Here is a 56325-nt window from a genome sequence, read left to right as displayed (position 1 = left end):
GCCGCCATGGTCTCCCTGGCGGCGCAACTGGCTGACCTGCCGCAGGCGCGCGCCTTCAATGCGCCGACCGAGATCAGCCTCATGACGGACAAGCTGGCGTGCCAGCGCCATCTGGCTGCGCACGGCGTGCCCATACCCGCCCTGCTTGGGCCCGTGCATGGCTACGAACATTTGCAGTCGCTGCTGCGCGAACATGAGCTCGACCGCGTGTATCTGAAACCGCGCTACGGCTCGTCCGCGTCCGGCGTCGTCGCCTACCGGCGCAACCGGACGGGCCGCCAGCAAGCCACCACCTCGGCCGCCTTGTCGCGGGCGGACGGCCAGACACGTTTGTTCAATGTCAAGCGCATGGCGCGCTACGAGGCGGAACACGACATCGCGGCCCTCGTCGACGCGCTGGCCGCGCAAGAGCTGTACGCGGAAACATGGCTGAGCAAGCCGCGCTGCGGCGACAGCCACTACGACTTGCGCGTGGTGACCGTGGCGGGCCAGCCCGCGCACCGGGTGGCGCGCATCGGCGACCAGATGATGACCAATCTGCACCTCGACAACCGACGCGGCGACGCGGCTGGCCTGCTGGACGCCGCCGACATGCAGGCACTGGAGGAAACCGCCGTCCTGGCCGCGCGTGCCTTCCCTGCCAGCCAGGTGACGGGCTACGACCTCGTTGTGCGCCAGGGCCAGGCCCGCGTGCTCGAAGCGAATGCCTTCGGCGACCTGCTGCCAGGTTTGCTTTGGCAAGGCGCGGACACTTACACAGCGCAACTGACACATGTTTAAAGACACACCGAACATCCCCGACATGCACGCCGTCGTGGGCAGCCACGACATCGTTTTCATCACGCTCGACACCCTGCGCTTTGACGTGGCGCAAGCGCTGTACGAGGCAGGCGAACTGCCCGTGCTGGGACGTTTTCTACCACCGGGTGGCTGGGAACGGCGCCACTCGCCCGCCACGTTTACGTATGCCGCGCACCAGGCTTTCTTCGCGGGCTTTTTGCCCACGCCGGCCGCGCCCGGGCGCCATCCGCGCCTGTTCGCTTCCGCCTTCGCGGGCAGCGAAACGACATCGCCGCACACGTTTGCGTTCGAGGAAGCGTACCTTCCCGCCGCGCTGGCCGCGCGCGGCTACCGCACCCTCTGCATCGGCGGCGTGGGATTCTTTAATAAACAAACGGCGCTGGGCTCCGTGCTGCCGTCGCTGTTCCAGGAAAGCCACTGGAGCGCCGGCATGGGCGTGGCCAGCCGCCATTCGACGCAACAGCAGGTGGCGCTGGCCATAGCCCGCCTGGCGGACGGCGCGCAGCGCACCTTTTTATTCATCAACGTGGCCGCCCTGCATACGCCGAACCGCGCCTACCTGCCCGGCTGCCGCGCCGACTGCCTTGAAAGCCATGCGGCGGCCCTGCGCTACGTGGATAGCGCGCTGGCGCCCCTGTTTTCCGCCTGCGCCGCGCGCGCGCCCACGTTTGCCATCATTTGCTCGGACCACGGCAGTGCGTATGGCGAAGACGGTTACCGGGGCCACAGGGTCGCCCACGACAGCGTGTGGAACGTGCCATATGCGCACTTCTTCATCGCCCCCGATACCGATACACATCCCAAAGAGTCCCAAGAGTGATCCCTTCCGAACAAGCTGACACCCTGGCGCAGCGCATGCGCCACACGCCCTACCAGGCGTATTCCTACTCGTACCCGCACAAGGCGGCTTACCGCGCCTTGCCACAGGCGGCGCCGCTGGCGCCCCTGTGGGCGCAGCAAGACCGCTCCGCCCTCTTCGCCTACATCCACATCCCGTTTTGCGAGATGCGCTGCGGCTTTTGCAACCTGTTCGCCATGGCCCGGCCCGGCGCCGACATGGTGGAACGCTATGTGCAGCAAGTGCTGGTGCAGATGCGCGCCCTGGCCGGCGCGCTGGGCGAACGGCGCTTTGCCCGCTTCGCGCTGGGCGGCGGCACGCCCACCTATCTGTCGCCCGCGCAGCTCGACATCCTGCTGTGCGGCGCGCGCGATATCCTCGGCATTAACCTGCAACACACGCCGGCCGGCATCGAGGCGTCACCCGAAACCATCACGGCGGAACGGCTTGCCGTCTGCCGCGCGCATGGCATCGACCGGGTCAGCCTGGGCATCCAGAGCTTTGCCGCCGGCGAGATGCGCGCGCTGGCCCGGCCCCAGCAAAACGCTACCGTCCATCACGCCATCGGCCTGATACGCGCGGCGGGCTTTCCCACCCTGAACTTGGACCTGATCTACGGCATCGCCGGGCAAACCATCGCCAGCCTGCTGGCCTCCATCGACAGCGCGCTGGCCTTCGCGCCCGAGGAAATCTATCTGTATCCGCTGTACGTGCGCGAGCAGACGGGTCTCGGCAAGGTGGCGCGCCGCCAGGGCGCGCAGTCGCTCAACCCCATCCTGCTAGCGCGGGACGGCGACAGCCGTTTGGCCCTGTACGCGGCCGCGCGCGACCATTTGCGGGCGCAAGGCTACGAACAGGTATCGATGCGCATGTTCCGCGCGCCCCATGCGCCGGAACAGAACGGACCATCGTACTGCTGCCAGAATGATGGCATGGTGGGTCTGGGTGCGGGCGCGCGCTCCTACACCTCGCGCCTGCATTATTCGAGTGAGTACGCGGTGGCGCGCACGGACACCATCAACATCATCGAACAGTATCTGGCGTTCGATGAAGCGCGCTTTGCGCAGGCCGAACATGGCCATGTGCTCGATGACGCAGAACAGCGCCGCCGCTACGTGATCCAGTCGCTGCTGACTGAACCGGGCCTGGACCGCGACGCCTACACGGCGCGCTTCGGCACGCGCTGCGAAGAAGACTTGCCGCAACTGGCCGAGCTGCACGCGCTGGAATTGGTAGCGGAAGATGGCCCGCTGCTGCGCCTGAATGACCGGGGCTACAGCTACGCCGACACCATCGGCCCCTGGCTCGTCTCCGATACGGTGCGTGCGCTGATGGCCGAAGGCGGTCAGGCGTGCTGACAACACAGCCTGACACTTTATCCCTGCTGTACCGGGGCACGCTATCGAGCTGCAACTACGCCTGCGGCTACTGCCCGTTTGCCAAGAAGCGCGACAGCCACGCCGCGCTGACCCGCGACGCGGGCGAAGTGGCGCGTTTTACCAGCTGGGTGGCGGCGCAAAAGCGGAACATCAGCGTCCTGTTCACGCCCTGGGGCGAAGCACTGGTGCGGCGCCACTACCGCACGGCCATGCAGGCGCTGGCCGCACTGCCCCACATGCGCCAGGTGGCGCTGCAAACGAATCTGTCCGGCCCCTTAGGCTGGCTGGATAACATGGAGGGGCTGGAAAAAATCGGCCTGTGGTGCACCTACCACCCGGACCAGACGACACTGGCCCGTTTTCTCGCACGCTGCGCGCGCCTGGACGCCATGGGCGTGCGCTATTCCGTGGGCGTGGTGGCGATGACCGAACACCTGGACGCCATCCGCGCCCTGCGCGCGGCCCTGCCCGCCCACGTCTACCTGTGGCTGAATGCCTACGACCGGCGCGGCCCCCACTACTACAGCGTGGAAGACCTGGCCTGGCTCGATGCCATTGACCCGTGGTTTGCGCAAAACCGCCGCCCGTCGCCCTCGCGCGGCAAACCTTGCCTGGCGGGCGAAGCGTCGCTGTCCGTCGATGGCGACGGCGAACTGGCGCGCTGCCACTTCGTGCCCGAGCGGCTGGGGAATCTGTACACGGACGAACTGTCGGACATGCTGCAGGAACGCCGCTGCCCCCGTTTCAAGTGCGACTGCTATATCGGTTATGCGCAGCGCAAAGATTTGCCGTTTCAGGCGATGTTTGGGGTGGGGGTATTGGCGAGGATAACCCCGCTAAATGCTGGGGTCAGTCACTGCGTGATCGCAATGCGCTCCACTGGAACGCATTGCCCCGGCGGGTCTGACCCCGGTACTGCAACTACCTGATTACTGCGCCGCCACCTTGGCCGGCTCCGCCACTACTGGCGTCATCTTCAGCGAACGGCTAAGGAAGCCCCAGCGGTCCGCCACTTCTTCGATCTGCTTGGTCGTCGGCTTGCCGGCGCCATGGCCGGCCTTGCTGTCGATGCGGATCAGCACGGGTGCCGCGCCGCCCTGCGCTGCCTGGGCGGCGGCGGCGAACTTGAAGCTGTGGGCAGGCACGACGCGGTCGTCATGGTCGGCCGTGGTGATCATGGTGGCCGGATAGCAGCCGCCCGCCTTCAGGTTGTGCAGTGGCGAGTATTTCACCAGCGCCTTGAACTGCTCGGCGTCGTCCGACGAACCATAGTCAGGCACCCAGCCCCAGCCCACGGTGAACTTGTGGAAGCGCAACATGTCGAGCACGCCCACTTGCGGGATGGCTGCGGCGAACAGGTCCGGACGCTGCGTCATGGCCGCGCCCACCAGCAGGCCGCCATTGCTGCCGCCGCCAATCGCCAGTTTCGATGGCGAGGTGACCTTGTTGTCCACCAGCCACTGCGCTGCGCCGATAAAATCGTCGAACACGTTTTGCTTGTTCAGCTTGGTGCCAGCCTGGTGCCAGGCTTCGCCGTATTCGCCGCCGCCGCGCAGGTTGGCCATCACGTAGACGCCGCCCATTTCCACCCAGGCAAGATTGGCCACGGAGAAGCTAGGCGTGAGCGAAATATTGAAGCCGCCATAGCCGTACAGATAGGTCGGATTCGTGCCGTCCAGCTTCATGCCTTTTTTCGAGACGATGAACATCGGCACCTTGGTGCCATCGCGGCTGGTGAAGAATTGCTGGCGCGTTTCAAAGGCGTTCGGGTCAAAATCGACCTTCGGCTGACGGTACACGCTGCTCTTGCCCGATTTCATGTCGTAGCGGTAGATGGTCGCTGGCGTCGTGAAGCTGGTGAACGAGTAAAACGTTTCCGTGTCGCCACGCTTGCCGGCAAAGCCGCCCGCCGAACCGATACCCGGCAAGGCCACTTCGCGCACCAGCTTGCCCTTCAAGTCGACGATCTTGATTTGCGTTTGCGCATCTTTCAGGTAGTCGAGCACCAGCTGGTTGTTGATCAGGTTGACGGCGACCAGGGTTTCCGCGCTTTGCGGCACGATTTCCTTCCAGTCGGCCGGCGCCGGTTTGCGCGTATCGATGGCGATCACGCGCGATTTTGGCGCCTGCTTGTCCGTCTTGAAGAAGAACACGGGACCGTCATTGTCGATGAAGGAGTAGGAAGCGTCGAACGCTTCCAGCAAGCCCACCACCTTGGCATTCTTCTGGCGCAAGTCCTTGTAAAAGACGCGGTTCTTGCGTTCCGTGCCTTGCGTGGCCGTGATGATCAAATAATTGCCGTCGTCGCTGACGGTGCTGCCGCCAAACGCCCATTCTTTCTGGTCGGGACGGTCGAAGACCAGCATGTCGTCGCTTTGCGGCGTGCCGATCTTGTGGAAATACAATTTCTGGAAGTAATTGATATCGGCCAGCTTGGTCGCTTCATTCGGCGCGTCATAGCGGCTGTAGAAGAAACCGGTGTTGTCCTTGGTCCACGAGGCGCCCGAGAACTTGGCCCACTTGATGTGGTCCGTCAAATCCTTGCCCGATTCGATGTCGCGCACTTTCCACTCGTTCCAGTCGGAACCGGAAGCGGACGTGGCGTAAGCCAGGTATTTGCCGTTCGGGCTGATCGAAGTGCCGGCCAGAGCCACCGTGCCATCGGTGGACAGGGTGTTCGGGTCCAGCAGCAGACGGGGCTCGTCCGTCAGTTTTTTCACCGTGTACAGCACGGCCTGGTTCTGCAAGCCGTCGTTGCGGCTGTAGAAGTAACGGCCGCCCTGCTTCGTTGGCGTAGAGAAACGCTCATAATTCCACAGCTTGGTCAGGCGCTGCTTGATCGCGGCGCGCTCGGGGATGGTGCCCAGGTACGACTGCGTCAGCTTGTTTTGCGCCGCCACCCATTCGCCCGTCTCGGCGCTGTTGGCATCTTCCAGCCAGCGGTAGGGGTCGGCAATGGTGGTGCCGAAATAGCTGTCTTGCTGGTCGACTTTTTTGCTGACCGGATACGTCACGGGAGCGCCATCGCCGGCCGGGCAAGATTGCGCCATGGCATTGCCACCGAAAGCGGCCAGCAGGCTGAATATGAGGGTTGCACTACGTAATTGCATGGGTTGTTTGTCTCATTGTTGGATGTCGAGGAAAGCAGGCCGTGCAAACTCACGCTGCGGCTGCCCATGTTGACTTTCGCCAAAAGAAATCATAGCGCGGATTGCCACTTTTAAAGCACAGTTATCTGATGGATTTGCCGTCTTTTATTTGGAAAATTCACAGGAAACGCCGTGGTAAATCGCGTTTTTGAGGAGAATCGGCAAACTGAAGGGCAGGCAAGAAACATTATCAAAAGTTAATACGTTTCATCAAGCCGTCATAAATCTTCCTTACTATAGGCAACATGTTCATGGCCCGTCCAGAGGCCGTGCCGCCACATCCGCCTATGCACACTCTCGCCCTCCCTTCCGCCACCGCCGCGCCGCCCGGCGCGATGTCATCGAATGTGGCTTACCTGAAGCCGCTATCGGCCCCCATAGCCATCGAAGGAACGGATGCCTTGCACGACATCCTGGCGGGCCGCAAGCTCAGCGCGCTGTTCCAGCCCATCATCCACATGCACAGCGGCGACATCATCGGCTACGAAGGCTTGATACGGGGCCCGTCCGACAGCCCCCTGCACGCGCCGATGAATTTGTTCAAGGTGGCGCGCGCGCATGACCTGACCCTGGAAGTGGAGCACCTGTGCCGCCAGGTGGTGCTGGAACGCTTTGCCGAACTGCAACTGCCCGGCAAGCTTTTCCTCAATGTCAGCCCCGAATGCCTGCTGCTACGCAATGCCCGCCATGGCGAAACCCTGGAATACATCGAGCACATCGGCATCAATCCGGACCGCGTCATCATCGAGCTGACGGAAAACCAGCCCACCTACGATTACGAGCTGATGCGCGAAGCGGTGCTGCATTACCGCAACATGGGTTTCCAGATCGCCATCGACGACCTGGGCGAAGGCTTTTCCAGCCTGCGCCTGTGGTCGGAACTGCGCCCTGAATACGTGAAAATCGACATGCATTTCATCCAGGGCATCAATCATGACCCCGTGAAACTGCAATTCGTGCGCTCGATCCAGGAAATCGCGGAAAAATCGGGCACGCTGGTGATTGCCGAAGGCATCGAGGCGCAAACGGAATTGCTGGTCTTGCGCGACCTGGGCGTGGCCTTCGGACAAGGCTATCACCTGGGCCGGCCCAACGCGGTGCCGGCGCGCGCCCTGCCGGCCGAAGTGGTGCAGGCGCTGGGGCGCAACGGCGTAGCCGTGTATCCACAACGCAGCAGCCTGGAAAAGAATGGCGCCAGCATCCGCAAGCTGCTGCACAAAGTGGCGGCCGTTTCGCCCGAGAAAAACAATAACGAGGTGTATGACATCTTCCTGAAGGAGCCGAAGCTGATGATCATTCCCGTCGTCGATGACGGCGTGCCGCTGGGCCTGATCAGCCGCTTCGAAATGATCGACCACTTCGCCCGCCCCTACCAGCGCGAACTGTATGGCAAAAAATCGTGCAGCCTGTTCATGGATGCCACGCCCCTGATTGCCGACCACGAGACGAGCTTGCAGGAACTCAGCTACACCATGGTGCAGTCGGATGCCCACCATCTGTTCAACGGCTTCATCATTACCGAACAGGGCCGCTACCTGGGCATGGGCACGGGCCACGACCTGATGCGCGAAATCACGCAGATGCAGATCAATGCGGCCCGTTACGCCAATCCCCTCACGCAACTGCCCGGCAACGTGCCCATCAACGAACATATCGACCGCCTGCTGCACAGCGGTAGCCGCTTCTGGGTCTGCTATTGCGACCTCGACCACTTCAAGCCCTTCAACGATGTGTATGGCTACCGCAAGGGCGACGACGTGATCCAGCTGACGGGAGAAATCCTCAGCAGCCATTGCGACCCGAACCGCGACTTCATCGGCCACATCGGCGGTGACGATTTCATGATTTTGTTCCAGAGCGAAGACTGGGAAACGCGCTGCCAGGCCATGCTGGAACGCTTTGCCGCCGCCATCCTCGCCTATTACAGCACGGGCGACTGCGAACGGGGCGGCTACATCAGCGAAGACCGGCAGGGCAAGAAAGTGTTTTATTCATTGATCAGCCTATCGTTGGGCGTCATCAAGGTCGAGGCGCACCAGTACTATACGCACCATCAGATCGCCACGCAGGCGGCCGAAGCGAAGAAGCAGGCGAAGAAAATCCACGGCAACAGCCTGTTCCTGGACCGGCGCCAAGGCACGGGCGTGGCGCGCATGGATGCATAGCCAAGGCGGGCGATACGCGGCAAACGCAAGCAACGGCCCAAGCTGTGACGCAGGAGCGCCGGGTCGAACACGCACAGGGTAGCCGTATCGGCACAAACCCTGGCCGTCATCGCTGCCATCATGCCGCTGGCGGTGCCGGTCCCAGCAGGGGCTGGCTCTCGACGTACTGCGCACTGGCTTGCGCCTGCCACGGGAAATGGCCATCGCGCGACGGCCAGACGATCTGGTACAGCGTAAAATCATCGCCCTGGTAATACCAGCGCGCATAGCCGACGTAGTTGCGGTATTGCTCGACGGGCACGCGCACGAAGGCGCACGGATGACCTTCCAGCAAGACGTCCGTGGTGGCCGTGAAATCCGTGATGGCGCCGCTGCGCACGGCGTCCAGCGCCACGTCGAGTATCTGGTGGGCCATGGAGCGCGGCAAGCCCATGATGAGAAATTCCGGCTGGCCGAAGCTGTAGCCAGCACCTATCGTGAAGGCATAGCCGGGACCCACTTCATCAGCACTGATATGGACGCCATGCCAGCCATGCGTGGCGATGTCGTCGATGACTTTTTGCTCGGATGCATCCTCGCCTGCCTGCCTTACCATGTTCCACCTTTCACTGTGCCAAAAACCCGCGCCCGATGCACGCACTGTGCACGCATTGCCTCATGGCGGCACGAGATGCCTGTAGGCAATTATCGCATGCGGCGCGCGTCCATGCGCGCACAGTGGCGGCGCTTCAGTCGGGCGACGGCAGCGGCGGGGAGCGCAGCTGGTGCCATTGCCGCATGCGCTGCTGCGCCTCTTGCAGCTGTGCCGGCTCCAGCCTGGCGGCAGCCGCTTCCCTGGCCCGGGTCGCTCCGCTATCGCCGCCCTCGGCCGCCAGCGCCAGCCATATGTAGCCGCCAAGCAAATCCTTCTCCACGCCGCGCCCGCTGTTATACATGCCACCCAGGTTGTACTGCGCCAGCGCATGGCCCTGGCCGGCCGCGCGCGCATACCATTGCACGGCCAGGCCATCGTCTTGCGGTACGCCATGGCCGTTCGCATACATGACGCCCAGATTGTTCTGCGCGCTGGCATCGCCCTGCTCGGCCGCCGTGCGGTACCAGCGCACGGCGCACACGTCGTCGCGTTCCACGCCCTGGCCATTGGCATACATCACGCCCAGGTTGAATTGCGCATTCGACGCGCCCTGGGCCGCCGCCCTCGCATACCAGTCCAATGCCTGGCGCAAGTCGCGGGCGATGCCGCGCCCGCCCGCAAACATGCCGCCCAGATTGTATTGCGCCATGCAATGGCCCTGCAGGGCGGCGCGCCGGTACCAGGCAAGGGCGCGCGCCTGGTCCAGGTCCACACCCTGGCCGCGCGCCAGCATCAGGCCCAGATTGAACTGGGCGTCGGCGTCATCCTGCTCGGCCGCCCGCTGCAGCCAGGCATAGGCACGCAGCTGGTCGGGCACTACGCCCAGGCCTTCCGCATAGGCCACGCCGAGTTGCCGCTGCGCCACGGCCAAGCCCTGGGCAGCGGCCTGGCGGAACCAGGCCAGCGCCTGCGCATCGCTTTGCGCCACGCCCTGGCCGCGCTTGTAGACGAGTCCCAGGTTCAGCTGCGCCTGCGCATCGCCTTGCAAGGCTGCCTTGCGGAACCAGGCCAGGGCCAGCGCATCGTTCTTTTTCGCTCCCAACCCCTGGGCATACGCTACACCCAGCAAGGATTGCGCGCTGGCCACGCCCTGCTCGGAGGCGCGGTAAAACCAGGCCAGTGCCAGCTCGTCGCTCTGCAGCACACCCCGCCCCTTGCGGTACATCTGTCCCAAGTTTTGCTGGGCCGAGGCATCGCCCTGCGCGGCCGCGCGGCGAAACCACAGCACGGCGTCCTCGTCGCTCTGCGCCACGCCCCGGCCGTGGTAATACAAGGCGCCCAGGTGGTTCTGTGCATAAGCCAACCCTTGCAGCGCGGCCAGGCGTAGCCAGACAAAGGCGCGCGCATCGTCCTGCGCCACGCCTTCGCCCTTCTTGTACATCAATCCCAGGTTGAACTGGGCGTAGGCATTGCCCTGCTCGGCAGCCGTGCGGAACCAGATATACGCCTGGTGGCTATCTCTGGCAGTATGGTGCTTGTCCATGTGCGCCCCCATCCACATTGCGCTTGCCGGCAGCACGCGCAAAACGGCGGACCAGGGCGGCGAAATCGTGTGTTGCTTAAATTTTAAATTCGATGCGGGGGAAGGACTTGAGCAGGCTCAAACGAAATAACAAAATTATATCGTTTTGATGAGCCCGCTTCGAGAGGAAACGGAGATCAGCGGCGCGCCGGATGCTTTTGCAGGAATTGCGGCACTTTTGCGGCGGCCAGCTTGTTCAGCGACACCAGCAGGTCGGCGTCGACATCGGCGATGCCGTAGTTGCTGCGCAGGTGGCGGCCGATATGGATCAGCACTTGCGCCGCCACCTCCGCATCCGACTCTGCCCTGTGGGCGGCGCTCTTGAAGGCGATGCCCAGCTGGCTCGACAGCAAGCCCAGCTTGTAGCTGGCCATGCCGGGAAACACGCGGCGCGACAGTTTCAAGGAACACACGAGCGACTGGTGTGCGGGCGTCAGGTTCAGCCTGGCGCTTTCCGCGCGCAGGAATTTTTCATCGAAGCTGGCATTGTGCGCCGACAAGGCATCGCTGCCGATGAAGTCCAGCAACTGCGGCACCACCTCGGCCACGGGCGGCGCCTTGTCCACCATGGCCTGCGTGATGCCCGTCAAGCCCGTGATGAACGAGGGAATGCGCGCATTGCAGTTGATCAGGGTCACATAGCGGTCCGTGATCTGCCCGCCTTCAATACGCAAGGCCGCCACTTCCGTGATGCGGTCGCCCATGTCGGGTGACAGTCCGGTCGTCTCGAAGTCGATCATGACGATCGGTTTGTCAAACACATTCATGAAGTAAGGCTCTTTCTGCGATGCTGCGGTGGGCCAGCTTAGCCGAACTTGCGCACGGCGTCCAGCGCGAGTCCCGCACCGATACTGCCGAACAGGTCGCCTTCGACCTTGCGCGCGGTCGGCACCAGGGCGGCGATCTTTTCGCGCAGCAGGCGCACACCGCTCGATCCGCCCGTGAAGAACACGGTGTCGACGGCGTCCGGCGCCACGCCCGCGTCGCGCAGCAAACGCAGCACGGTTTCTTCCACGGAACCGCACAAATGGCAGATGGCTTCGTCGAATTGCGTACGTTTCAGCAGCAGGCTTTGCGCGGGCGACAAACGCTCCAGTTCCAGCTGCACTTCGGCCGCGTCGGACAGGGCAATCTTGCCCTCTTCCACTTTCATGGCCAGCCAGTGGCCGGCGCGCTCGTCGATCAGCTTTTGCAAACGGCCCATCTTGTCTTGCTCACGCGCATCGCGGCACACGTCGGCCAGCTGCACCCAGATCTTCTTGGTGTAGGCCAGGTTGATCGTGTGCCAGGTCGCCAGGTTGAAATAATAGCTGGACGGCACTTCGCTATTGTTATGCAGCCGGCTGCCATAGCCGAGCAGGGGCATGACGGATGACAGGCTCAGATATTTATCGAAGTCCGTGCCGCCGATGTGCACGCCGCCGGTGGCGAGGATGTCGTCGCGGCGCTCGGCCTTTTTCGCCCGTTCCGGCGACAGCCGCACCAGCGAAAAGTCGGAGGTGCCGCCGCCGATGTCGGCGATCAGCACCAGCTCTTCCTTGTTGATTTGCGACTCGTAGTCAAACGCGGCGGCAATCGGCTCGAACTGGAAGGCGACATCCTTGAAGCCCACGGAACGGGCCACTTCGGCCAGGGTATCTTGCGCCAGCTGGTCGGCCTGCGCATTGTCGTCGATAAAGAAGACGGGACGGCCGAACACGGCGGACGAGAATTCGCGGCCGGCGGACTGCTCGGCGCGGCGTTTCACCTCGCCAATGAATTGCGCCAGCAACATGCGAAATGGCAGCGCGCGGCCGCCCACTTCCGTCTGGCCATCGATGAGACTGGTGCCCAGCAGGCTTTTCAGCGAGCGCATCAAACGCCCCTCGTAGCCGGCCAGATAGCCGGCCAGCGCCGCGCGGCCAAAACTGACTTCCTCGTCCTCCGCATTGAAGAAGACAACGGACGGTAAGGTCGTCTTGCCATCTTCCAGGCCGAGCATGGTGCTCTGCCCGGGACGTGCCCAGCCTACCGTGGAATTTGACGTGCCGAAATCGACGCCGCAAGCATTGGCCATGTCGACCCTTCCCTGAATAAAGGGGCGTTATTTTATCAGAATGCACGCCATTGCACCAGAAAAATACTTGCGGCATGGCCAAGGCAACAAGCTTGCTTTGCATCAAGTAGCGACGGCGTGCAAAAGCTACTCTTGGGAGTGACGCCGAGCAACTCGGCAAGCTCCCGGAGACCCATCGTGCCCTACGCCCCCCTGCGCCACCTGCCCGCTGCTATGCTGCCCGCTACTTTATTGGCTATCTTCCTCGCTTCCCTTGCCGGCTGCGGTGGCGGAGGCGGTACCGATACGCAGGTGTCCGGCGGCTGCTCGCTGCACAGCACGACAGGCTGCGGTGGCAGCCCGCCACCGCCCATTGTGCCGCCCGTGATGCCGCCAGTCACCCCGCCGGTGACGCCACCCGTGACTCCACCCGAGCCTGCCAGCCTGGCCAGCGCCGTCAACCTGGTCTTTTCCAGCACGGAACTGGCCTCGGCAGGCCTGGCCGGCAGCGAAGTGGCCGTCACGGCCCTCGTCAAGGATGGCGCCAACCTGGCCTTGCCAAACGCAAAGATTTCCTTTGCCGCCGATTCCGGCATCCTCGGCAGCGTCGATGCCGTGACGGACAAGAACGGCCAGGCGCGCGCCCTGCTGGGCACGGGTGGCGCCAACAGCAACCGCAGCATCACCGTGACGGCCAATGTCGGCACGCGCAGCGGCAAGGGCACGGTGGCGGTCACGGGCAGCAGCGTGGAACTGCTGGGGCCGGCCGCACTGATGCTGGGCCAGGGCGCCGACCTCACCGTCACCGTGCGCGACTCGGCAAAGCGGCCCGTGGCCGGCGCCGCGATTGCTTACAGCACGGGCGCCGGCAATGGCGTGCGTGTCAAAGATGGCGGCGCGGCGCTCAGCAATGCGCAAGGCCAGCTGCTGCTGCGCCTGACGGCAGGCAGCCTGGGCAAGGATGCCGTCTCCGTCAGCGCCCTGGGCGCCGCCGCCACGCAAGCATATGCGGTGGCGGGCAGCGACCTGCGCCTGAGCCCGGCCGTGGGCCAGGACGCCAATGGCGCGGACGTGCTGCCGCAAGTGGCGACCCTAGCGTGCCAGACCATCGATGCGCGCTACGACAAGGCGGGCGTGGCGCAAACGGGCAGCGCCAGCCTGTCCACCTCGCGCGGCAACCTGTTTGCGGACAGCGCCTGCAGCCAGGCCTTGCCCGCCAGCTTGATTTTTAACAATGGCAACTTGCCGCGCAGCTACGTGCAGTCGGCCAACGCGGGCGTGGCCACCATCACGGCCGCCGTGGCGGGCGGACCCACGGCGCAGACGCGGCTGGAATTCGTCGCGCCCTTAAGCAGCGCCAGCAAGCTGGCCGTGCAAGCGGAGCCGGCCGTGCTGCGCGCCAACATGGCCGCTTCGGCCGACAACGCCAGCAGCAGTATCAGCACCATCAGCGCCGTGGTGCGCGATGGCGCGGCAAACAACCTGGTCAAGAACGCGCCCGTGCTGTTCAGCATCTTGAGCGACCCCAGCGGTGGTTACCTGCGGCAAGCGGGCCGGGTACTGACGGGCAGCGATGGCTTGGCCCGCGCCGTGTATGTCGCGGGGCCGGCCGATAGCGGGCGCGACGGCGTGCTGATCCAGGCCCGCATCGAGGGCGCACCGCAAGCGGCGGCCACGGCCGTCGTGCGCCTGACGGTGGCGCGGCAAGCGCTGTCGATCAAGCTGGGCACGGGCAGCCTGCTGCGCGAATATTCGGCCAGCGTGCTGCAGAAGGACTTTGCCGTGTTCGTTTCCGACAGCGCCGGCAACGCCGTGCCCGGCGTCGCCATCACGGCCGCCGCCTGGCCCAGCCGCTATGCCAAGGGATATTATCTGTGGCAAGCGGACAAGCCCGAGTTCCCCGACACGGGCGCCTGGCTGCTGGCCCTGCCCCACTACAGCTGCGCCAACGAAGACGTCTTGCGCAACGGCATTTTTGACGCTGCCTACGACCGCAACGGCAATGGCGTGCTCGACCCGGGCATCCCCCTGACCGTCAGCGCCAGCGGCCTGAGCGACGCGCTGGGCATGGCCACCGTCACCGTCAGTTATCCGCGCAATGTTGCTTCATGGGTGCATGTCGCCCTGACTGTGCGCGGCACCGTCAGCGGCACGGAAGCGAGCGCCACGGCGGAATTACCGTTGCCCACCCTGGCCAGCGATTTCAACGCACGCCGCATCGACCCGCCAGGACGCATCAGCCCCTATGGCAGCGGGCCGTGCGACAGCGCCGACTGAGGGGCAAGCATGATTGAGGAGCAAGCATACCACTTGCCATTCAGTCATATTTTTTGCAACATGAACAAGAAAACAGTCTTGCCATACGGCAATCTTTTGCGCTATGCTCATTCTGCCCGCCCAGGCCGCCACAAGCGGCCGGGCCTGCAGGAATACTTTGAGACAGATTGCTTGCCAGACCAATATGCGAAAAAAGAATACTGTAGCCCGGACATCCAGCCCCCGCCCAATACCCGGCGCCGGACGGCGCGTGACCTCGTATGACGTGGCCCTGCTGGCCGGCGTGTCGCAATCGGCCGTGTCGCGCTGCTTCAAGCCGGGCGCCAGCATCTCACCGGCCACCCACGCCAAGGTCATGCAGGCGGCCATCAGCCTCGACTACATCCCTAACGCGGCCGCGCGCAGCCTGATCACGCGGCGCTCGAACCTGGTGGCCGTCATCATTTCCAACCTGGCCAATTTGTACTATCCACAAGTGTTGTCCGACCTGAGCCAGCAAATCGCCCGCCAGGGCAAGCGTTTATTGCTATTTACCCTGGAGCGCGAAGCGGACATCGGCAAAGTCCTGAGCGATGTGTGGCAATACCAGGTCGATGGCGCCGTCGTGGCCGCCTGCCTGTCGGACGAGCAGATGGCCGAATTCGGCCGGCGCGACGTGCCGCTGGTGCTGTTCAACCGCAGCCCCCGCGAGCATGCCGTGCATGCCGTGCTGTGCGACCAGGCTGAAGCGGCGCGCCTGCTCGTGTCGCGCCTGGCCGAGGCGGGCCACCGCCAGTTCGCCATCATCGACGGCCCCGGCGACTCGGCTGTCGCGCAGGAACGCAAGGCCGGCGTGCTGGACCGTTTGCTGACCCTGGGCTTACCCGCGCCCATCGTCGTCAGCGGCAACTACGATTACGCCAGCGGCGGACGCGGCTTGCGCAAGGTCATCGACCGCCTGGGCCGCGTACCAGACGCCGTCATTTGCGGCAACGACATCATGGCCATCGGCTGCCTGGACACGGCGCGCCACCAGATGGGTATCCAGGTGCCGCTGCAGATGTCGGTGGCCGGCTTCGACGCGCTGGAAGCGTCCGGCTGGCTCAGCTACGACATCACCACCCTGCGCCAGCCCGTGCAAAAGATGGCCACCGATGCCGTGGCCATGCTGGGTGAACTGATGGAACGGCGCGGCGGCATCGCCGAACGGCGCCGCTATTGCTCGTATCTGGTGGAGGGCAGTACGGCGAGGCTGACTGGAGCGCCTCCCCACTTCGGCATGATGGCCGCCGCCTGAAAAACACCCATGGCGTTGTTGTCGGGGTTACTCTTGTCCTTCGCCGTACTCGCGTACTGTCTTCGGGGCGGCGCCTAGCCACAGGCGTTTTTCAGACGTTAACACCGATCACCCAGAAACCTTGCACATAAAAAAACCTCGCATCGCTGCGAGGTTTTTTGTTGTTGCATCGGCTGTATCAACCGAAGATCTTACCCTTGAGCATATTCAAACCCTGGCTGACGAGGTCATTGCCTTCTGGCACTTGACCGTTTGGCGTCAGCTTGTCGATCAGCTGGGGCAGCAGGGCTGCCAGGCCACCCGAGGCCGCGTCCGGGGCGACGCCCGCTTTTTCAGCGATCTGGGTGATCGTGTCGGCGCCCAGCGCATCCTTGATCTGCTCGCCGGACACGGGCGCATTGGCGCCGGTGCCGATCCAGCTGGCCACCTGGTCGCCCAGGCCGCTTTCCTGGAATTTCTGCAGCAGGCCGGGCAAGCCGCCATGCTGGTTGACCAGGTCCATCACACTGGCCATCAATCCCGATGGCGCTTCCCCGTCCGCGCCCTTGTTGCCCAAAGCGCTCATCGCTTGTCCTGCAAGTTGATCTAGCAAACTCATCGTATTCTCCTGAACGCTATCGATTCGTGCCGCGTGACCGCAGCCTCCGGCATGGCACAGACCATTCTGCGCCATGGAAAACATTATACTATGAATAATAACAATGCTATAATTACAATCTCGCAGCGAACGCGTGGACTGACTCACTGTCGAGCCACCCACCTCCATCATATTTAGTTCAGCACAACATGCAAGCGTAAATTGACGGTTCGCAAAACCGTGTAGAATTATTTTTCCTACTTACTGAGGAGTATCAACACATGAACATCAATAAAGCGGTAGACAAAGCCTACGAAAAAAAGACGTTCAAGGAAATCGCTGATGCGCCCGTCGATGCGCTGCAAGGCGTGAGCGAGAAGGATGCAGAGCTGCTCAAGCAGGCGTTCAATATCAAGACCGTGCGCGATCTGGCGAACCTGAAATACTCGAAGTGGGCGCGCGCCATCGTCACCCTGGCCGATACGGAAGAATAGACCGGGCCATGCCCTTGGCAAGCCTGTCAGCACAGCCCGCCCCAGTCGGCGGGTTTTTTCATTCCGGCCCACTATCGGCTGGCAAGCCGATAGCCACGCGGAGGCGCCATTGAACACGCCGCTGACCCTGCCCGGCATCTGCTGGCCCCTGCAAGCGAGCACGGGCCATCTTGCCGTCACCACCGCACACATCACGGGCCACTTTCGCGCCGGCGCGGGCGAAGACGCCATCGTCCTGTGCGACCTGCTACCGGCCGGAAAGTTTCGCAACGGCGCGGCGCGCCACTGGTGCCGCACGCACCAATGCTACTGGGGCACCCAGGCCGACCTGGCCGGCTGGCAGGCGACGCGGCAGATGCGTTGCCGCCAGCACGCCAGCCCCATGGGCTATGTGCTGTATCCGGCGCTGTTCGACCCCAGCCAGTTTCACGCCACCACCTTGCACCTGGGTCCCGATGGCCTGCTGCAACTGCGCGCCCGGGCCAATGACGGCGGCGCCCTGTTCAGCCGCGACCTGCCTGCGCTGGCCATCGACTGCCGCGCCCTGCCCGGCTTGTTCCCTCCCGACATCGTGCAACTGAATATCACGCCGCCCGCCGCGCAGGCGCTCGCGGCCGCCTTGCAGGCGGGCACGCCGCTGGACTGCAGCAACTGCGCCCGCTGCGGCCACCCGCACCTGGACCTGGGCAGCTTCGCGCTGGCGCCGCACCGCCGCCACAGTTGCGGCCATTGCGGCCATGACGCCTCGCACAGCGCCACGCCCATCGTCTCGACGCCCCTGTGGCGGCTGCGCCAAGACATCACGCAATGCTTCTGAAGGTGCGCCGGGCCACAGTCGGCCTGGTCGCTTGTGCGTAGACTGGCCCCATCACCACCACGAGGATGGCCCCATGCCACAAGCGCAACACCAGGATGAAGATGACCAGCCAGGCGACGAAGGCGACTTGTCCGACCTGCTCAGCGAATTGCGCATCCTCTTGCCGGGCGCGCAAATGCTCACCGCCTTTCTCATCATCCTGCCCTTCAACGGCGGTTTTGCAAAGATCGTGCAGGCGGAAAAAATCGTCTTCCTGCTGACGTTTTTCCTCTCCATGACCAGCCTGGTGCTGCTCAGCGCGCCAGCCATCCAGCACCGCGTCATGCGCCCCCTGCAAGACCGCGAGCGTTTCAAGCGCGTGGCCGACCGCATCATGATGGCGGGTGCGCTGTCGCTGGCGCTGGCGTTCATCCTCGGCACCAATTTAGTGATATCGGAAGTGTTTGGCCACATCGCCGGTATCGTCGCTTGCGCGCTGATGGGGTCACTCATCATCTGCATGTGGTGGTGGCTACCCTTGCATTTGAAGCACGCCAGGAAAATCTAGGTGGCTACGCCCGCCTGCTGCAGCAAGGTTGCCCGAAAAACCCCCACCAGCGGGCGTAAATTGACCTTGTGCCAGGCCAACCACAGCGGCGTGCGGTAACTGAACCACGGCAACTCGCGCACTACCACGCCGGCCGGCGCGTGCTGGCGCAGGCTGCGCTGTATCATGGCCATACCCAGCCCGGCCGCCACCAGGCCCAGCGCCGTCAGCGGTTCCGTGGCTTCCAGGCGGATATCGGGCGTAAAACCGGCGCGCGCGCAGGCGGCGACGAAATTGTCGTGTTTCAATGCACTTTCCTTATGCAGCACGGCGATCCATTCCTGGCCGCCCAAGTCCTCCGGCGTGAGGTCGGCCTTGTGCGCCAGCGGGTGCGTCTCCGGCATGGCCAGCAGCATGGGGTCGCTCAGCACTTGCGCGCAATCGAGGTCCGGGTCGTTTGGCAGCGGCGGTTCGCACAGCAAGGCGATATCGAGGCTGCGCTGGCGCAAGCCCTCAATTTGCTCGGCAGAATGCAGGTTGTACAGGGCAATGTGCACCTGCGGACGCGTGGCGCGCAGGCTGCGCAAGCCGTCCGGCAACACGCCCGCATGCATGGCATTGTCGATGTAGCCGATGCACAGGCCCCCTTCGTCGCCGCGCCCCAGGCGTTTCGCCAGCGCTTCCAGGCGATTCCCGTGGGTAAGGAAGGCGCGCGCTTCGGCCAGGAAAGTGTGGCCGTCGCGCGTGAGGCGGATGCGCTGCGCGCTACGCTCGAACAGGGTCAGGCCCAGCTTGTCTTCGAACTGGGCGATTTGCCGGCTCAGCGGCGATTGGGAAATATGCAGGCGCTCGGCGGCCCGCCCCACGTGTTCTTCCTCGGCGACGGCGATAAAGTAGTGCAATTGGCGTATGTCCAGCATAGCAGACCTTTCAGGACTCAAGTTACGCCAATTATGTCTTGGACAGGCTTAACTTGTCCAGCTATTCTGCCAGCACTACTCTACTCATTGAAGGAAAACACCATGACGATCAAACACTTACTGACAGGTAAACTGGGTTTTGGCACGGCGCCGCTGGGCAATATGTTCCGCAACATTCCTGAAGCCGAAGCGTTGGCCACCGTCGACGCGGCCTGGGAATCGGGCATCCGCTACTTCGATACGGCCCCGTTCTATGGCGCCGGCCTGGCCGAGCTGCGCCTGGGTGCGGCCCTGAAGCAGCGCCGCCGCGACGATTACGTGCTCAGTACCAAGGTGGGCCGCCTGATCCTCGATGAACTGGAAGACCCGGCCTCCCGCGAGCTGGGCGAAAAAGGCGGACTGTTCGAGTTTGGCCGCAAGAACAGGATCGTCGATGACTACTCGGCGGACGCCACCCTGCGTTCGATCGAAGACAGTCTGACACGCCTGGACACGGACCGCCTCGACATCGTCTGGGTGCACGACATTGCGCAGGATTTCCATGGCGACAACTGGCTGGCGCAATTCGAGATTGCCCGCACGGGCGCCTTCCGCGTACTGACCCGCTTGCGCGAAGAGGGCGTGATCAAGGCCTGGGGCGTGGGCGTGAACAAGGTGGAGCCGCTGGAACTGACCCTGGACCTGGCGGAAGCCCAGCCGGACGCGTTCTTGCTGGCCGGACGCTATACCCTGCTCGACCATGAACGGGCGCTGCAGCGGCTGATGCCGGCCGCAGCGGCACAAAACGTCGACATCGTCGTGGGCGGCCCTTACAGCTCGGGCATCCTGGCCGGCGGCGCGCATTTTGAATACCAGAAAGCCTCACCCGAGATCATTGCCAAAGTCGAAAACATCAAGGCCATCGCCGCGCGCCATGGCGTCAGCGTGAAGGCCGCCGCCCTGCAATTCTCGCTGGCCAATCCGGCCGTGGCCGCCGTGATCCCCGGCGCCAGCCGTCCGGAACGCCTGGCCGAAGACCAGCAAGCATTGCACAGCGTCATCCCCGCCGCCTTCTGGCAAGACATGCGCGCCGGGCAGCTGGTGTCTCCATTCGCTCCGCTGCCAAGCGGCTCCAACTAATAGACAAGGAATTCATATGGCACATACCACCACCTCGATCGACATTGCCGCCACGCCAGCGCAAGTGTGGCAACTGATCGGCGGCTTCAACTCGCTGCCCGACTGGCTGCCCTACATTCCCAGCAGCACCCTCAGCGATGGGGGCCGCATCCGCCACCTGGCCAACCCGGCCGGCGACGTCATCGTCGAGCAACTGGAAGCGTACGACAACGGGGCGCGCAGCTATAGCTATTCGATTTTGCAGGCGCCCTTTCCCGCCGCCGATTACCTGTCGATACTGCAAGTGAGCGACATTGCTGGAAGCGAGGGCGCACGGGTCACCTGGTCGGGCCACTTCACGCCCGTGGGCGTGAGCGAGCGGGAAGTGACGGACCTGTTCCACGGCATCTATGTAGCGGGCCTGGAGGCGCTGCAGCAATCATTGGCAAAATAACATGTAACGCAGACCACTCCGCCACAGCCGGCTTTTCTTCGCCTGCTCCGTGGCGGAATCGCGCGCATTCCGTGTTATCGTTAACAACAAGAGCAAACGCTGTCGTGTGCAGTGCAGCAGATTTTGGCCATCACACAGCAAAGCTTGCCCGAATCTTTTACAATGTTGTCCTTGAGCAGTTCCTATAGCCCGAAAATATCGGCCAGCCGTCGACTCTGGTGGCGCTTGGCCACTTCCGGTCGGGCCACAGCGCGCCGCTCCACCCTGACATTCTTTACCCAACCAACAAGAACATGCACGCCTCCGTAGATCCCCTGATTCCGCGCGTCACTGCGCCTTTTGGCGCTGGCTATGCCGACCTGGCCCTGGCCATCGGCGGCCTCGCCATCGGCACGGGCGAATTCGCTTCCATGAGCATCTTGCCCGTGGTGGCCGACGACCTGGGCACGACCTTGCCGCAGATGAGCCATATGATCAGCGCCTACGCGCTGGGCGTGGTCATCGGCGCGCCATTAATCACCATCTTCCTGGCGCGCATGCCGCGCCGTTTAATGTTGATCTGTCTGATGCTGATGTTCGCTGGCGGCAACTTGCTCAGCGCCATCGCCCCCAACTACGGCTTGCTGGTGGTGGCACGCTTCGTGGCCGGCATCCCGCACGGCGCGTATTTTGGCGTGGCAGCGCTGGTGGCGGCAGCCCTGGCCGAACCGGACAAACGGGGACAAGCTGTCGCCCGTGTCCTGATGGGCTTGACGGTGGCCAACATTTTCGGCGTGCCGCTGGCCACGTACATCGGCCAGACCCTGGGCTGGCGCTCGGCCTTCTTGCTGGTCGCCGCGCTGGGCTTGCTGACCATGCTGATGGTACGGATCTTCGTGCCCATGGTGGCTGCAGGCGATTCCAGCCCGCGCCGCGAACTGGGCGTGTTCCGCCGCCTGCAAGTGTGGCTGACCCTGCTGATGGTGGCGATCGGCTTCGGCGGCATGTTTGCCGTCTACACGTTTATCACGCCCACCTTGCTGGAAATCACGAAAGTGTCGCCGCTGGTCATCTCCATCTTGCTGGCCATCATCGGTGTCGGCATGACCTTGGGTAACCTGATCGGCGGCTGGCTGGCCGACCGCTCGCGCCTGTGGACCATCTTTGGCGTGCTGCTGTGGAACGTGGCCGCGCTGGCCGCGTTTACTTATACCAGCAGCAATGTCTGGTTGACGGCAATCAACCTGTTCGCCATCGGTGCCGGCATCGCCGTCGCCCCCGCCGTGCAGACGCGTTTGATGGACGTGGCCGGCGACGCGCAAACCGTGGCCGCCGCTCTCAACCATTCCGCCTTCAACATCGCCAACGCCCTGGGCGCCTGGGCCGGCGGCATCGCCATCGCCATGGGCATGGGCTTGCGCTCGACGGGCTGGGTGGGCGCCATGCTGGCCTGCGGCGGCATCGTCGTGCTGGGTATTTCCGTGCTGGTGGAAAACCGCAGCCGCAACCTGGGCGGCGCGCAGCCGGCTTGATGGTGTCAGCGAGCGGCGGCCGGCTCAGGCGGCCGCGCATGTGCGAGCAGCTAGTCTTCGATGGCAAACGCCACCGCCGCCTCGCAATGAATCGCTGTGGTATTAAATAGCGGCAAGTCGACATCGCCCTGCCGGATCAGCAGCGGTATCTCCGTACAACCCAGAATCACGCCCTGCACGCCTTGCAGCCGCAGTTTCTCGATGATGCCCAGGAAGATCTTGCGGCTGGCGTCGGTAAAGATATTTTGCACCAGTTCCGTGTAGATAATCTCGTGGAGGATTTCCTGATCGGCCGCGTCGGGCGTCACCGTCGCGATGCCGCACTGTTCCAGTGCCCGGTGATAAAAGCTGTCCGCCATCGTTTGCTTGACGCCCAGCAAACCGACCTTGCGCACCCCCGACTGCTGCACCCGTCTCGCCGTTTCCTCGACGATGCTGATAAAAGGCAAGCCGATCCGCGGCACCACGGCCGGCGCGAAACGGTGCGCGCCATTCGCGCACAGCAAAAAGAAATCCGCGCCCATGCCTTGCTGTACGTTGAGATCAGTCAGGAGGATGCGGGGACAGACTCATGCAACATCAATGCTCTCGCCCCGGAGCGCACGCCGAGCATAACGCACGGCAGAGGCATCGTCGGACTTCTTGACGGACTGTGCTCCAGACGCCAGGTTATCCTGCTCAAACTGGCGCAATTCCTGCAGCAGCGTGTCCAGCTCTGTTTCACCGCAGCGGCGCACTAGTCCTTCCATGGAATACAGGCCATAGGCATCGACCAGCCGGTAAAAGCCATCCGTCATTGCCAGCAGTTGCGATTGCCGGTCCATGTCAAACGCATATTGCCTGGCCTTGAATTCCCCTTGCGGATACATGCACAGTATGCCCGGCGCCTCGTGCAAGTTCTGAAATGCGCGCCTGTCCCGCAACATCGGCAGCAAGGCCGCGAATACTTCCGCCGTGTCCTCAATACCTTGCGCTTTTAACTGCGCAATGGCCGCCTTCAGAATGTCTTCCTGCGCATTCTCATAGGGATCGATATCGCGCACGTCCCCGGCTGCGTTCGAGACAAACACCTTGCAATCGCCGAGAGCATATATCTGTACAGCGGCGCCAGCGTCACCTTCGATAATACGTGCCCACATCACGGCGGCAATGGGATAGGCATACGCAGGAATGTGCGTCAGATCAAGACGCGCCTGCACATCGCGCTGGAAACGCGCCAATGCCAGCTTGATGCTGTCATGCTGGCTCAATCCGGGCGCGACCACCTCTTTCAGCAAGGCGGAAAAAGTCGACACGAACCAGGCGGCATCGCCCGCTACCGTATCGAAATAATTCTTTTCGGACACCGAACTTGCACCATCAAAAATCAGGATATCCACGATTCCCGCATTGTGCAGATAAACCGTTACCAGATCTTCATTATTCTTTGCGCCGGCAGCATCGGATACGTGGACAATTTTCATCAGTTGTATGGATTCTTCTCTTGAGGATTGTTGGCAAGGCCGGCATGGCCATTCCCTAGCCCGGCATGACATCATTGCCGGTTCGACGTCTCGCGGCTGTATTCACGTTCGAACGCAGCCAGACTCTCCGCCTGCGCCCAAAGGCTGGCGATATAGTTGAATTCATCCTCGAACGGCTGCTCGAAATCGGGCACATCCGTCGCATACTCGCAATTGCGGCTCAGCATGACCAGCCAGTCGGGGTAGCCGAGGGCCGGATACAGCCGGCTCAACTTGGCATCGAGCGACGACACGCTTTCACGGCCTGCCAGATAAGCGGTGCGCAATTCGACGATGTATTTTCCGGCGAGAAATTGGTCACAGAGCCGCTGCGTGCCACGGTAGCGTTCGATGATGGCTTCGGCCAGCGGCAGCACCTCGACTATGCCCCGGGCGCTGGCCAGAAGCACGATATCGAGGTCGTCGCCTTCCTGATCCAGGCGCAAGCGTTCCACGGCCCAGTCCACGCAGCGGTCTGCACGGCCATCGCCATGGCGCAGCTGGAAGCATTCCAGCTCAAGTTCTGTCAATTGTTCCATTGTGATTTTTCCCGTACGCGTCATGGACGTAACTGAACGCAATGCTTCAACGACGTCCCGGATACGCGCCCGGTTCGCTGCTATAAACGGTGAACGGTGAACGGTGAACGGTGAACGGTGCCCGGCACCTGGAAGGATGGTTGCTGCGGCCGTATTATACGATGGGCAGCGAAAATCCCGCGCTGGGGATAACGCTTGAGAAGACTGGAGCATGCTTCGGCATGAAAAAAATGGGAAACCAATGATGATACTGCCGGGCAGTGGGGAATTTAATCAGAACAGGAAAAATGAATCCACTGGAAACGAAAAATTTCTGGCGCATCAGGAAAATATTCTCTTAAAGAAACACCAAGGCAAAGAAAGCCATGCGCGCAGCATGCCGAACATGGCCATCACGTCGCTTATTGCGGATTCGACGCCACGATGAACGGATCGAAAGTCAGCAGCGTGTTTTTCGCCAGCAACAAGGTCATCGTATATTGCACATGGCTGCCTTTGGCATTCACGCGGCCACCCCATACGGTGTTGTCGTATTGCGGGTATGGCGCCGGATTGATCATGCCGCTGGTGATGGCAGTGCCGGCGAAGTTGTGAATGGAAACTTGCTCGGCCGGGTCCAGCGAGGTGACGTTCCAGACGATGGTGTCGCCATTCTCGCACGTTGTCACCAGTTCATTGCCGCCTTCGCCGCCGCTGCCCGAGTAGCCGGTCGTGTCGACCATGAAGACATATTTGCTCAGATTTTGTTGTGCCACTGCCTGACCGACATTGACCGCTACCAGTACATTAATTGTTGCCATGGTTTTACCCCTCTTTGGAATGGAATTAAACATTACAACTATCCTTTGTGCGATGAAATAATGAAGACCCAGTCAAAATACCGGCAGCGCTTTCGCGCAATCGGACTCCATCACTGGCGCATAAAAATACGCGAAATGTATCAATTAAAAATACGCAGAATATATCAATAAATCACCAAATCTATCGATAATATTATACATCCAATTATCAATAAGACTTTTTGATCCTCATTACCGCAGCCACGAAGAGAGGATATTTTATTTATTTTTTCAAGTCAAATTATTTTTAATAATATTTAAAATCTATCCATTAATAACATATATTTTTTAAATTAAATTTCTTTTATCTTGAATATTGGTATTCCGTGTTTGATTTACCGCAAACCATAGTGGTATACCAACGGAAATAGATGATGGGGGAGAAAGAAAACAGGCGCAGGCAATGGGTGCCGCATGCGGGCCGGACGGCCCTACGGCAACTCAGGTGGTTTGCAGCATCGTTTGCAGCACCGCATCGAGCTCATAAAAATCCACGGGCTTGGTCAGGTGCAAATCAAAGCCTGCATCGGACGCCATCTGGCGGTCCTTGTCCTGGCCCCAGCCCGTGACAGCCACGAGGATAGCGTGCCGCCCGCAGGGCTGGCTGCGCAACAGTCTTGCCACGTCGTAGCCGTTCATGTGCGGCAAGCCGATGTCGAGCAGGATGACTTGCGGCATGAAGTTTTGCGCTGCCGCCACGCCGGCCGCGCCGTCGTAAGCCGTGCGCACATCATAGCCGAGGATGTCGAGCGCCAGCGCCAGGCTTTCGGCCGCATCGGCGCTGTCGTCGATCACCAGCACGCTACCCTCGCGCGTGCCTGCCAGCAGGCGGCGGTTGGCCTCGGGCGGCGCTTCCAGCGGCATGGCGGGCAGCGGCAAACGCAGTTCGAAGGCGCTGCCCTGCCCCACGCCAGCGCTGTGTGCGCTGATGCTGCCGCCATGCAAGTCGGCCAGGCCCCGCACCAGCGACAGGCCGATGCCCAGGCCGCCCTGGGCCCGCGACAGGGCCGGCTCCAGCTGCGAAAACAGGTCGAACACCTTGTCCAGGTGCTCGGGCGCGATGCCGATGCCCGAGTCGCGCACGCTGATCAGCACCTCCTCTTGCGTGCAGACCACGTCCAGCCCGATGGCGCCGTTGGCGGGCGTGTACTTGATGGCGTTGGTCAGCAGGTTGGCGATCATCTGCCCCAGGCGCGTGGCGTCGGCGTCGAGCCAGATCGGCTGCGGCCATTGCTCCACGTGCACGCTATGGCCCGATTGCGCCGCCAGCTCGGCCACGCTGTGCAGGGCCGCCTCCACCACGGGCGCCAGCTCCACGCTGGCGCGGCGCAGTTCCAAACGCCCCCGCGTGATGCGCGACACTTCCATCAAATCGTCGACCAGATGCGTCATGTGCCCCACTTGCCGGCCCAGCACGTCGCGGACCCAGCGTAATTGCGGGTCGTCCAGCTGGGCCAGGCGCAACACTTCCAGCACATTGCGGATCGGCGCCAGCGGGTTGCGCAGCTCGTGCGCCAGGGTTGCCAGGAATTCGTCCTTGCGCCGGTCGGCCGCCGCCAACTGCTCGTTGAGCTCGCCGGCCTCCTTGCGCGCCAGCTGCAGCTGCTGCTCGTATTTGCGCCGGTCGCTGGCGACAAACACGGCGACCTCGTCATAACGCACGCCCTCGTGCACGCGCCGCACGGCGTTGAACAGCATGGGAATGGCTTGCCCCTGGCGCTGGCGCATGTCGAGCAGAATTTCCGACACGCTGCCCTGCACTTGCATCAGGGGCAGCCAATGCGTCTGGTGAAACACGCGCCCGCCGATGGTCAGCAAGTCTTGCAGTTTCTTTTTCCCGAGCAATTCCCCGGCGCCATAACCGAGCCAGCCGCAAAAGGTGGCGTTCGCCTGCACAATGGTACCATCGGCCGTACACAGCAGCAAACCGCAAGCGGCATGCTGGAACAAGGTATGGGCGTCAGGCAAGGAAGGCATCGTGTCACGCATTACAGGTGCAAGCCGTCGAGAAAGTGGCGGATGGCGCGGTAACTGGCATCGGGCACGCTCATGTGCGGGCAATGGCCCACATTCTCGACCACGCGCAGGCTGCTTTGCGGCAACATTTCGCGCATGTACTGCCCTACGGACGGCGGCGCGATGAAGTCATCGCTGCATTGCACGATCAGGGCCGGCGTGCTGTTGCGCGGCAAGATGGCGCGGTGATCGGACAAGAACGTGGCTTGCGCGAAATGCCGGGCAATGACGGGATCCGTGCGGCAAAAGCCGTGCACCAGGTCTTGCCCCAGCGCCGGCTGCCCGGACGCGCCCATGATGGCCGGCGCCATGCTGGCGGACCAGCCCAGGTAGTTGCTATCCATGGCATCGAGCAAGTCGTCGATATCGGCACGGCTGAAGCCGCCCCGGTAGCCGGCCGCCGCGTCATCGATATAACAGGGCGACGGCGCCAGCATGACTTGCGCGGCGAACAGCTCCGGCTCGGCAATGGTAGCCAGCAAGGCGCTCATGGCGCTGACGGAATGGCTGACGCAAATCACGGGGCCGCCGCCGACGGCATAGATAACCTGGCGCAAATCGGCGCCATGGGCGTCGAGCCGCGCGTAGCTATCGAAATCATAGGCGCCCAAGTCCGAAGCGCCGCTGCCGACCAGGTCGAACAGCACGGTACGGTAATACGGACGAAACAATGGCTCCAGGTAACGCCACATGGTCTGGTCGCAGCCGAAACCGTGCATGAACACCATGGTGGTTGCCGCGCCCGCCTGTGGCGCAGCGCTGCATTCGTTCACGCGGATATTGTTCCGATCTTCTATGCGCATGCCTTGAATATTTCTATGTGGAATGTAAATTAACTTCTTGCTAGCATCTTAGCATGTGCGATTTGACCCTGGGCAACACCATTGACACTGGACAAATGGCATGCCACGGCGGATAATGAGAACGATTCCCATTATCAGACTACCAGGCGTGTGCCTGGATTTCCCTGTGCGCCCCGGTGGCGCCCGCTGGCGGCAACAAGCCGGTTTCATGTTGAAGGTTTGTACCGCATGCGCGCTTTCTGGACTGTCATACACCGCTGGGCTGGCCTGACCATCGCCCTCTTTCTGATCGTTGCGGGCCTCACGGGCGCCATCACCTCGTGGGACCATGAGCTGGACGAATGGCTCAATGCCGACATCATGGACACGCCGGGCCGCGGCCCCCTGCAGGCGCCGTTTGCGCTGGCGCACAAGGTCGCTGCCGCCGACCCGCGCGTGGAAGTCAATTACATGACCCTGGGCCTGGAAGAAGGCCATGCCGCCGCCTTCATGGTGCGCCCATTGACCGACCCGAGCACGAACACGCCGTTCGTGCTCGACTACAACACCGTCTACATCGACCCCGTCACGGTGCAGATCACGGGCACGCGCGATTCGACGGCCATTTCCCTGTCGCGCCGCAGCCTGATGCCGTTCTTGCGCCATCTGCACTACAGCCTGCACGTACCCGCTTTCTGGGGCACGGACCGCTGGGGCTACTGGCTGATGGGGACGGTTGCCCTGATCTGGCTGCTCGACAGCATGGTGGCGTTTTACCTGACCACGCCGCGCCGTTTGCGTGAACGGGCCGACGCGCCGCGCCACCGCGACGCCGCCAACTGGTGGCAGCGCTGGAAACCGTCGTGGGTGGTGCGCTGGGCGGCCGGCGGCTACAAGCTCAATTTCGATCTGCACCGCGCGGGCGGCCTGTGGGTGTGGGCCATCATCCTTGTCGTGGCGTTTACGTCGTTCTCGCTGAACCTGTACCGCGAAGTGTTTTATCCCGTCATGTCGCTGGTATCGACCACCACGCCGGGACCCTACGAAACGCAGACGCCGGCACCGTACGGCAGCTACATCACGCCCGTGATCGGCTTCGAGCAGGCCGTAAATATTGCCAAGAAGCAAGCCTTGCAGCGCGGCATCACGGCGCCCATCGGCGGCATTTATTATGGCGGCAATTATTCCTTCTACAACGTCTCGTTCTTCGACCCGGCCGACGAATTCGGCGCGGCCGGCATGGGCCTGTCGAACCTGTACGTCGATGGCATGGACGGCAGCATCATCGGCCAGCACAAGCCGTGGGAAGGTACCGCGGCCGACGTCTTCGTGCAACTGCAATTCCCCCTGCACTCGGGCCGCATCCTCGGCTTGCCGGGACGCATTTTGATGTCCTTCATGGGCATCATGGTGGCCATGCTGTCCGTGACGGGCATCGTCATCTGGGAGCGCAAACGGCGCGCGCGCCGTCTGCAGGCGAAGAGCCATTGAACTTCAGCTGAAGCAGCGATTCCATAACGGCGCAGGCGGATTCAGTCAGTCTGCGCCGCACACCTTGCCACCGGCCCGAGCATGCGCAACGCGCAAGGAATAGCGGTCATCGCACCTCCACACTTTGCTACCCAATAGCCGGCACATGCCGGCTGTCTGCGCTGCGCGCTTTCCGTACGCGGCCCGGCCAACGCCATCAAATGCAGTTTACTTGCAATAGAATTACGCGCAAGCTACTATTGCAACTCGATTGCATTTAAACATTCGCGCTGCGCCTGCGTCCAGCGCCAGCACCCCATTCCGCCTTTTTAGAGAGTCCTATGCGCCATCACGTATTCGCAGCCGCCATGCTGTCCACTGCCCCGCTCACTTACGCGGCAGACGACGTTACCCTGCAAACCATCAAAGTCCGGGCAGACAAACCTGCGACCATCGACAGCGTCGTACTGGTCGAGAATACGCAAGCCCAGAACAGGACACTCGGCGGCATGCTCGAGCATGTCTCGGGCGTGCAAAGCAGCGCCTTTGGGCCGAATGCCGGCGCACCGGTGATACGCAGCCTGAGCGGCAGCCGGGTACAAATCCTGGAAGACGGCCAGTCCATACTCGGCATGAATGCGCTCAGTGGCGAAATCAACATCCCCTTCGATCCGCTCTTTGCGCGCAGCGTGACCGTGAACAAATCGTCCGATACCGTGCGTTTCGGCGGCAATGCGATAGGCGGCAGCGTCGACGTCGATTCCGGCATCATTTCCAGAAAGATGGAAAACAAGGAGAAGGATCTGGAATTTGTCCTGCGCAAGGGCTTCAACGATGCCGACGCCCAGGGCCTGCGCATGAACTTCAACGATCAGAAGCACTTCTCGACCAATCTGCAGATGTCCTTCCAGAAAATCGGGCATTACGATATTCCGGGCAACAGCAAGGCAGGCGCTTGCAACAGCCAGCTGTTCCCCTTGAAGGGCGGCGTGAATACCTTTTTGGCCGACAGTTGCCAGAAGGAAGCAAGGATCCAGCAAATCTATAACAAGTCCTCGCAGCCCTTTATCGACCAGTTCATGACAGAAAATCCGGACTGGGCGGATGGCGATTTTTCCTTCTATACCAATGCCCCGACTTCCGTCTGGCAGCGCAAGACCTACGTCAATCCGGCCAACCCCGCTTACGTCCCGGGCACGCCAACGACGGTACAGAAGAAGATCAACAAGGACGTTACCCCCGATTACCACGGAACCTTGGGCAATAGCCATGCCAGCAATTCCCACTTTGCCGTCGGCACGACCTACTTTTTTGATCGTGGCTACGTGGCCGTCAGTCTCGATTCCAAGGAAAGCGAGTATGGCGTCCCGGGCTTTTCCATGGAAAACAAGTCGTTCGGCTCGAATTACGACGAGGGGCTGCCCGTCGGCGTGGTGATCAAGCAGGATAAATATGCGCTGGAAGCCAATCTGCTCGCCCCTGTTGCCTACGTTGAAAGCGTGCAATTGCGCGTTTCGCGCTTGAACAATGCGTCGGGAGAACGTCTTGGCTCCACCAGGGCGAATGACTACCGGTTTGACACCAATCAAGCCGAGATCCTGCTCGCGCATCGGCGCGCGGGGCCATTGAGCGGCTTGCTTGGTTTGAGCCATAAAGCCAGGGATATCGCCGGTACCGGGTCGCAACTTTACCTTCCCGATGCGAGCACGGCTAGCCGCGCGCTGTTCGTAAAGGAGAGCCTCGACTTCGACTGGGCCGCCTTCGAAGCCGGCTTTCGCCATGAAAAAGTGGAGCACGAGATCCGCAAGAGCGGATTCAAGACGTCGAGAAATGCGAGCAATTCAAAACTCGAAGACAAGGCGTTCAGCCTGAACAGCTATAGCCTGGGCGCCTCGGCCAGACTTGGCAAGCTTTTCGGCGCGAAAGTGCGCTATTCATCGTCGGAAAGAGCGCCCGACGTCAATGAATTGTATGCGAGCAATCGGCACTATTCGATCCTGGCCCAGGAAGAAGGAAACCAGAACCTCAAGGCCGAACGCGCAAGGAATACCGAACTTACCGGCTCGTTCGGAAATGGCGGCTTCAAGCTGTCGGCAACGGGCTACGTCATGCAGTACGAGAACTATCTCTACCTTGGCCACTCGGGAGCCGCGATGGCAAATCGCCTGCCCTTGAAATATTGGAAGCAGACCGATACGACTGTCAAGGGGTTCGAGGTCGACGCCTCCCAGGTCATTCAGCTGGGCAGCTATGGCAAGCTTAACCTCTCCGCATTTGCCGACCTGGTCAAGAACAAGGCGGACAATCCGGACAAGCTGCGCGCGCACAACGACGGCGAATATCTGCCCAATATGCCCACCAACCGCTACGGCGCGAATCTGCTGTGGGAAAACAAGGGGTGGAAGGCCAGGCTTTCCAGCACCTGGTACGACAAGCAGAAGTATCTGGGCAAAAGCGTCAGCGAGGAAGTGCCGCTCGACGGCTACACCATGGTGAACTTCCAGGTGAGCCGCGCACTGCAGGTGCCCAATTCGCCGTTTGCAGGGATCGAAGTGTTCATCAGCGGAACCAACCTGCTCGATGACGATGCCCGGCCGCACAATTCCCCACTGAAGTACATCGCGCCGTTGCCAGGCCGTGGCTTCCAGCTTGGATTGAGCGCCAAGCTGTAATGCGCGGTGGCAACGTGCCATGGCGGTCAGTTGCCACCCCGCTCCCGCTCCCGCTCCACCAGCGCCAGCAGGCTGTCGCCCCGGTTGCCGTCGCAGCAGACGGCCACGCCATCCGTGAAGTCAGGCGCCGTCAGCCGCGTCAGCACGCTGCCGGGCGGCATTTCCAGCGCCAGCCGGGCGCCCCGCTCCCACGCCAGGCGCGAGGTAGCGGTCCATTGCACGCGCTGCGCCATGTTGGCGGCCAGGCTGTCGCGGATGCGGGACGGGTCGAACAGCGCGCGCGCCGCGCTGCTGCTCAGGTAGACGAGCGAGGGTCGGCGCACGGTCACGCCGTCGAAGGCGGCGCGCAAGTCCAGTGCGGCGGCATCCAGCAGCGGGCAATGCGACGGCACGCTGATGGCCAGGCGCTTGGCCTTGCTGGCGCCGTGCTCCAGGGCCAGCGCCATCACGGCTTGCAGGGCGGGCTCGCTGCCGGCAATGGCGATCTGGCGCCGCGCATTCAGGTTGGCGATATACACGGGCGTGGCGGCGCAGTGCACTTGCGCGAGCAGCGATTCGAGTTGCGCCAGATCAAGCCCGATGACGGCCGCCATGCCGTAGCCGTCCGGATACGCCTGTTCCATCAGCTGTCCGCGCCGCGCCACCAGACGCAGGGCATCCGTATAATCGAGCGCGCCAGCCACCACCGCCGCCGCATACTCGCCGATGGAAAAGCCGGCCACCATGTCCGGTAGCGCGCCGCGCGCGGCCAGCGAGCGCGCCATCGCCACGCCGGCGATCAGCAAACACAGTTGCACGGCCCCAGTCGAGGCCAGTGCGGCGGCCGTGTCCAGTGCCAGCGGATCGCGGCCCAGCACGGCCGCCGCTTCGGCCAGGGCCTCCCGCACCGCCGCATCATCCGGCAGCGCATGCAGCATGCCCGGAGTCTGGGCGCCCTGGCCGGGAAAGGTGAATAACACGCTCACGCAAGCTCCCAAGGCGTCGCCGTCAGCACGGGTCCGTGATCCGTCTTCAGCAATACCCTGCCCCGCCCCGCCGCCCATTCGGCATACGCAAAACCGCCATGGCCCGTGTCGATCTGCAAGTCCAGCCGGCACGCCGTGACACTCGCTGCGATGGCGCGCAGGGCGTCGGCCTGCGCGGCGTCCGGCGGCGCGGCGATGCGCAGCAGCAGATCGAGGTCGCTGTCGGCGCGCAGCACGGGCAAGCCGCTGGCCAGCGCGAACCCCACGCCGCCCGTCGGCCCCCAGGCCCAGCCCGTGGCGTCGAGCAGCGGCGCCACCTGCCGCAGCGCGTCCAGCGCAGCGCAGGAAGGCCCAGGCAGCGGCGCGCTCGCCAGCCGCGCCAACATTTCCGGCGTCATCCGGCGCACGACGGCGGCGGCATCCACTTCGCACGCATGCCGCTCGCTGCGCAGCAGGCCACGCAAGCCCACGGGAATGCGTCCGGCCGCACAGCTGGCGCGCCGCACCACCAGCGGCGCCGCCTGCAGCCAGGCCGCGTCCAGCCAGGCGGGCAAGCATGCGTCGTCCGGCAGGCCGGAGGCCCACAGCAAATCATGCGCGCGCCAGGCTTCCATCAGGCCACCACCGCCTTGACGGCAAAGAACAGCAACGATGGTCCCAGCAGGCAGCCCAGGCCCGTGTGAAACGTGGCCACCAGCGCGCCATACGGCACCAGTTTGCGGTCGGTGGCGGCCAGGCCGGCCGATACGCCGCTAACCGTGCCGGCCAGGCCGCCAAAGACCATCGCCGAGCGCGGCGTTTTCAGGCGCAGGAAGCGCGCCGCGGCGGGCGTGCCCACCATCACCAGGATGGCCTTGATCACGCCGGCCGCGATACTCAGGGCCATGACGTCCGAGCTGGCGCCGATGGCCGCCCCTGTGACGGGGCCGACGATATACGTGACGGCGCCGGCGCCGATGGTGGTCATGCTGACGGCATCCGAATAGCCAAACGCGTAAGCCACGCCCGCGCCCACGACGAAGGGCAGCACCACGCCCAGCATCAGCGCCACGACGCCGATCAGGCCAGCCTTGCGCGCCTCGGTCGCCTGCACCTCGAAGGCGGTGGCGACGATGGCGAAGTCGCGCAGCATGGCGCCGCCCATCAGGCCGATGCCGCCGAACAGCGACAAATCGGCCAGGCCCTTGTGGCCGCCGCTATGCACGCCGCCCCAGTAAGCGAGGCCCAGGCCGATCACGATGGCAATCGCCGAACCATGCACGCGGCCCAGGGTCAGATACTTCGACAGCGCTACCGACAGCAGCATGATCAGGCCGACAAAGGCGAATGCCGTCACCAGGCCATTGTGGATGGCGGCTTTTTCAAAGATGTCAAGCATGACGGTGCTCCTTGATCAGAATCGACTCGGCTTCTGCGGCGGCGACGGCGGCCGGGCTTTCCATCCTGTTAATCAGAGAAATCACGGCGCCGCAAACGAGTACGGAGCCGATGGCGGCCAGCACGGCCACCGGACCGCCGCGTAGCGCGGCGACCACATCCTGCTGCGCCGCCATGGCCACCACCACGGGAATATACATGGCGCCCCAGTATTCGACGCCCCGTTCCGTCATCTGCGGCAGCCATGCGCGGCGCTGCATGTAGAGCCGGGCGCAGATCAAGAGCAGCATGGCGATGCCCACGCCGCCCACATTCGTTTTGACGCCCATCAACTGCCCGAGCAGGTCGCCCAGGAAGATGCCGAGCAAATGGCACAGGGCCAACAGTGCGGTTCCGTAAATGATCATGATTGTCTCCGTTATAGGAATAGGAATGACTTTTTGTCTTCTCTGTTGTTTCACCTACCACTGCTGTCCCAGCACCTCCCTTACTTTTGCCGAGGCCTGGCGGTGCGGCGCACCCAGCCGGCTGGAAAGGTCCGTCAGCGGGTCGGCGCGGATGTCGGCCAGCGCCGCCTGCAGGCTGGCGCGCACCTGTGCCAGATCAAGCTCCGACGGCGCATCCGGCTGCGCCACCTGCAAGGTTTGCCACAGCAGCCCCAGGGTGGCGTAGTTCCTGATGTCGTAAGCCATGGGCGCGATGGTCTCGGCCAGCGCTTCCAGTGCCTCCACCGTGCGCAAGGTGATGCGGGCGGCCGACGCCTTGCCCATGGCATGCACCATCACTTGCGGATCGTCCAGGGCGATCAGGCGGTTGGCCTGGTAGCCGTGCGCGAGAAAAGCGCCCGACATGGCCTTGCCGACGATCAGGCCAATCACGGGATGGCCTGCCAGGCGCGCCTCGGCATAGGCCCCTGCCGCGCCGGCCAGCGCCTGGTGGATGCCGTAAGCCTCTTCGCGCCGGCCATACGCCTGGCTGGCCACGTCGATGACGGCGACGATGGGACGTTTGACGGCCAGCGCGTGGTCCTCAATAAGCACCTGCTGCACGGCGCGCGCCAGCTGCCACGCTTCGACCAGGCCGATTTCACCCGTGCGGGCGCGCGTAAAACGGTTGTCCGGGTCGGGCAGCACGGCCAGGTAACGCGCTGGCTCGCCCGCCAGCGGCGCGTCCACCACGCGCACGGAAACGGGGTAGCCTTCCAGCGGCGCAGTGCTGTCACTCAGGGCCGCCAGCCAGATGGCGCCGCGACTGGTATCGGTGATGGCCTTCATGCTGCTACTCCTTTGCTGTAGATCAAACGCACGGCGTCCGGCGTGGCTTGCACGGTCGCGTCGACGTCGGCCAGGCGGGCCAGAAAGCCTTGCGCCAGATCGCTGCGGTGCTGCGCCGGCACGCCGCGCCGGAACAATGCGGCCACGGTGGCGCGCATCTGCGCCGTGTCGTCTGCCACATAGGCGTCGGCCAGGCCGCTGTGGAAGCGCTGCTCGCCGCCCGTCAGGCTCCAGATGAACGGCTTGTTGCGCGAGTCGAATTCGTCCACGCCCGCCTCCTGCTCGATCACGGCCGGGCCATTGAGACCCAGGCGCGCCTCGCGCGTGACCACCAGATAGCTGCACAGGCCCGCCGCGATCGACATGCCGCCGTAGCAGCCGACCGTGCCGGCCGTGATGCCAATCACGGGCTGGTAGCGGCGCAGGTCGACGATGGCGGCATGGATGTCGGCGATGGCCGCCAGACCCAGGTTGGCTTCCTGCAGGCGCACGCCGCCCGTCTCGAACAGGATCACGGCGCGCGTCGGCACGCCCTGGCGGTTGTCGCGCGCCGCCAGTTCCAGCGCGCCGGCGATCTTCGCGCCCCCAACCTCGCCCATGCTGCCGCCCTGGTAGGCACCTTCGATGGCCAGCACCACGGCCGGCTGGCCGTCGAACAAGCCCTTGGCCACCACCACGCCGTCATCAAACTGGGCCGTCACGCCCTGCCGCGGCAGCCAGGGGGAAGCGATGCCGCAGAACGGGTCGAGCAATTCGCGCATGCTGCCCGCGTCCAGCAAAGCCTTGGCCCGGCTGCGCGCGCCCCGTTCGATGAAGCTGTCGCGCTCCAGCAGTTCTTGTAATGTGCTCATGCCGCCCTCCCCGCTTGCAATTCTTCGTAAGCCTGCTCGATGCGCATGCGCACCACGCCTGGCGTGGCGCCGCAGTCGTTGATGACGATGCTGGCCGCCGGCAGCGGTTCGCCGCCGAATACGCGCTGCAGGAGCGCATCCCAGACGGCGCCCTTGCCGTCGACGGAGGTGTTGACCACGATACGGATCACACCATCGTCGTGCGGCTGCAGCAACACTTCCAGGTCGCCCGAACCCACCACGCCGGCCAGGGCGCGCCCTGTCGCCGCCGGCCCACCGGCAAATTCGTAATTACGCGTTTCCATGCGCTTCTCCTTCTGTCAATCGATCCAGGAACAGGGTCGCCGCCAGGAGATCGGCCGCGCCACCCGGCGACACGCCACGCGCCAGCGCCACCGCTTCCAGCGCCAGCAGCGCCTGCGATCCCTCGGCCGTGGCTGCGCCGCCGGCCGCCTGCACCCGCGCCGCCCCCGTTTGCAGCGCCAGCAGGGCCGTCTCGCCGCCGCGCGACAGCACGCAGGTGTCGTCCAGTTGGCTGATAATCGCCAGCAAGGCATTCAGGCGCGCCGTCGTCTCGTTGTCGCCGCGCGCCCGCGAGGCGTGCAAAGCCGGCAATCCGGCGCCCGTCACCAGGGGAAAACCGGCGCGGGCCTGGCCCCGTGCGCCATCGACCCGATACTGGCGGCACGCCAGTTCGCCCTTGTTGCCGGTGGCGACAGGCGCACTGCGGTCCTGCAAACGCGCCAGCGCGCCGGCCCGCGCCGCCACGGCTTGCGGCGCCAACGATGCGCCTCGCGCGCCCTGCTGCGCCGCCGCCGTCACCAGCAAGCCCAGCGCCCAGATGGCGCCCCGGTGCGTGTTTACGCCGCCCGTGGCTGTCAGCATCAGCGCTTCGCCATCGCGGCCAATGGCGCCGATGCGCTGTCGCAGGCCGTCGTCATCGTCGCTTTCCAAACCTGCTTGCGCCATTGCCGCAAACACGGGCTGCAGCGCGCAAGCCGAATGACACATCAGGGCCCAGTTCAAGTCCGCGTGGGCGCCACGGCTGCGCAAATCGACCAGGCCCGGTTTCGGCGTCAACGTCACTTCGTCGAGCAGCGCCTGCAACACTTGCTGCGCCAGCGCGGCGCAGCGTTCCCGCACCGGCATCATTGTCATCGTCGTCATTACCAGCTCCTGAATTTGGCGGGGGGTTGGTACAGGCCGTCGGACCATTCGACCAGGTCGGCGATGCTTTTTGCCGCCAGCAGCGAGCGGCTGGCGGCGCCGCGCTGCACGCCGATATCCTCGGGCAGCGCGATCAGGCCATCGGCGCGCAGTTTTGCCGTGGTTTTCGGGTCGTGGCGCAGGCCGATGGGCGTGACGCCGGCGACCGCCGCCAGCATGGCCTTGCGCTCGTCGAGCGAACGGGCCTTGTACAGGTAGGCGATGCCCTCTTCCGTCAGCACGTGGGTGACGTCGTCGCCATAAATCATCACGGGCGCCAGCGGCATGCCGCTGGCCTGGCCCACGGCCACGGCATCGAGCGATTCGACGATCGTCGGTTGGCCGCCATCCTGGAACGTCTCGACCATCTGCACCACCAGCTTCTTGCCGCGCACCAGCGGGTCGTCCGTCTCGATCAGGTCCAGCCAGGCGGGCGTCGGGTGGCGCCGGCCATGCGGGTCGTGGCCCATGTTGGGCGCGCCGCCAAAGCCGGCCAGGCGGCCATTCGTCACGGTGGACGAGTTGCCCAGGCCATCCATCTGCAGGGTGGCGCCGATGAACAGGTCGACCGCGTACTGGCCGGCCAGCTGGCACAGGGCGCGGTTCGAGCGCATGGAGCCATCGCGGCCCGTAAAAAACACGTCGGGCCGCGCGGCCGCATAGCCTTCCATGCCCAGCTCCGCGCCGAAGCAGTGCACGCTCTCGACCCAGCCCGTTTCGATGGCAGGGATCAGGGTGGGATGGGGGTTGAGCACCCAGTTGCGGCAAATCTTGCCCTTCAAGCCCAGCTGCTCGCCATAGGTGGGCAAAATCAGCTCGATGGCGGCAGTATTGAAGCCGATGCCGTGATTGAGCGACTGCACCTGGTGTTTTTCATACACGCCGCGGATCGCCATCATGGCCATCAGCACATGCACGGGCTTGATCACGCGCGGGTCGCGGGTAAACAAGGGCTCGATGAAGAACGGCTTGTCGGACTGCACCACGAAGTCGACCCACGAGCCGGGCACGTCAACCCTGGGCAGGTCGCTGACGTCGTCAACGATCTGGTTCACCTGGGCGATGACGATACCGTCGCGGAAGGCCGCCGATTCCACCAAAGTGGGCGTGTCTTCCGTGCTGGGGCCCGTGTACAGATTGCCCTGGCGGTCGGCCATGTAGCCGGCCACCATGACGACGTTGGGCGTCAGGTCGACAAACAGGCGCGCATACAACTCGATATAGGTATGGATGGCGCCCACTTCCAGCAAGCCATCCTGCAGGAACTGGGCGATGCGCAGGCTTTGCGTGCCGGCAAAGGAAAAATCGAGCTTGCGGGCGATGCCCCGCTCGAACAGGTCCAGGTGCTCGGGCAGGCTGACGCTGGGCATGATCAGGTGCAGATGGTGGATCTTGTCGGGATTGACCTGGGTCAACATGCGGGCGAGGAAATCGGCCTGCTTCTGGTTATTGCCTTCAAGAACAACGCGGTCGCCCGGCGCGAGCAAGGCTTCGAGCACGGCGACCATGTCGCCCTGTTGCAGCACGGGACCGTTCGCGTAGTGGCGCACGGCGTCGAGGCGGCGGCGTTTCTCGGTGCGCCGCGTGTCCCATTGTTTTTGCCGCTGCGCTGGCGCTGCTGTGGCGGTTGACATCATGCCTCCGGATGAGCTATCGAAGCCTGACGATAGAACGAAAGCGTCACCGCGACAATCAACCTGCTACCATGTTCATTACTCTGAAGTTAATGAACCTCCATGAAAGAGGCTAGCCATGGCCATCAACGAAGAAATTACCCTGAAAAAGCTGGAAGTATTTCTCAGCTTTATGGAATTGAACAACCTGGCGCGCGTGGCCGATGCGCTGGGGCAGAGCACGGTCAGCGTGCACCGCGCCCTGCACTCGCTGGAAGACGGCTTGCGCTGCCCCCTGTTCAAGCGCGAGGGGCGCAGCCTGATCCCTTTGCATGCGGCCTACACCTTTGCCGAATCGGCCCGGCGCGCGCTGGCCGAATGCGAGGAAGGCGTGCGCAAGGTGCGCGAAATGTCGGGCATCAACCCCGTGCGCCTGAAAATCGGTTCGCTGTATTCCTTGACCCTGCACTGCATCCCGCAGTTGGTGATCGCCCTGAAGCTACGCCGGCCGGGCCTGGACATCGACCTGACCCTGGGCTCGAACCGCGACCTGCTGCAAAGCCTGGCCGATGGCCGGCTGGACGCCATCATCATCGGCGTGCAGGAAGACGAACAGCATGCCGGACTGGTGGCGGTGCCCCTGTTCCAGGACGACGTCTACCTGGCCGCGCCACTCGGTTCGCCCTATGCGGGGGCGGCATCTGTGGACTTGCAGCAGCTGCGCAATGACAAATTCGTCACGCTCAACGAGGGTTTCGTCACCTCGCAAAGCTTCAACCACGCCTTTGAACTGGCGGGTTTCCTGCCCGACACGGCCATGCGCGTGGGCGACATCTTCTCGCTGATCAACCTGGTCAGCGGCGGCATAGGCTACAGCCTGCTGCCGGGCCGCGTGCGCGCCTTCAGCTCGCGCATCGAACTGCTCCCCCTGGACGCGCGCTACGGCTCGCACCAGCAAATCACCCTGCTGATGCTGAGCAGCCGCGAGCGCGATCCGAATTTGCTGGCGCTGGCGGCGGAGTGCCGGTTGTATGGGCGTGGCGAGCGCGCGACTGGTAGCTGAAATGGAGTCGCACGTCGAAACGGTGACACAGGAGCGCCGCGCTGCGATGCTGGGGCATATGGAAAACGAGGCCACTTGCAATCTTCAACTGGGCAGTATCAGCTCAAGTTGGAAATTCTCCGCGCATATAGGTTTTCCAGAGATTGTCGATAAAGTCGATCTCGACTTTATTGTGACATGCCTGCGCAATCAAGCCCATGTCGTCCGACACATATCCAGCAAGGTCGGAATTTTCAGTGATTTGATACACTTTCTTGAATGCGATCTCCCTGATCTCCTTCACCAGGGCGCCTTCGGGTGGACAAGATGAGGTCACTTTTTCGTAGCTGGCACACCATGCGCCATCAAACTCAAAAGAGTCCCTGGCGCACAATGCAGCATCCCAGTCAGTATCTTTCTGAAAAATAGTCTCAAAAAAAATACTCTCATTTATTGTCGCTAAAATTTCGCTTATGGTCGTCATTTCGATATTTCGTATTCATCTGTGTGGATGCCATTCGGCGTTTCGTTTGCCGGCGCGCCAACGATTGTTATGACCTGACGCTAAAACGCCCGCAAGCACGTCAACACGCCCATTATAGGGACTGGCATGTACTGCTCACGGGAATGGAGGACGATACAATTAAATCGCACTATCCCAAGGCGCCGACAGCCTTACCGCGCAATTGATCAAGCCCACCATCGAATACGTCTGCGGGAAATTGCCCCACATTTCGCCTGTTACGGGGTGTGTGTCTTCCGACAGCAGGCCCAGGTGGTTGCGCGCCATCAGCATCGTTTCGAAGATTTTGCGCGCCTCGTCTTTCCTGCCGATGCGCGCCAGGGCGTCGATGCGCCAGAAGGTGCAGATGTTGAAGGCGGTCTCGGGTTTACCGAAGTCATCGGGCGCTTCGTAGCGGCGCATGTAAGGACCGTCGCACAGCGACGCTTCCAGCGCATCGACTGTGGCGATGAAACGGGGGTCCATGGGGTCGATGAAGTTGACTTCCGCCATCAGCAAGACAGAGGCGTCGAGGTCGCGCCCGCCCAGGCTTTCGGCGAAGGCCTGGCGCTCCTCGCTCCACGCTTCGCGCAGCAGGCGTTCGCGGATCAGCACGGCGCGGCTGTTCCAGTGGTCGGCCCGGTCCGGCAAACCCAGCTTATGCGCGACCTTCGCCAGGCGGTCGCAGGCGGCCCAGCTCATCAGCATCGATGAGGTGTGGACCCTGGCCCGCGTGCGCAACTCCCACATGCCCGCGTCCGGCTCCGCGTGCAGGCGGAAGGCCTGGTCGCCCACGGCTTCCAGCGCGGCAAACTCGGCCTTGCCGGCCCGGTGGAACAAGCGGTGGTCAAGAAACGCCTGCGCCGCGCCCAATACAATATTGCCGTAGACGTCGTGCTGGAAGTGTTCCTGTGCCTGGTTGCCCACGCGTACGGGGCCGTTGCCCCGGTAGCCGGGCAAGTGGTCGAGCGTCGATTCCGGCAACTGTTCTTCCAGGCCGATGCCGTACAGGGGCTGGATATGGCCGCCTTTCGAACGTGCCACGATATTCGTCAGCCAACGCAAATACTCTTCCATCGTGCCCACTTCGGACAGGCTGTTCAGGGCGCGCACGACAAAGAAGGCATCGCGCAGCCAGCAGTAACGGTAATCCCAGTTGCGGCTGCTGCCGGGCGCTTCGGGAATGCTGGTGGTCATGGCGGCGATGATGGCGCCCGTGTCTTCATATAAAGACAGTTTTAATGTGATGGCGGCGCGGATGACCACGTCCTGCCATTCCAGCGGCACGGCCAAGCGGCGCGTGTAGGTGCGCCAATAATTGATGGTTTCCTTTTCAAAGATGCGCGCCGTCTCGTCGATGCCGCCTGCCAAAGTTTCATCGGGGCCCAGCAGGAAGTTGGCGATGCCGCCCAGCACGAAATACGTTTCGCTCAGTACATAGTTGAGCGACACATCCGTGTTCAGGCGCAAGGTCTGTTCCGGCCCCACATAGCGGATGTGGTGGCTGCCCTGCGTGATCTGCGGCGCCAGCCTGCCCCAGTCGTAGCGGGGGCGCAGGCGCACGCGGATGCGCACGGCGTGATCGAGCGGGCGCACGCGGCGGATCAGCATCAGCGGGCGGAACATGCGGTCGCGGCTGAGGAAACGGGGCGCGAAATCCGTGATTTCCACGCCGCGCCCTTCCGTGTCGTACAAACGCGTGCGCAGTACGGCCGTGTTCGGCTCGTAGAATTGCTCGCTGCGCGCGAAGTTTTCAATGTCGATGGCCCACACGCTGCCGTTTTCCGTGTCGTCCAGCAAGCGGTTGAAGACGGGATCGCCATCGAAACGGGGCAGGCAGGACCAGACGACCTGCCCTGCCTGGTCGATCAGGGCGTTGAAAGCGCAATTACCCACCACGCCGCAGTTGAGGCTAGCCTGGATGGGCGTGGCGGGTGCCGACGCGCTGGCCGCCGCAGTGGCGGAAGCGGCCTGCGAGGTGGCAGCGCCGCTGGGCGTGTCATACGCTTGTTCTTGGGAACTCGTCATCATCTACTCCTTCTGGGGATACGGAGGCGGCCAGCAGCACGGTGCGCAAGGCGCCCGGGCTGGCCAGGCGCAGGGTGGCGGCGCTGGGGCCGCGGCCCACTTTCACGCCCTGCCCGCCAACTTGTTGTACAAAAGCAAAGCCTGCCTCGTCGGTGGTGTCGTCGCCTGCGAACACGGGCCGACGGCCCGCGAATGGGGCCTCGGCCATGAAGGCGGCGATGGCGCCACCCTTGTCGGTGGCGGCCGGTTTGGCTTCCAGGACCATTTTGCCATGCAACAGCAACACCCCCGGGCACGCTTGCACGGCGGCTATCATTTCCTGTAAGCACAAATGTTCGAGTTCGGGCGCCAGGCGGTAATGCAGGGCCACGGCGCCCCGCTTGTGTTCCACCAGCAAGCCGGGATGAATCGCCGCCAGCGCCCGGGCGCAGGCCAGCACGGGTGACACGTCGGGCGTCGCCGCCACCTGCAGCGCGCCATCGGCGCCGCGCCGCTCCACGCCATGCACGCCGGCCACCGGCAGCATCAGGGGCGCCAGCATGGCATCGATCTGCGCCACGGGACGCCCGGAAATGAGGGCCAGCGCGCCGCCATGGCGCTCGGCCAGCAGCGCCAGCGCTTCGACCACGCCCGGTTCCAGGCGCACGCCATCGGGCGTGGGCGCCAGGTCGACCAGGGTGCCGTCGAAGTCGAGAAAAACGGCGCTGCCGGGCATGCTCAGAAGCTGCAACAGGGCCGCGCTATCATCAGGCATGTCCGTCATCAAATCCCCTTGCGCCGCTTGATGCGGCTGTGGGCGTCGATCTTGGTCATGACCTTGTCGCGCTGGCGCAAACGGGCCGCGTCCAGCAGCATGCGCCCGGCCCAGCGGTAGACATTGAAATGTTTGACGCGGGCACGCATGCTCTTCATGCGCTCGCGCTGTTCCACGGGCGGCATCACTAGGCCACGGTAGAGGGCGTCTGCGCCCTGCTCGATGTGATAGGGATTGATGATCAGCGCTTCGTGCAGTTCCCGCGCGGCGCCCGTGAATTGACTTAGAACAAGTACGCCCATCTCGTCATCGCGCGCGGCGATGAATTCCTTGGCCACCAGGTTCATGCCGTCATGCAAGCTTGTGACCATGCACACTTCCGAGGCACGGAAATAGCGCTGCAAGTCGTCCTGTCCATGGTGTTCCGCTTTCAGCAGGATGGGCACGTAATCGCCGCTGCCGAAGCGGCGGTTGATGCGCTCGACCATCTTGCGCACGCGCGCATCGAAGCTTTGATATTCATCGAGCGAAGCGCGGCTGGGGGCGGCGATTTGCACGAAGGTAAAATTGCCCACCATGCCGGGCTGCTGTTCCAGCATGCGCTCGACGGCCTGAAAGCGCTCGACGATGCCTTTCGTGTAATCGAGCCTGTCCACGCCGATGCCCAGCAAATGGTCGGGCGCCACGCCCAGTTCGGCACGGATCTGCGCGCGGCAGGTGGCCACGTCGGGCTGCGCCGGGTCGTCTTCCGGCCAGGCGATGGAAATCGGGTAATCCTCCACCTGCGTCATCTCGCCGCCATAGGAAATGGTCGACGCTTCCGGCTCGATGCGGGTTTCCAGGTAACGGTCCACCGTTTCCAGGAAATTCTTGCGGTGGAATGGCGTGTGGAAGCCCAGGATCGTGCTGCCCAGCAAGCCATCGAGGATTTCCTCGCGCCACGGGCAAATGCCGAACGATTCCGAATTCGGCCAAGGGATATGCCAGAAGGTGATAATGGTCGCCTTCGGCAAGGCTTCGCGCACCATGCGCGGCAGCAAGGCGAAGTGATAATCCTGCACCAGCACGACGGGGTTGTCTGTCTTTGCCTCGGCGATCACGGCTTCGGCGAAGCGGCGGTTGACCTTGACGTACTGTTCCCAGTCGGACGAGCGGAACACGGGGCGCACGTGGGCGATATGGCACAGCGGCCACATGCCTTCATTAGCAAAGCCATAATAGTATCCCTGCTCTTCCTCTTCCGTCAGCCACACGCGGCGCAAGGTATAGCTGGGATTGTCGGGCGGCACGGGCACATGGTCGAATTTATCCACCGTGTCGCGGTCGGCGGAACCGGCGCCATGCGCGATCCACGTGCCGGAACAGGCGCGCATCACCGCTTCCACGGCCGTGACCAGGCCGCTGGCGGGGCGCTGCACTGCTATCCCCTCTTCCGTTTTGGTGTGGATATACGGTTCGCGGTTCGATACCACCAGCACTTGATCTCCCGCAAGATCCGCTTCCAGCAAGCCGCGCAGTTTTTCCGGCGTCCACTCCGAGGTCCAGCCACTGTCGCCCTGGCGTTCAAGGTGGTATTCCTGCAGCAGTTCGCGCAAGTCGCCGATCAGCGGCTGCATTTCCGGCGGCGGTGCGGGCGCGGCGGCGGGCGCCGTGGCGGCGGCCACTGCGCCATTACTTTTCGACAGCAACTCGCCCCGCAAGATATCCTTCACGGCCGACAGCCAGCCGCGCCAGCTCAGGTGGGCGACGAACACGGTCATCAGGGAAATCAGCACGGCCAGCACGGCCAGGAAGGCAAAGATGAAACGCTTGGTATCCGTATTGCGGCGCTCGACAAAGCTCATGTCCTGCACCAGCACCAGGCGGCCCAGCTGGGTAGCGTCCTGCATGACGGGCGTTTCGCTGATGTGGACTTGCCCTTGCGGCAATTGCGCCAGGGATTTGTACAGGCCGCCCGCGGAAGGCGTGCTCCAGCAGCCGATGGAGGCCGGGTATTGCGCGGATTGGTAGACGAGGTGGCCCGCGTTGTCGCAAAAGCCGATGGCGATCAGTCGTTCGTCGCGCGTGGCGCCCTGGAACAGTTCGCCAATGCGGGTGGCGTCTTGCGCGGGCAGGTATTCGGTGAGCGAGGGCCGGAGGGTTCCAGCGAGCAATTCCGCCCGGCTGTCGAGGTCGCGCACATACCAGCGCAGCGTAATATTATCGAGCAGGGGTACCACAATATAAGCAAACAATCCCAGCACCAGGGCCAGCGGCAGGATGAAGCGCAAGGACATTCGGAGTGATCGTACTATCATCGTTTTCCTTTGCAGACATGAACAACCATTGCAAGTATGGCTATGTTTCCATCACGGCGGCGCCCGCTTGCTTTACGTATTGGAACGTCAACGTGGCATGGCGCAGCGCAGCAATTTCTACCAGTATCTACCTTGACCCAAGTCTTATCCGTACGGCAACGCACGTCCCCGCAACGTCATCTGCCCGTAAAATAGCCGCTTCCGACATCCATTTCACTCATATAGAAGGAGTTTTCGCCTATGGATCTCAGCACGTTTCACTCGCTGATGGGAGGCCCGCTGCGCTCGGCGCTGACCGTGCTCGTTTCCGCCCTGCTCGTCACCCTGGTCGCCATCGTCGTGCACCGGGCCGGCATCGGCTTGCTGAAAAAACTGGGCTATGGCCACCCGTTCACCAGCAACGTCGCGCGCGTGGCCTTCCGCGCCAGCCAGTTGTGCATGATCGTCTTCGGCCTGCGCATGGTGCTGGCCGGCGCACCCGACGACACGCCGGGCCTGGTCGCCATGTCGCATCTCACCAGCGTGGCGCTGATCATCGCGCTGACCTGGCTGGCCATGCAATGCATCGAGTCGCTCAGCATCACGATTTCCCAGATCAATCCCGTCGACGCGGCCGACAACCTGCGCGCGCGGCGCCGGATCACCCAGGCCCGCGTGCTGACGCGCAGCGCGCACGCCATCGTGGTCATCCTGGGCCTGTCCTTCGTACTGCTGACCTTGCCCGGCGCGCGGCAGATCGGCGCCAGCCTGCTCGCTTCGGCCGGCGTGGCGGGCCTGGTGGCCGGTATCGCCGCCCGCCCCGTGCTGGGCAATTTCATTGCAGGGCTGCAAATTGCGTTCTCTCAACCCATCCGCATCGACGACGTGCTGATCGTCAATGGCGAATGGGGCACGGTCGAGGAAATCAAGGGCACGTATGTGGTCGTGCGCGTGTGGGATGAACGCCGTTTGATCGTGCCGCTGCAGTGGTTCATCGAAAACCCGTTCGAGAACTGGACGCATACCTCCTCGGACATCCTGGGCACAGTGTTTCTGTGGCTCGATTTCAGCATCCCGATCGAGCCGCTGCGCGCGGAACTGACGCGCATCTGCGAATCTGCCAAGCAATGGGACGGCCGGGTCTGCACCGTGCAAGCGACGGATTCGAACGAGCGGGCCGTGCGCGTGCGCTTTCTGATCAGCGCGAAAGATTCGGGCACGGCCTTCGAGCTGCGCTGCATCGTGCGCGAACAAATGCTGGCCTTCATCACCACCTACTACCCGCTCAGCCTGCCCCGCTTGCGCTCCACGCACGACCCCATCGAAGTGCGCGAGATGCAGGCGCAGAACGACAGCGTGTCGCTGTACAGGGCTTAAAAAAACCCTGCGGCGCGCTGCCCCTGCCCGCACGCCGCTACAATGACACGCATGAGCACCACCGCCTGGTTCATCCTGATCGGCTGCCTGATGCTGGCGCGCGGCCTGGGCGCCGACCGCATCGCGCGACTGCCATGGACTTCGGCCATGGCCTACCTGGGCGTGGGCCTGCTGCTGGGCCCCATGTTCCTCGGCCTGTTTGCGTTCGACCTGCTGCAACAGGCGCCCCTGCTGGAAACCCTGACGGAAATCGCCGTCCTCATCTCCCTGTTTTCCGCCGGCGTGAAGATGCCCGTGCCCTTCAGCCTGGCCCGCTGGCTTCCGTCGCTGCGCCTGGCCTGGCTGTCAATGACCGTCTCCGTGGCCCTGGTGGCGGCCTTCTCATGCCTGGTGCTGGACTTGCCCCTGGGCGCGGGCGTGCTGCTGGGTGCCATCCTCGCGCCCACCGACCCCGTGCTGGCCACCGACGTGCAGCTGCGCCATGCAGGCGACAGCGAGCAATTGCGCTTCATGCTGACCAGCGAAGCGGGCATGAACGATGGCAGCGGCTTTCCCTTCGTCATGTTGGGCCTGGGCTTGCTGGGCCTGCATGAACTGGGGCCGCATGGCGCCACCTGGCTGTGGCGCGACTTGCTATGGGCCAGCGGGGCCGCCATCGCCCTGGGCGTAGCCGGCGGCGCGCTGCTGGCCTGGCTGGGCTGGCAGGTGCGCGCCAAGGAGCCGAAACACGCGATGCTGGACGACTTGGCGGCCCTGGGCCTGATCGCCTTCGTGTATGGCGTGGCCACGTGGTTGCACGCCTGGGGCTTTCTGGCCGTGTTCTTTGCCGGCGTGGCCTTGCGCCAGACGGAACTGCGGCTGGCAGGCGCGCCGCAAGACCGGCAAGGCTTGCTGCAGGCGGAGGAAACCCATGCCGTGTCCGCCGCCAAACCGCACGACAGCGAGGTAGCGCTGACTGTCAGCGGCGAATCCCTTGTCTTCAAGGAACACCTGGAACGCCTGTCCGAACTGACCCTGGTGCTGTTGCTGGGCGGCACCGTCACGGCCGACGCCTGGAGCTGGCAGGCGTGGAGCGTGGCGCTGTTCCTGCTGCTGGTGGCGCGCCCGGCCAGCGTGATGCTCGGCTTGCTGGCTTCGGGCACCAGCGTGCGCCTGCGTGGCCTGGCCGCGTGGTTCGGCGTGCGCGGCATCGGCTCGCTGTACTACCTCAGCTATGCCATCGCGCATGGCTTGCCGCGCGGGCTGGCGCGCGAACTGGCCGACATCACCCTCGTGGTCGTCATCCTGTCCATCGTCGCGCATGGCCTGACCGTCAAACCCCTGCTGGAACGCTACTGGCGCAAATAACTGGTGCAAATAAGCACCAGTCGGCCCCCTTTGTCATTACTGAAAAGCAATGATTTGTCAATTGCCCCTATGGCGGGCGGAAATATTGTTAAGATCATTAAAAACAGCAAAGAGAGTATCAATGAAACGAAGAAGCGTGCTGGGACTGGGCGTCTCACTGGCCCTGCTGCAAACGGGCTGCGCCACCGATCCGGCCAGGCTGGCGTGGGAAACGGAATTTGACAGCTTCATGCGCGATGGCCTGGCCCGCACGGAAACGCCGGGCATGAGCGTGGCCGTGGTGCGGGGCGAGCAAACCATCTTCGCGCGCGGTTATGGCTGGGCCGACATCCAGGCCGGCAAGAAGGCCGATGCCAACACGGTGTTCCATATCGCCTCCGTCAGCAAGCTCGTCACGGCCACGGCCATCATGATGCTGCTGGAACAGGGAGCCTTCCAGCTCGACGACAAGGTGGCGGCCTATCTGGACTTCCCGCTCATGCATCCGAAGTTTCCCGACGTGCCCATCACCTTTCGCCATTTGCTCAGCCACACCTCGGGCATTTCCGATGCCGTGTACGAAAAGACGACGGCGTTTGCCGTGCAGGGCGATCCGCGATTACCGCTGCGCGACTTCGTCAAGGGCTATCTGTCGCGCGGCGGCGCCTGGTATGACGCGGATGTGTCGTTTGCCGCCCGGCCCGGCACGGAATGGCGCTACAGCAATGTAGGCGTCGCCCTGCTCGGTTATCTGGTGGGCCGCTTGAACCCCGATGGCCTCGACGCCTACGCGCACGAGCACCTGTTCGAACCGCTGGGCATGGACAGCACAGCCTGGAACCTGGCCGGCTTGCCCCGGCGCGCCATCGTCGCCCAGCCGTATGCGCACAAGGAGCCTGGCCTGAAAGTGCTGCCGCCCGTCGGCTATCCCGACTGGCCGGCCGGCTTGCTGCGCAGCTCGGCGCATGACTTTGCCCGTTTCCTGGCCATCTTCAGCAATGGCGGCCGGGTCGATGGCCACCGCTACCTGCAAGATGCCACCTTGCAATTGTTTTTTGCCCCGCAAGCGGCCGCCGTCGCGCCTGCCGATGCGTCCGTGCGCCAGGCCCTGGTCTGGCTGCTGCGCGACGTCAACGGCAAGCCGCTGGCCACGCACAGTGGCGGCGACCCGGGCGCCGCGTCCGTTGTCTGCGTCGACCGTGCCAGCAGGACAGCCGTGCTGGCCTTCGCCAACGTCAGCGCCGACAAGGAGTTTCGTTCATTCCAGAAAGAAGTCGTGTTGCGCCTGCTGGCCCATGGTGGCAGCGGCGCGTCGGATGCACCGAAACGTTAGGCGCCGAACCAGCCGCGCAGCTTGTCGGCGGCGCGTTCCTTGACGTCGGCCGTGATGTAGGTGGCAACCGTGGCGACGGCCGCCGCCAGCACGGCCAGGTCGTCCGCATAGCCGATCACGGGCGTGATGTCGGGAATCGCATCGATGGGCGAAATGAAATAGCCTAGCGCGCCATAAATGGCCGTCTTGGCCCACAGCGGGGTATTCGGTTGCTGGGCCGCGTAATACAGCCACAGGGCTTTTTCGATGACTTCGCGCCCCGCCGTCCTGGCGAACTTGACGACCTTGTCCCAGAAGCTGTCTTCCGTGTATTTCTTTTCATACTGCTTGTCAGCCTGGGGGGCGTGGTCTTCTTCCAGATTCTTTTTTCTGCCAAACATCTGCTGCTCCTGTCTGCCGCGCACGGCGTTACGAATGCGCACCTTAGCATAACGGCGCGCCGGGTGCGCGGCGTGCAAGGTAAGCTATCGTCATGGAAATATCTGCCACCAACACGGCCCGCGCCGCCGGCCTGCGCTACACGGGCGACCACCAGAATGGCATCGCCCGCCTGGGCAAGCCCGGCAAGTTCCGCTACCGCGACGCGGACGGCCAGATCCTGCGCGACGCAGCCACCTTGACGCGCATCAAGGCGCTGGCCATTCCCCCCGCCTGGACGGACGTGTGGATCTGCCCGCGCGCCAACGGCCACTTGCAGGCGACGGGACGCGATGCGCGGGGCCGCAAGCAATACCGCTACCATGCGCGCTGGCGCCAGGTGCGCGACGAGGTCAAGTATGAGCGCATGCTCAGCTTTGGCCGCGCCCTGCCCGCCATCCGCGCCGCCGTCGCGCGCGGCATGCAGTTGCCGGGCTTGCCCCGTGAAAAAGTGCTGGCCACCATCGTGCACCTGCTGGAATTGACGATGATGCGCATCGGCAACGAAGAATATGCGCGCACGAATAAATCGTTCGGCCTGACCACCCTGCGCACTCGCCATGTGCAAGTCGACGGCAGCGCCGTGGCCTTTCACTTCAAGGGCAAGAGCGGCGTGCGCCACGATATCCGCCTGAGCGACCGGCGCCTGGCCCGGGTGCTGCAGCGCATGCGCGAATTGCCGGGGCAGGAACTGTTTCAATATGTCGATGAGGATGGCGCGCGCCACGGCGTCGATTCCGGCGACGTCAACGATTACCTGCGCGAAGTGACGGGCGAAGAGTACACGGCCAAGGATTTCCGCACCTGGTCTGGCACCTTGCTGGCCGCGCTGGCCCTGCAGGCGTTCGAACAGGTCGATTCCGAAGCGCAGGCCAAGAAGAACATCGTACAGGCGATCGAGTCGGTGGCAAAAAAACTGGGCAACACGCCGACGATCTGCCGCAAGTGCTATGTGCACCCGGCCGTGCTGGAGTCGTATCTGGATGGAAGTTTACTGGAAGGCATGCGCGCGCGGGCGCGGCAACAGTTGCAAGAGGACTTGCCAGCGCTGGCGCTGGAAGAAGCGGCCGTGCTGGCCTTGCTGCAGCAACGGCTGCAAAGGGTCGCTCAGGTCAAGCCTGGCGCCCAGGCTGGGGCTGGCACTGGGCCGACAGTGTGAGGGCATCGCTGCTGCAGACCGGCAAGGCGCCATGACCCGCATCGCGCGCCACGGCGGCCGGCGCAGCATCGTTCGTCTGCGCCTCGCCCGTATTCATCAGCGTGGCCGCCAGGGTCGAGAAGGTGAACAGGCAGATAAGCAGGAACGGCTTGTTCAAATGGTTGGGCTTGGCTAGCTTGGGCATCGCATACTCCGTCGGACTGGTTGGCTGTTGCAGCATGAACACGATCATCGCGTGTTTCCGCAAGGCATACAATCAGACAGTTTCGACAAGATGGGTAGGACAACGCTGACAGGCTCAGCCCTATGGGCCAGTGTCGGCAGATTTGACACCAGCACCGCCCTCCTCCAGCCAAGCCCTTGTTTTTACAGAACAATTTGTACGGGAACGCTTCCTGCTTGACCTCTTGCCTGGGCACGCTTGACGCCAGTCAACGGGGGAATGATCATGAGCTTCATCAAGCAGGCGCTGCTGGCGCTGCTGCTGTGCGCAATGTCCGTCGCGCGCGCCACCAGCATCGGCTACACGGCGACCTCGCTGGGCGGCACGCAGTGGCGCTACGACTACACCGTCAGCAATACCATGCTGGCCATGCCCATCGAGGAATTCACCTTGTTTTTCAGCGTGGGACAGTACGCCAAGCTGCACAACATCTCCACGGCGCCGGGCTGGGACGTGCTGCTGGTGCAGCCCGACCCCGCCATTCCCGCCAGCGGCTACGTCGACGCGCTGGCGCTGGCGCTGGCGGGCGGCATCGTTCCCGGCGCCACGGCCACGGGCTTTTCCGTCACCTTCGATTACCTGGGCGCGGGCAACCCCGGCGCGCAGCCGTTCTCCATCCTCGACCCCGTCTCCTTCATCGAGCTCGAGGCGGGCAGCACGCAGCCGGCCGCCGTCGCCCTGCCGTCCACGCCATGGCTGCTGCTGGCAGGCGTGCTGGCCATGGCCTGCCTGCGGCGGCGCCAGCCGGCCGCCACCGCGCTCGCTACTGCCCTGGCGCTGGGCCTGTGCGCCTGCGGCGGACCGAACGATCCCACGCAGCCGCCAGTGCCGAAAGTCATGCTGGCCGCCGCTGCCACTGCCGTCCAGGCCGCAGGGGATTTCGAAGTGACGCAGCTGGAAAAAGTGGCCGAACAGCGCGTCAGCCGCACGGCCTGGGACTACACTTACCGCGTACACATCCGCAACAACAGCAGCGCGGCGGCCAGCAATGTGCAAGCCGTGCTGACCGGCACGCCGCAAGGCAGCACCATCATCGATGGCGACGTACTGGCCGGCAACATCGACGCGGGCGCCACCGTCACGTCCGACGACACCATCATCGTGCGCATCGAGCGCAACATCGCGTTCCAGAGCGCGGCCCTGGCGTGGACCTTCAGCGCCAACGCCAGCATCGAACTCGATCCCGTGCTGCCCGCGCAAGTGGTGACGCTGTCGCTGGCCGACCTGGGTTTTACGGATGGCGCCGACAGCGTCAAGGTCAGCGGCGCCGTCACGGACGTGCTGCTGCAGGACGGCAGCCTGCGCTTTTCCACGCCCGGCGACACGGGCGTGGAGCAGCACGCGCAGTTTTCCATCAGCAAGGGCAACAAGGTCACCACCCTGGGCGTGCTGATCCAGACGGAACTGCCCACGGCCGTGGAAACCTATGTGGAGCCGGACGACGACGGCAACGTGCCGGCAACCGCGCCCGTGCTGGCCATCACGGGACTGGGGCCGAACAACCGCCTGCAGCCGGGCGCCCTGGCGTTCCGCCTGGTAGGCGCGCCGTCACTGGCCCTGCAGGACGACAGCGACGGCTTGCTGTCCATGCCGGACGGCGTGGCCGTCAGCCTCAAGCAGTATTGGGTCTTCGATGCGGTCAGCGGCGCCTTCAGCATCAGCGCCACGGCCATGCAGCAATTGCTGGCATCCTTGCCCAACGGCAGCTACGACCTGAACCTCAATTTCGTCTCGCAGGATGGCGAATTCACTGCCAGCTATGCCTTGATCGTCGTCAAGTCATCTACCTCGCTACAAGGCCAGCTGCGCACGCCGGCAGGTGGCAATGTCACGGGGCTGGCCGGCAAGAAGATGTTATTGGCTGGCTACAACAACCACCAGCGCCAGGTGGCCGTGGTCGACGCCACGGGCGCCTTCCACTTCGATGGCGTGCTGCCCGACACCTACCAGCTGACCTTGAACGACCTCGTCCACCCGAACGTGGTCAGCGTCAGCGCCGTCGTCTTCGACAACAGCAGTACCGTCAGCGTCGGCATCGTGTATCCGTACGAACCCGGCCTGGCCCAGCGCACCGCCCCGGCGCAGAGCTATGTGGCGGGCAGCGTCACGCAGGATGGCGCCGGTCCGCCCGCGCGCCAGGTCGTCGCCAGCCCCCGTGGCGCGGGCGACGTCACGCCGCAGGATGACGAGGGCAGCAAGACGTTTACGGCCACGGCGGCCGCGCAAAACCAGACCATCACCTCGCCTGTCGCCTTCACGGTGCCCAAGGGCACGAAAAACGTGGGCGTGAAAATCACCGTCAGCACGGCCGAGTACCCCGTCTACACGACGGCGCAAAGCCAGTACAACGATACCTGGTCGTACGCCGTGACCGGTTTGCCCGGGGTCAACCTGGCCGCCACGGGCGCCGTCAACCAGACCCATTACACGCAGGGCACCATCGTCAGGACGGAATGCGTCGATGTCAGCAAGCAAACCAAGGAGGGGGTACTGACCCTGGGCGGCAATGTCAGTGCCACGAATATCGGCGACAGCGCCCTGGCCACCGTCACGACGGTGGAACTGAGTCTCGTGTGCAAGGGTTTGAAAGTGACGCAGGCGAAATTCCTCTCGCCCAACAAGGCCGCCCATCCCGTGCTGCAGCCGATCAAGCTGACGGGCAATCTGCCGGGACCGTATGTGTCCGTGTCGCAAGGCGCGGCCACGGCCACCCACACCTTGCCGCTGGAATTGCACTACACGCCGGCGGCCGCGACGATTACGGAAGTCAATATCGGCATTTCGGCCGGCGGCGGCAATCCCGCCTTCAGCACGGAGAATTTATTGTCCCAGACCAATACCAAGAGCGCGGGCAAGGTCACATTCCCCAGCTTGGTGCTGCCCGCCTTTGCCGGCGCCAAGCTCGACAAGAAGGCCGTCGTCACGCTGCGCCTGAAGGGCCGCGTCGACAATGCCGATGCCAGCTCCGACCCGGCCGAAGGGGGGCAAGTGGAGTTCAAGGGCGCCACGGCCTACATCCCCCTGTACCTGGCCAACAACGAGGCGGCGCTGGCGGCGCGGCGCTACGGCACGCGCGACGCGGGTGGCGATTCATGGGCCACGCGCCTGGCCATCGCCTGGCTGGCGGGCAAGGCTTACCGCTTCGACGACATCAGCGGCCAGCATGTGACGCAGACGGCGGCGGGCCGCTCCATCCTCGGCCACAGCGGCCACAGCGATGGCCAGCAGATCGACTTGCGCTACGCGGACGGCGCGGGCGGCTACTCGGACGCGCTGGGCGGCCAGAACAATGGCGCGGCCATCCACCAGTTGATCATTGACGCGAAGGCGGAAGTGGTGGCCAACCCCGCGCAAAAGCCGAAACTGGCAGCCCTGCAGGCGTGGATCGCGGCAAACCGCGCCATGCTGGCCCAGGAAGCGGCGCCGGCCAGCACGCGCGTCGTCTACATCGGCCCCAGCTTCGTCAAGCTGGCCCTCGTCGACGGGCGTTTTTCCGCCGCGCCGGCCGACAAGATCCCGGGCGCGGGGGCCTGGATCAAGCCCGTCAAGGTGCATATCGAAGCGGGACACCTGAGCCACTGGCATATCAGCATCACGGCCCATCCTTGACCATGATCGTGAGCATGCAGCAGCGCTGGCGTCAGGCGGGCAAGTCGGACAGTTCCAGCTCCGAAAACCCGGCCCGGCGCCGCGCTTCCAGGTTGAACGGGCCGCGCAGGGTGGGCGCTTCGTAGCGCAGCGCCAGTTCGGCATAGGTGGCGCGCAACTCCAGCCCCCGCTGCTCGCACAGGTAGCCATACCAGCGGTTGCCGATTTCCACATGCCCCACTTCATCGCGCAGGATGATGTCGAGGATGGCGGCGGCGGCCATGTCGCCCGCCTGCGCCAGCTTGGCGCGCAGCGGCGGAATCGCGTCCAGGCCCCGCGCTTCCAGGGTGCGCGGCACCAGCGCCATGCGCGCCAGCACGTCGCCGCGGGTCTTGTCGACCATTTCCCACAGGCTGTCGTGACCGGGAAAGTCGCCATACGTATGGCCCAGCACCTGCAGATGCGCCTGCAGCATGGCAAAGTGCGTGGCTTCCTCTTTCGCCACGCGCAGCCAGTCCCAGTAGTACTCGGCAGGCAGGTCCGGGAAGCGCCACAGGGCGTCCAGTGCCAGGTTCATCGCATTGAATTCGATATGCGCGAGCGCATGCACAAGCATGGCGCGTCCTTCCGGCGTGATCATCGAGCGCCTCCCCACCAAGCGCGGCGGTACCAGTTCCGGGCGTTCGGGACGGCCCGGCACGGGGCCGGTGGGCGCCAAAGC

General features: G+C 63.6%; 51 protein-coding genes (2 of these 51 running past the window's edge). 22 read left to right on the top strand and 29 right to left on the bottom strand.

From position 1 onward, the window contains the following. The 4 genes in view from ACQ4W0_RS18240 to ACQ4W0_RS18225 are tightly spaced (each overlapping or abutting the next) and all read left to right on the top strand, a layout consistent with a single transcriptional unit that may run on beyond the window. A protein-coding gene (locus tag ACQ4W0_RS18240; protein WP_436578019.1) for an STM4014 family protein crosses the window boundary here: on the top strand, window positions 1-780 show its 3' portion. It extends 309 nt beyond the left edge of the window; 780 of the gene's 1089 nt are visible here — the last part of the coding sequence; the start codon falls outside the window, past its left edge; its stop codon occupies window positions 778-780. Then, on the top strand, window positions 773-1621 hold the full coding sequence (locus ACQ4W0_RS18235; RefSeq protein WP_436578018.1) for an STM4013/SEN3800 family hydrolase: 849 nt from the start codon (window positions 773-775) through the stop codon (window positions 1619-1621). Before ACQ4W0_RS18240 ends, ACQ4W0_RS18235 begins: the two co-directional genes overlap by 8 nt. After that, the gene (locus ACQ4W0_RS18230) at window positions 1618-2997 is read left to right on the top strand and encodes an STM4012 family radical SAM protein (protein ID WP_436578017.1); all 1380 of its coding nucleotides are present in this window, start codon (window positions 1618-1620) and stop codon (window positions 2995-2997) included. The genes ACQ4W0_RS18235 and ACQ4W0_RS18230 overlap by 4 nt, the downstream gene beginning before the upstream one ends. Next, the gene (locus tag ACQ4W0_RS18225; RefSeq protein ID WP_436578016.1) at window positions 2991-3947 is read left to right on the top strand and encodes an STM4011 family radical SAM protein; all 957 of its coding nucleotides are present in this window, start codon (window positions 2991-2993) and stop codon (window positions 3945-3947) included. Before ACQ4W0_RS18230 ends, ACQ4W0_RS18225 begins: the two co-directional genes overlap by 7 nt. Here the strand turns inward: ACQ4W0_RS18225 and ACQ4W0_RS18220 are convergent, their stop codons facing one another. Continuing rightward, window positions 3948-6128, bottom strand: a complete 2181-nt coding sequence (locus ACQ4W0_RS18220; RefSeq protein ID WP_436578015.1) for a prolyl oligopeptidase family serine peptidase — start codon at window positions 6126-6128, stop codon at window positions 3948-3950. It lies immediately after the preceding gene. Window positions 6129-6454: 326 nt separating this feature from the next. On the opposite strand from ACQ4W0_RS18220, the gene ACQ4W0_RS18215 reads away from it, so the two are divergent. After that, entirely contained in the window at window positions 6455-8332 is a 1878-nt protein-coding gene (locus ACQ4W0_RS18215) for a GGDEF domain-containing protein (protein WP_436578014.1), read from the top strand. 118 nt (window positions 8333-8450) lie between these two features. Here the strand turns inward: ACQ4W0_RS18215 and ACQ4W0_RS18210 are convergent, their stop codons facing one another. The 4 genes from ACQ4W0_RS18210 to ACQ4W0_RS18195 all read right to left on the bottom strand — a co-directional run bounded on the left by ACQ4W0_RS18210 (window position 8451) and on the right by ACQ4W0_RS18195 (window position 12544). Continuing rightward, a complete protein-coding gene (locus tag ACQ4W0_RS18210) occupies window positions 8451-8927 on the bottom strand; it encodes a DUF4262 domain-containing protein (RefSeq protein WP_436578013.1) in 477 nt (158 codons plus the stop codon). A 133-nt stretch (window positions 8928-9060) separates the two neighbouring features. Further along, the gene (locus tag ACQ4W0_RS18205; RefSeq protein WP_436578012.1) at window positions 9061-10449 is read right to left on the bottom strand and encodes a tetratricopeptide repeat protein; all 1389 of its coding nucleotides are present in this window, start codon (window positions 10447-10449) and stop codon (window positions 9061-9063) included. Window positions 10450-10625: 176 nt separating this feature from the next. Next, window positions 10626-11255: a 3'-5' exonuclease gene (locus ACQ4W0_RS18200; protein ID WP_436509594.1), complete on the bottom strand. Its 630-nt coding sequence runs from the start codon at window positions 11253-11255 to the stop codon at window positions 10626-10628. Window positions 11256-11293: 38 nt separating this feature from the next. Next, on the bottom strand, window positions 11294-12544 hold the full coding sequence (locus tag ACQ4W0_RS18195) for an Hsp70 family protein (protein WP_436578011.1): 1251 nt from the start codon (window positions 12542-12544) through the stop codon (window positions 11294-11296). Between the two features lie 177 nt (window positions 12545-12721). Here ACQ4W0_RS18195 and ACQ4W0_RS18190 point away from each other — a divergent pair, with 177 nt between their 5' ends. Further along, the gene (locus ACQ4W0_RS18190) at window positions 12722-14800 is read left to right on the top strand and encodes an Ig-like domain-containing protein (protein WP_436578010.1); all 2079 of its coding nucleotides are present in this window, start codon (window positions 12722-12724) and stop codon (window positions 14798-14800) included. Window positions 14801-15050: 250 nt separating this feature from the next. Next, window positions 15051-16076 carry a LacI family DNA-binding transcriptional regulator gene (locus ACQ4W0_RS18185; protein ID WP_436578009.1) on the top strand — a complete coding sequence of 342 codons (1026 nt, stop codon included), beginning with the start codon at window positions 15051-15053 and terminating at the stop codon, window positions 16074-16076. 178 nt (window positions 16077-16254) lie between these two features. Here ACQ4W0_RS18185 and ACQ4W0_RS18180 read toward each other — a convergent pair whose 3' ends face one another. Continuing rightward, window positions 16255-16674 (bottom strand): YidB family protein, encoded by a 420-nt coding sequence (locus ACQ4W0_RS18180; RefSeq protein WP_152253961.1) that lies wholly within the window; start codon window positions 16672-16674, stop codon window positions 16255-16257. 260 nt (window positions 16675-16934) lie between these two features. Between ACQ4W0_RS18180 and ACQ4W0_RS18175 the strand changes: the two genes are divergently transcribed. The 3 genes from ACQ4W0_RS18175 to ACQ4W0_RS18165 all read left to right on the top strand — a co-directional run bounded on the left by ACQ4W0_RS18175 (window position 16935) and on the right by ACQ4W0_RS18165 (window position 18511). Continuing rightward, window positions 16935-17147 (top strand): hypothetical protein, encoded by a 213-nt coding sequence (locus ACQ4W0_RS18175; RefSeq protein ID WP_034751103.1) that lies wholly within the window; start codon window positions 16935-16937, stop codon window positions 17145-17147. Window positions 17148-17256: 109 nt separating this feature from the next. Further along, window positions 17257-17964: a hypothetical protein gene (locus ACQ4W0_RS18170; RefSeq protein WP_436578008.1), complete on the top strand. Its 708-nt coding sequence runs from the start codon at window positions 17257-17259 to the stop codon at window positions 17962-17964. Between the two features lie 73 nt (window positions 17965-18037). Further along, on the top strand, window positions 18038-18511 hold the full coding sequence (locus ACQ4W0_RS18165; RefSeq protein ID WP_436578007.1) for a DUF6328 family protein: 474 nt from the start codon (window positions 18038-18040) through the stop codon (window positions 18509-18511). Here ACQ4W0_RS18165 and ACQ4W0_RS18160 read toward each other — a convergent pair. Beyond that, window positions 18508-19410: a LysR family transcriptional regulator gene (locus ACQ4W0_RS18160; RefSeq protein WP_436578006.1), complete on the bottom strand. Its 903-nt coding sequence runs from the start codon at window positions 19408-19410 to the stop codon at window positions 18508-18510. The genes ACQ4W0_RS18165 and ACQ4W0_RS18160 overlap by 4 nt on opposite strands. A gap of 102 nt (window positions 19411-19512) precedes the next feature. Here ACQ4W0_RS18160 and ACQ4W0_RS18155 point away from each other — a divergent pair, with 102 nt between their 5' ends. From ACQ4W0_RS18155 to ACQ4W0_RS18145, 3 genes are all read left to right on the top strand, one after another. Continuing rightward, window positions 19513-20529: an aldo/keto reductase gene (locus ACQ4W0_RS18155; RefSeq protein WP_436578005.1), complete on the top strand. Its 1017-nt coding sequence runs from the start codon at window positions 19513-19515 to the stop codon at window positions 20527-20529. 16 nt (window positions 20530-20545) lie between these two features. Further along, complete coding sequence (locus ACQ4W0_RS18150) at window positions 20546-20962, top strand: SRPBCC family protein (protein WP_436578004.1); 417 nt, start codon at window positions 20546-20548, stop codon at window positions 20960-20962. Between the two features lie 293 nt (window positions 20963-21255). Continuing rightward, the gene (locus ACQ4W0_RS18145) at window positions 21256-22473 is read left to right on the top strand and encodes an MFS transporter (protein ID WP_436578003.1); all 1218 of its coding nucleotides are present in this window, start codon (window positions 21256-21258) and stop codon (window positions 22471-22473) included. A gap of 50 nt (window positions 22474-22523) precedes the next feature. Here the strand turns inward: ACQ4W0_RS18145 and ACQ4W0_RS18140 are convergent, their stop codons facing one another. The 3 genes from ACQ4W0_RS18140 to ACQ4W0_RS18130 form a co-directional block, all read right to left on the bottom strand. Continuing rightward, on the bottom strand, window positions 22524-23024 hold the full coding sequence (locus ACQ4W0_RS18140) for an aspartate/glutamate racemase family protein (protein ID WP_436578056.1): 501 nt from the start codon (window positions 23022-23024) through the stop codon (window positions 22524-22526). Between the two features lie 18 nt (window positions 23025-23042). After that, a complete protein-coding gene (locus ACQ4W0_RS18135) occupies window positions 23043-23936 on the bottom strand; it encodes a hypothetical protein (protein WP_436578002.1) in 894 nt (297 codons plus the stop codon). 71 nt (window positions 23937-24007) lie between these two features. Further along, on the bottom strand, window positions 24008-24514 hold the full coding sequence (locus ACQ4W0_RS18130) for a hypothetical protein (protein WP_436578001.1): 507 nt from the start codon (window positions 24512-24514) through the stop codon (window positions 24008-24010). 241 nt (window positions 24515-24755) lie between these two features. Here ACQ4W0_RS18130 and ACQ4W0_RS18125 point away from each other — a divergent pair, with 241 nt between their 5' ends. Beyond that, window positions 24756-24941 (top strand): hypothetical protein, encoded by a 186-nt coding sequence (locus ACQ4W0_RS18125; RefSeq protein WP_436578000.1) that lies wholly within the window; start codon window positions 24756-24758, stop codon window positions 24939-24941. On the opposite strand, the gene ACQ4W0_RS18120 is transcribed toward ACQ4W0_RS18125, so the two are convergent. The 3 genes from ACQ4W0_RS18120 to ACQ4W0_RS18110 form a co-directional block, all read right to left on the bottom strand. Then, window positions 24916-25314: a DUF8788 domain-containing protein gene (locus tag ACQ4W0_RS18120; RefSeq protein WP_436577999.1), complete on the bottom strand. Its 399-nt coding sequence runs from the start codon at window positions 25312-25314 to the stop codon at window positions 24916-24918. The genes ACQ4W0_RS18125 and ACQ4W0_RS18120 overlap by 26 nt on opposite strands. Window positions 25315-25794: 480 nt before the next feature. After that, complete coding sequence (locus ACQ4W0_RS18115) at window positions 25795-27330, bottom strand: hybrid sensor histidine kinase/response regulator (RefSeq protein ID WP_436577998.1); 1536 nt, start codon at window positions 27328-27330, stop codon at window positions 25795-25797. A gap of 11 nt (window positions 27331-27341) precedes the next feature. Continuing rightward, window positions 27342-28172 (bottom strand): alpha/beta fold hydrolase, encoded by an 831-nt coding sequence (locus ACQ4W0_RS18110; RefSeq protein ID WP_436577997.1) that lies wholly within the window; start codon window positions 28170-28172, stop codon window positions 27342-27344. A 228-nt stretch (window positions 28173-28400) separates the two neighbouring features. On the opposite strand from ACQ4W0_RS18110, the gene ACQ4W0_RS18105 reads away from it, so the two are divergent. Next, window positions 28401-29642: a PepSY-associated TM helix domain-containing protein gene (locus tag ACQ4W0_RS18105; RefSeq protein ID WP_436577996.1), complete on the top strand. Its 1242-nt coding sequence runs from the start codon at window positions 28401-28403 to the stop codon at window positions 29640-29642. A gap of 320 nt (window positions 29643-29962) precedes the next feature. After that, a complete protein-coding gene (locus ACQ4W0_RS18100; RefSeq protein WP_436577995.1) occupies window positions 29963-32293 on the top strand; it encodes a TonB-dependent receptor in 2331 nt (776 codons plus the stop codon). 26 nt (window positions 32294-32319) lie between these two features. Here ACQ4W0_RS18100 and mdcH read toward each other — a convergent pair whose 3' ends face one another. The 9 genes from mdcH to mdcA are packed head-to-tail and all read right to left on the bottom strand — an operon-like array spanning window position 32320 to window position 39603. Further along, complete coding sequence (gene mdcH / locus ACQ4W0_RS18095) at window positions 32320-33258, bottom strand: malonate decarboxylase subunit epsilon (RefSeq protein ID WP_436577994.1); 939 nt, start codon at window positions 33256-33258, stop codon at window positions 32320-32322. Beyond that, a complete protein-coding gene (locus ACQ4W0_RS18090) occupies window positions 33255-33872 on the bottom strand; it encodes a malonate decarboxylase holo-ACP synthase (protein ID WP_436577993.1) in 618 nt (205 codons plus the stop codon). Before ACQ4W0_RS18090 ends, mdcH begins: the two co-directional genes overlap by 4 nt. Then, window positions 33872-34636, bottom strand: coding sequence for a malonate transporter subunit MadM (gene madM, locus ACQ4W0_RS18085; RefSeq protein ID WP_436577992.1), 765 nt, complete (start codon window positions 34634-34636; stop codon window positions 33872-33874). Before madM ends, ACQ4W0_RS18090 begins: the two co-directional genes overlap by 1 nt. After that, a complete protein-coding gene (gene madL / locus ACQ4W0_RS18080; protein ID WP_436577991.1) occupies window positions 34629-35042 on the bottom strand; it encodes a malonate transporter subunit MadL in 414 nt (137 codons plus the stop codon). Before madL ends, madM begins: the two co-directional genes overlap by 8 nt. A gap of 54 nt (window positions 35043-35096) precedes the next feature. After that, window positions 35097-35909, bottom strand: coding sequence for a biotin-independent malonate decarboxylase subunit gamma (mdcE, locus tag ACQ4W0_RS18075; protein ID WP_436577990.1), 813 nt, complete (start codon window positions 35907-35909; stop codon window positions 35097-35099). Further along, window positions 35906-36760 (bottom strand): biotin-independent malonate decarboxylase subunit beta, encoded by an 855-nt coding sequence (locus ACQ4W0_RS18070; protein ID WP_436577989.1) that lies wholly within the window; start codon window positions 36758-36760, stop codon window positions 35906-35908. Before ACQ4W0_RS18070 ends, mdcE begins: the two co-directional genes overlap by 4 nt. Further along, a complete protein-coding gene (locus ACQ4W0_RS18065) occupies window positions 36757-37065 on the bottom strand; it encodes a malonate decarboxylase subunit delta (protein ID WP_436577988.1) in 309 nt (102 codons plus the stop codon). Before ACQ4W0_RS18065 ends, ACQ4W0_RS18070 begins: the two co-directional genes overlap by 4 nt. After that, on the bottom strand, window positions 37052-37927 hold the full coding sequence (locus tag ACQ4W0_RS18060) for a triphosphoribosyl-dephospho-CoA synthase (protein WP_436577987.1): 876 nt from the start codon (window positions 37925-37927) through the stop codon (window positions 37052-37054). The genes ACQ4W0_RS18065 and ACQ4W0_RS18060 overlap by 14 nt, the downstream gene beginning before the upstream one ends. Beyond that, window positions 37927-39603 carry a malonate decarboxylase subunit alpha gene (mdcA, locus tag ACQ4W0_RS18055; protein ID WP_436577986.1) on the bottom strand — a complete coding sequence of 559 codons (1677 nt, stop codon included), beginning with the start codon at window positions 39601-39603 and terminating at the stop codon, window positions 37927-37929. Before mdcA ends, ACQ4W0_RS18060 begins: the two co-directional genes overlap by 1 nt. A 115-nt stretch (window positions 39604-39718) precedes the next feature. Between mdcA and ACQ4W0_RS18050 the strand changes: the two genes are divergently transcribed. Beyond that, window positions 39719-40642, top strand: a complete 924-nt coding sequence (locus ACQ4W0_RS18050) for a LysR family transcriptional regulator (RefSeq protein WP_436577985.1) — start codon at window positions 39719-39721, stop codon at window positions 40640-40642. 103 nt (window positions 40643-40745) lie between these two features. Here ACQ4W0_RS18050 and ACQ4W0_RS18045 read toward each other — a convergent pair whose 3' ends face one another. The 4 genes from ACQ4W0_RS18045 to ACQ4W0_RS18030 all read right to left on the bottom strand — a co-directional run bounded on the left by ACQ4W0_RS18045 (window position 40746) and on the right by ACQ4W0_RS18030 (window position 46181). Beyond that, the gene (locus ACQ4W0_RS18045) at window positions 40746-41105 is read right to left on the bottom strand and encodes an immunity protein PIM1 family protein (RefSeq protein WP_436577984.1); all 360 of its coding nucleotides are present in this window, start codon (window positions 41103-41105) and stop codon (window positions 40746-40748) included. Between the two features lie 159 nt (window positions 41106-41264). Then, window positions 41265-43151, bottom strand: a complete 1887-nt coding sequence (locus ACQ4W0_RS18040) for a glycoside hydrolase family 15 protein (protein ID WP_436577983.1) — start codon at window positions 43149-43151, stop codon at window positions 41265-41267. Next, window positions 43123-43914, bottom strand: coding sequence for a trehalose-phosphatase (gene otsB, locus ACQ4W0_RS18035; protein WP_436577982.1), 792 nt, complete (start codon window positions 43912-43914; stop codon window positions 43123-43125). Before otsB ends, ACQ4W0_RS18040 begins: the two co-directional genes overlap by 29 nt. Further along, window positions 43914-46181, bottom strand: coding sequence for an alpha,alpha-trehalose-phosphate synthase (UDP-forming) (locus ACQ4W0_RS18030; RefSeq protein ID WP_436577981.1), 2268 nt, complete (start codon window positions 46179-46181; stop codon window positions 43914-43916). Before ACQ4W0_RS18030 ends, otsB begins: the two co-directional genes overlap by 1 nt. A 261-nt stretch (window positions 46182-46442) precedes the next feature. On the opposite strand from ACQ4W0_RS18030, the gene ACQ4W0_RS18025 reads away from it, so the two are divergent. From ACQ4W0_RS18025 to ACQ4W0_RS18015, 3 genes are all read left to right on the top strand, one after another. Continuing rightward, on the top strand, window positions 46443-47558 hold the full coding sequence (locus tag ACQ4W0_RS18025) for a mechanosensitive ion channel family protein (protein ID WP_436577980.1): 1116 nt from the start codon (window positions 46443-46445) through the stop codon (window positions 47556-47558). Window positions 47559-47609: 51 nt separating this feature from the next. Further along, window positions 47610-48905 carry a cation:proton antiporter gene (locus tag ACQ4W0_RS18020; RefSeq protein ID WP_436577979.1) on the top strand — a complete coding sequence of 432 codons (1296 nt, stop codon included), beginning with the start codon at window positions 47610-47612 and terminating at the stop codon, window positions 48903-48905. Window positions 48906-49026: 121 nt separating this feature from the next. Beyond that, complete coding sequence (locus ACQ4W0_RS18015) at window positions 49027-50217, top strand: serine hydrolase domain-containing protein (protein WP_436577978.1); 1191 nt, start codon at window positions 49027-49029, stop codon at window positions 50215-50217. On the opposite strand, the gene ACQ4W0_RS18010 is transcribed toward ACQ4W0_RS18015, so the two are convergent. After that, entirely contained in the window at window positions 50214-50597 is a 384-nt protein-coding gene (locus ACQ4W0_RS18010; RefSeq protein ID WP_436577977.1) for a YkvA family protein, read from the bottom strand. The two genes, ACQ4W0_RS18015 and ACQ4W0_RS18010, sit on opposite strands and share 4 nt — an antisense overlap. Before the next feature lie 92 nt (window positions 50598-50689). Here ACQ4W0_RS18010 and ACQ4W0_RS18005 point away from each other — a divergent pair, with 92 nt between their 5' ends. Continuing rightward, window positions 50690-51793, top strand: a complete 1104-nt coding sequence (locus ACQ4W0_RS18005) for a DNA topoisomerase IB (RefSeq protein ID WP_436577976.1) — start codon at window positions 50690-50692, stop codon at window positions 51791-51793. On the opposite strand, the gene ACQ4W0_RS18000 is transcribed toward ACQ4W0_RS18005, so the two are convergent. After that, the gene (locus ACQ4W0_RS18000) at window positions 51747-51977 is read right to left on the bottom strand and encodes a hypothetical protein (protein ID WP_436577975.1); all 231 of its coding nucleotides are present in this window, start codon (window positions 51975-51977) and stop codon (window positions 51747-51749) included. The two genes, ACQ4W0_RS18005 and ACQ4W0_RS18000, sit on opposite strands and share 47 nt — an antisense overlap. 264 nt (window positions 51978-52241) lie before the next feature. Here ACQ4W0_RS18000 and ACQ4W0_RS17995 point away from each other — a divergent pair, with 264 nt between their 5' ends. After that, window positions 52242-55625 (top strand): hypothetical protein, encoded by a 3384-nt coding sequence (locus ACQ4W0_RS17995; RefSeq protein ID WP_436577974.1) that lies wholly within the window; start codon window positions 52242-52244, stop codon window positions 55623-55625. A 31-nt stretch (window positions 55626-55656) separates the two neighbouring features. On the opposite strand, the gene ACQ4W0_RS17990 is transcribed toward ACQ4W0_RS17995, so the two are convergent. Beyond that, a protein-coding gene (locus ACQ4W0_RS17990) for a ferritin-like domain-containing protein (protein ID WP_436577973.1) crosses the window boundary here: on the bottom strand, window positions 55657-56325 show its 3' portion. Its footprint extends 144 nt past the window's final position; the window shows 669 of its 813 coding nt (coding positions 145-813); its start codon lies off the right edge, out of view — the gene reads right to left on this strand; its stop codon occupies window positions 55657-55659.

It is taken from the genome of Janthinobacterium breve, assembly GCF_051380895.1.
Taxonomy (GTDB): Bacteria; Pseudomonadota; Gammaproteobacteria; order Burkholderiales; family Burkholderiaceae_D; genus Janthinobacterium.
The sequence above is the reverse complement of the archived record's forward strand: the minus strand, read 5'-3'. Positions and strand labels throughout refer to the sequence as shown.

Coding starts and splice junctions, on each gene's coding strand:
- ACQ4W0_RS18235 (WP_436578018.1), top strand. CDS start 773: ATGTTTAAAGACACACCGAACATCCCCGACATGCACGCCGTCGTGGGC.
- ACQ4W0_RS18220 (WP_436578015.1), bottom strand. CDS start 6,128: ATGCAATTACGTAGTGCAACCCTCATATTCAGCCTGCTGGCCGCTTTC.
- ACQ4W0_RS18215 (WP_436578014.1), top strand. CDS start 6,455: ATGCACACTCTCGCCCTCCCTTCCGCCACCGCCGCGCCGCCCGGCGCG.
- ACQ4W0_RS18210 (WP_436578013.1), bottom strand. CDS start 8,927: ATGGTAAGGCAGGCAGGCGAGGATGCATCCGAGCAAAAAGTCATCGAC.
- ACQ4W0_RS18205 (WP_436578012.1), bottom strand. CDS start 10,449: ATGGACAAGCACCATACTGCCAGAGATAGCCACCAGGCGTATATCTGG.
- ACQ4W0_RS18200 (WP_436509594.1), bottom strand. CDS start 11,255: ATGAATGTGTTTGACAAACCGATCGTCATGATCGACTTCGAGACGACC.
- ACQ4W0_RS18195 (WP_436578011.1), bottom strand. CDS start 12,544: ATGGCCAATGCTTGCGGCGTCGATTTCGGCACGTCAAATTCCACGGTA.
- ACQ4W0_RS18180 (WP_152253961.1), bottom strand. CDS start 16,674: ATGAGTTTGCTAGATCAACTTGCAGGACAAGCGATGAGCGCTTTGGGC.
- ACQ4W0_RS18175 (WP_034751103.1), top strand. CDS start 16,935: ATGAACATCAATAAAGCGGTAGACAAAGCCTACGAAAAAAAGACGTTC.
- ACQ4W0_RS18165 (WP_436578007.1), top strand. CDS start 18,038: ATGCCACAAGCGCAACACCAGGATGAAGATGACCAGCCAGGCGACGAA.
- ACQ4W0_RS18160 (WP_436578006.1), bottom strand. CDS start 19,410: ATGCTGGACATACGCCAATTGCACTACTTTATCGCCGTCGCCGAGGAA.
- ACQ4W0_RS18155 (WP_436578005.1), top strand. CDS start 19,513: ATGACGATCAAACACTTACTGACAGGTAAACTGGGTTTTGGCACGGCG.
- ACQ4W0_RS18150 (WP_436578004.1), top strand. CDS start 20,546: ATGGCACATACCACCACCTCGATCGACATTGCCGCCACGCCAGCGCAA.
- ACQ4W0_RS18145 (WP_436578003.1), top strand. CDS start 21,256: ATGCACGCCTCCGTAGATCCCCTGATTCCGCGCGTCACTGCGCCTTTT.
- ACQ4W0_RS18135 (WP_436578002.1), bottom strand. CDS start 23,936: ATGAAAATTGTCCACGTATCCGATGCTGCCGGCGCAAAGAATAATGAA.
- ACQ4W0_RS18130 (WP_436578001.1), bottom strand. CDS start 24,514: ATGGAACAATTGACAGAACTTGAGCTGGAATGCTTCCAGCTGCGCCAT.
- ACQ4W0_RS18125 (WP_436578000.1), top strand. CDS start 24,756: ATGATGATACTGCCGGGCAGTGGGGAATTTAATCAGAACAGGAAAAAT.
- ACQ4W0_RS18120 (WP_436577999.1), bottom strand. CDS start 25,314: ATGGCAACAATTAATGTACTGGTAGCGGTCAATGTCGGTCAGGCAGTG.
- ACQ4W0_RS18115 (WP_436577998.1), bottom strand. CDS start 27,330: ATGCCTTCCTTGCCTGACGCCCATACCTTGTTCCAGCATGCCGCTTGC.
- ACQ4W0_RS18110 (WP_436577997.1), bottom strand. CDS start 28,172: ATGCGCATAGAAGATCGGAACAATATCCGCGTGAACGAATGCAGCGCT.
- ACQ4W0_RS18105 (WP_436577996.1), top strand. CDS start 28,401: ATGCGCGCTTTCTGGACTGTCATACACCGCTGGGCTGGCCTGACCATC.
- ACQ4W0_RS18100 (WP_436577995.1), top strand. CDS start 29,963: ATGCGCCATCACGTATTCGCAGCCGCCATGCTGTCCACTGCCCCGCTC.
- ACQ4W0_RS18090 (WP_436577993.1), bottom strand. CDS start 33,872: ATGGAAGCCTGGCGCGCGCATGATTTGCTGTGGGCCTCCGGCCTGCCG.
- madM (WP_436577992.1), bottom strand. CDS start 34,636: ATGCTTGACATCTTTGAAAAAGCCGCCATCCACAATGGCCTGGTGACG.
- madL (WP_436577991.1), bottom strand. CDS start 35,042: ATGATCATTTACGGAACCGCACTGTTGGCCCTGTGCCATTTGCTCGGC.
- mdcE (WP_436577990.1), bottom strand. CDS start 35,909: ATGAAGGCCATCACCGATACCAGTCGCGGCGCCATCTGGCTGGCGGCC.
- ACQ4W0_RS18070 (WP_436577989.1), bottom strand. CDS start 36,760: ATGAGCACATTACAAGAACTGCTGGAGCGCGACAGCTTCATCGAACGG.
- ACQ4W0_RS18065 (WP_436577988.1), bottom strand. CDS start 37,065: ATGGAAACGCGTAATTACGAATTTGCCGGTGGGCCGGCGGCGACAGGG.
- ACQ4W0_RS18060 (WP_436577987.1), bottom strand. CDS start 37,927: ATGACGACGATGACAATGATGCCGGTGCGGGAACGCTGCGCCGCGCTG.
- mdcA (WP_436577986.1), bottom strand. CDS start 39,603: ATGATGTCAACCGCCACAGCAGCGCCAGCGCAGCGGCAAAAACAATGG.
- ACQ4W0_RS18050 (WP_436577985.1), top strand. CDS start 39,719: ATGGCCATCAACGAAGAAATTACCCTGAAAAAGCTGGAAGTATTTCTC.
- ACQ4W0_RS18045 (WP_436577984.1), bottom strand. CDS start 41,105: ATGACGACCATAAGCGAAATTTTAGCGACAATAAATGAGAGTATTTTT.
- ACQ4W0_RS18040 (WP_436577983.1), bottom strand. CDS start 43,151: ATGACGAGTTCCCAAGAACAAGCGTATGACACGCCCAGCGGCGCTGCC.
- otsB (WP_436577982.1), bottom strand. CDS start 43,914: ATGACGGACATGCCTGATGATAGCGCGGCCCTGTTGCAGCTTCTGAGC.
- ACQ4W0_RS18030 (WP_436577981.1), bottom strand. CDS start 46,181: ATGTCCTTGCGCTTCATCCTGCCGCTGGCCCTGGTGCTGGGATTGTTT.
- ACQ4W0_RS18025 (WP_436577980.1), top strand. CDS start 46,443: ATGGATCTCAGCACGTTTCACTCGCTGATGGGAGGCCCGCTGCGCTCG.
- ACQ4W0_RS18020 (WP_436577979.1), top strand. CDS start 47,610: ATGAGCACCACCGCCTGGTTCATCCTGATCGGCTGCCTGATGCTGGCG.
- ACQ4W0_RS18015 (WP_436577978.1), top strand. CDS start 49,027: ATGAAACGAAGAAGCGTGCTGGGACTGGGCGTCTCACTGGCCCTGCTG.
- ACQ4W0_RS18010 (WP_436577977.1), bottom strand. CDS start 50,597: ATGTTTGGCAGAAAAAAGAATCTGGAAGAAGACCACGCCCCCCAGGCT.
- ACQ4W0_RS18005 (WP_436577976.1), top strand. CDS start 50,690: ATGGAAATATCTGCCACCAACACGGCCCGCGCCGCCGGCCTGCGCTAC.
- ACQ4W0_RS18000 (WP_436577975.1), bottom strand. CDS start 51,977: ATGCCCAAGCTAGCCAAGCCCAACCATTTGAACAAGCCGTTCCTGCTT.
- ACQ4W0_RS17995 (WP_436577974.1), top strand. CDS start 52,242: ATGAGCTTCATCAAGCAGGCGCTGCTGGCGCTGCTGCTGTGCGCAATG.